The sequence below is a fragment of the Exiguobacterium sp. s128 genome (assembly GCF_018618815.1).
Classification (GTDB): domain Bacteria; phylum Bacillota; class Bacilli; order Exiguobacteriales; family Exiguobacteriaceae; genus Exiguobacterium_A; species Exiguobacterium_A antarcticum.
This window is the reverse complement of record NZ_JACSMT010000012.1, coordinates 1-57,671: the sequence shown is the minus strand read 5'-3', so window position 1 is coordinate 57,671 and position 57,671 is coordinate 1. Positions and strand designations below refer to the sequence as shown.

Here is a 57,671-nt window from a genome sequence, read left to right as displayed (position 1 = left end):
AAGAGCCGAAGCGGATTCCCGCCTCGGCTCTCTTTTCGTTACTTTTTGATTAATCCTTCTTCAATCAAGAAGTCACGTGCCACGTCTTCCGGACGCTCTTTTTCGACATCCGCTTTAAAGTTCAATTCTTGCATCTTTTCATCTGTGATTTTATCCTTCAACAGATTCAGGACTTCCTTCAGTTCCGGATGTTCTTCCAACGTTTCTTGACGCACAATCGGGACTGCATAGTACGGCGGGAAAAATTCTTTATCATCTTCGAGAACGGTCAAATCAAATTTCTTTAACAAACCGTCTGTCGAGAAACTATCGATGACATTCGTTTTCCCGTTCGTCAATGCGGTATAACGAAGTCCCCCATCAACAGGCTGAACATCTTGGAATTTCATATCAGGGTATTTCTCTTTCAATCCGAGGTATCCATCTTCACGGTTCGCGAATTCGATCGTCGATCCGAGAATAAGACGATTGCTGACTGCTGCCATATCGGATACGGTCTTCAAATCGTATTTTTCGACATCTTCTTTTGTCATCGCCAACGCATACGTGTTATTAAAACCAATTGAATCGAGAACATCGACCTGACTTTTCGCCGGGATCATCTTACTTACCTTTTCATAAACGGCTTTTGGATCAGTCTCGACATCCTGTTTCAAGACATCAATCAATAACGTCCCTGTATACTCGACGTAGGCATCAATCTCGCCCGTTTCTAAAGCACCATAGGCAACTTTCGTCCCACCCAGGTTGAGTTGACGTTCGACTTCGAGATCGGTTTTCTCCTCGATCAAGTCTGCTAACATGTTTCCTAAAATCAATTGTTCGGTAAAGTTTTTTGAACCGATGACGATCTTATCCGTTTTTAAGAACGAATACGCGACCGTTCCACCAATCAGCAGGAAAATGATACTCACGATGGCAATTTTCTTCCCGGCCGTCATCGCTTTCCGGCGTTTACGGGCTTTACTTTTGATTCGACCGTCTGCCAGCTGAATTCCGTTTGGTGCGACAGAATATTCGATCCGACTGACGATGAAGTCAATCGCAAGGGCTAAGATACCTGCAGGAATCGCTCCGGCAAGGATTTGATTATTATCGACTGTCTGGATACCCGAGAAGACAAGATAACCAAGTCCACCGGCACCGATAAAGGCAGAAATCGTCATCAGACCAACAGCCGTCACGGCCGAGATCCGAATTCCAGCCATCATGATTGGTAAAGCAAGCGGAATTTGAACCTTTCCTAAAACTTGTCGTTCGGTCAGTCCAATCCCTTTTGCAGCTTCCAACATATCTCCTGGAATACTTGATAAACCTGTATACGTATTTTTGACGATCGGAAGTAAGGAATACAAGACGACCATGATAATGGCTGGTGTTGATCCAATGCCGATAAATGGAATCAAGAATCCAAGTAAAGCAAGACTCGGAACGGCTTGGACGACACTCGTCAAGGCGAGTACGGGTTTTGCAAACCGCTGATACCGTGTAATCAGAATCCCGATTGGAATACCGAGTATGACCGCAATGACGACGGCAAACACAGTTAACTGTAGGTGTTCAAGTAATAAGTCAAAAATCTGACCGGTATTATTTTGCACATAATCTAAAAATCCACTCATTGTACTTCCTCCTCCTGAATGAACTGCTCACTCAAGACGGAAAGTAAGCTACTTCTTGTAATTAATCCACGTAATTGACCCGATTTGTTGGTGACAGGTAAATAACCTGTTTCTTCATGGTTCATGACTTCAAGTACATCAAGCAACGAGTCTTGTTCATCGACGGCGACGAGTTCACCTTCCATGACGTCTTCGATTCGTACTCCCTTGTCAGGTGCAGTTTGAATGTTTTTCAACTTGACGATTCCTTGCAGGATCCGGTCGCGATCCGTAATCAACAGACTGTCGACCTTGCGTCCACGCATGATTTCAATCCCTTGTAATAACGTTCGTTTTCCGCTGATTGAGACAGGATCTTCAATCATGATGTCCTCTGCTTTGATAAACGCCGGGCTGCTCCAAATCTTATTTTTCCCGATAAATGATTCGACGTACTCGTCTTTCGGGTGACGTAAGATTTCTTCCGGTGTATCAAATTGAACAATTTCCCCATCACGCATGATACAAATCCGATCGGCTAACTTAATCGCTTCATCCATATCGTGGGTGACGAATACAATCGTTTTTTTGACTTCTTCTTGGAGGTTGAATAATTCTTCTTGGAGGTCATTTCGTGTGACGGGGTCAAGCGCACTAAACGGTTCATCCATTAAGATGACATCTGGGTCATTCATCAACGCTCGGGCGAAACCAACCCGCTGTTGTTGTCCACCACTCAATTCGCTTGGATAACGATCAATGAATTGTTTTGGATCCAGCCCGACCATTTGAAGCAATTCTTCTGTCCGAAGGTCCATTTGATCATGATCTTTTCCTTCGAGACCGGCAATCAACTGAATGTTTTCCCGAACGGTCATATGTGGAAATAAACCAGTTTGCTGAATGACGTATCCCATATGACGACGTAATTCAATCGTATCCGTTTTCATGATATCTTTCCCGTTCACTAAAATCGTACCTGACGATGGTTCAATCAATCGGTTGATCATTTTAAGGGACGTCGTTTTCCCACAACCACTTGGTCCGATGAAGACAACCAGTTCACCCTCTTTGATTTCGAGGGTCAAGCCTTTTAAGACAACGTTATCTTTAAATTGCTTGCCAACGTTTTTAAATTCAATCATTCATATTCCACTCCTTTTACTATTTCCATATATCATGTTTTCCCTGTTCATTTCATGATTAAACAATTATCTCAGTTTATTCCGTTTGAACCAACAATGATTGGGGAATTATTTCCCTCTTTTTTAGTTTTATTGCTCAAAAAGGGTAATAGATAAGTAGAGACAAGTGAGAGACAGTCATCCTAGAAAAAGGAGGCGAAATACACATGCATACGAAGTGGATTCGAATCATCATGATCGTGCTGATATCGCTTTTTCCTTTCTTCAGTTACGGTTTGACAGCAGATGCAGCAAGTTCGACGTTCGTCACGAAAGGTTCAACGACCAGTAAAGTCGTCGCGTTGACATTTGATGATGGGTCAGACGGTGGGAACATCACAAAAATTTTGAGCATCTTAAAAAGTAACAATGTCAAAGCCACCTTCTTCCTGACGGGTACTGGAGCCAACAACCACCCTCAGCGGATTAAAAACATCGCGACCGCCACCCCCACTCATCAAATCGGAAATCACTCCTACACGCATCCAGACTTCACGAAATTGACCGCCGCACAAATGACGAGCGAACTGTCTAAGACAGAAACGTTAATCAAATCGCTGACCGGTCGAACAACCAAACCAATCTTCCGTGCGCCGTTTGGTGCAAGTAACAGTGCCGTCTTAGCAGCCGTCGGAAATGCCGGTTATACAAAAACGATTCAGTGGAACATTGATACGACAGACTGGAAAGGTATCAGTTCAAGCGCTATTTTGGCGCGTGTCGTCCCCAATGTCGTCCCGGGTTCAATCGTTCTGATGCATACTGGTGCCGGTGCCCCCGGAACACCTGTTGCCCTACCTTCGATGATTTCACAACTCAAAGCCAAAGGGTATAAATTCGTCACGATTTCAGAATTGCTGAAACTGCCTCCAAGTGGCAGTAAAACCTACACCGTCAAATCGGGCGATACCCTTTACAAAATCGCTAACCTCTACAATGTCAGCGTCGCAGCTCTCGCCAAAGCAAACAATATCACGAACTATAATTTGATCAACGTTGGTCAAGTTCTTGTCATTCCGGGAACGACACCTCCGCCTGCGACCGTCACTTATACGGTCAAAGCAGGAGATACGTTATATTCGATCGCAACGAAATATGGTGTCACCGTCACCGCTCTCGCCAGTGCCAACAAAATCACCAATGTCAATTTGATTTCGGTGGGACAAGTCCTCGTCATTCCGAAGTAACCAAAAACACCTTCGTCCGTTGAAGACGAAGGTGTTTTTTAGTTTTAAGAGGATGGAATGTTTTCCAGTCCGAGATCACACTGGATCAAATCGGCATAGGTCTGTCGACGAACAACTTCGCGGGACTCTCCTTTGTTGACGAAGACGACGGCCGGTCGTAAAAATTGATTGTAGTTGCTTGCCATCGAATAGTTGTAGGCACCCGTCCCAAAGACAGCCAGTGTATCGCCACTGACCGGATCTGCCACGTTCGCCGACTCGGCAACCAGATCACCGGACTCGCAAGCTGCACCCACGACCGTCACATGTCGTGTTTCTCCTTTGATTCGATTGGCGATGACGGTTTCATACACGGCCCCGTATAAAGCAGGACGGATATTGTCGGCCATACCGCCATCAACTGACAGGTACGTTCTGACACCCTGCACTTCCTTGATCGCCCCGACCGTGTAAAGCGTCGTTCCGGCATTAGCCACAACCCAACGACCTGGTTCGATGCCGATTCGTGGTCGGTCGATTGCAAGACGTGTCGTCTCGACGTCGATGATGGTCATGACCCGCTCGATCGTTTGTTCAAAATCAAGCGGCTGATCGTCTTGCGTATAGGCAATCCCAAAACCACCGCCGAGATTGACTTCGCTTGCGACGAAGGACGTCCGCTCCCGGATCGTTTCGACAAACCCCATCATCGTCCGCGCCGTCCGTTCAAACAGTTCGATCTCTTGAATTTGTGAACCGACGTGACAATGAATACCAAGCAAGACTAAGTGTTCGGATGCAAGAATCGCTTCGATCGCTTCAAGATACGAATCATCATGCGTCGAGAAACCGAACTTCGTATCGACACCGCCGGTCTGAATTTTCGTGTGCGCACCGCCAATGACTTGCGGTACAATCCGAATCAATACCTGAACGGTTTGACAGGCATCTGCCGCAATTTGATTGAGTTGGGCGATCTCTCCATAATGATCGATAACAATCTTCCCGACTCCCTCATCCACGGCATACCGTAAATCTTGTGTCGATTTGTTCGAGCCATGGAAGTAGATTCGTTCCGCCGGCACACCCGCTTTACGGGCAATATATAGTTCACCGCCAGTGACGACATCAATGCCGAGACCATGCTTTACGACTTGCTGGTACACCGCACCAATCGTCAACGCTTTGGAAGCAAACGAGGCATACGTGTTCGGATATTTCTCTAAAAAGGCATCCCGTACGGTCACCAGACGGTCTGTCAATTCACGTTCTGCCATGACATAAAGCGGTGTCCCGTATTGTTTTGCAAGCGCCGTTGCCGCCACACCATCGATTTGTAATTCATTCTCTTGTTCCGTCAAATATTGGCTTCCGTACATCTGGATTCCCCCTTATAAATAACGATGTGTCAAACGCCATGAGCGGGCACACATCTGTTCCGAATTGTTGGCTGTCCCGGTCCGGGTAATATCATCGATTTCGATGCCGTCCCCATAGAGCACAACCTTGTCACCGATTTGAACCGTTGAATCGATGGCGATGAACGTATGACTCATGAACAATTTGCTGATGATCGGATATCTTTTCCCGTTGATGATGACTGGAAGCGATGAGCGTCCGCGGACAACCCCATCTCCATATCCAACCGGCAGAACGGCGACACGAATCGTTTCTGGCGCCGTATAAGACGTACCATATCCGACGTGTTCCCCTGCTTCCACTTGACGAATCTCAACGACTTCCGTCGTCATCCGGAGTGAAGGAATCAACCAATCCATTTTTTCAATCGGTGAGTAACCAAACAAGAAAATACCAGGACGGACATAATTACAAAATGCGAGCCGTGGATCATGTTTGACGATCGTTGCACTGTTTTCTGCATGAATGTAAGGGAACGATTGTTTTGTTCGTAACACATCGGTGATTTCTAAAAACCGTTCGACTTGACCATCGTGATCGGCCCCCGGTTCATCCGCCAGTGGAAAATGTGTATAGAGACCTGTCAACGCAAGATCTTGTTCGCGTACTGTCTCAAGCACTGATAACGCTTCTTGAAGCGAACTGACACCAAAACGGTTCATCCCGACATTCACTTTGAGATGGAGTTCGATTCCCGACAAATCAGCCTGATGACGTGTCAGCCAATCGAGCGAAGGAATTCCAAGGGCAACACCGTGCAGGCGGACTTCTTTGAAGTGCGACGCCGGATTCATCGCCAGTACATAACTGTCTGGAAAATTCGTTTTAATTTCAATTGCTTCGTAGACTTCCGCGACGGCAAAATGACGAACACCGGCTTCCATCAATGTGGCGACCATTTCAATCATCCCTAGATTATAGGCATTATTTTTGACCACGGCAAAAATCTGCTTATTGGACCGGGCGAAAACCGATGCGACATTTCGTCGCACCGCTTCCCGATCGATTGTAACGATTGTTCTTGAACTCATTCTGCGATGGCTGGCGTCACGTAAGTCAACCACGATGCATATTGTGGCAATTGACCCGAGACGGTTTGACGGTAGAGATCAAGTAATTCATCCGCGACAGCCCGTGTTCCGCCGTTGATGACGATATGATCAATTTCACCGACACTTGTGATTTCTGCAGCCGTTCCTGTTAAGAAGATTTCATCCGCAACATACAACTCATCCCGACCGATATGACGTTCGACGACAGGATATCCCTGATCTTGTGCAAGACGCATGACCACTTGACGCGTGATGCCATCAAGAACCGAACAATCGAGCGATGGTGTATAGATCGTTCCGTTTTTCAACATAAACAAGTTCGCGACACTCGCTTCACTGACGTTTCCGTTCATATCGAGGGCAATCGCTTCATCAAATCCATCACGAAGTGCTTCTCCTTTTAAGAGTTGCGAGTTCATATAGTTGGCAGCTGCTTTTGCTTGCATCGGCATCATTGTCGATGAAACGCGGCGGTATGAAGCGACTTTCGCCCGGATGCCAACACCTTTATCAAAGTATTCACCGAGTTCCCAGCAAGAAATTCCGACGTGGACCGTCGTATCTTTAGCCATCAATGCTTGCCACGGTGTACCGAGGAAAACAAATGGACGAATGTAACAAGATTCAAAGCCGTTTTTGGCGACAAGATCAATCGTCGCTTGGACAAGTTCTTCCACTGTATAAGGAATCGTCACATGATAAAACGCGCAACTGCGGAACAGACGTTCAATATGTTCCGTCAATTGGAAAATCGCCGGACCATCCGGTGTCGCATACGCACGGATGCCTTCGAAGAATCCGCTTCCGTAATGAATCGCATGGGACATGACGCTCGTAGTTGCCTCTTTTGGATCATGAAAAACCCCGTCTAACCAAATTGCTTCTCCATACTGTGTATCCACTGCCATGTGTTTTCCTCCTCTTCGACGTCAATCAGAGTGAACGTAAATCATCCACCAGTTGCGTCTTCTCTGCTGTTTTTGCATCTTTCTGTTTGATGACACGTGCTGGCGTACCAGCCACTACGCTGCCGGCAGGGACGTCTTCTGTGACGACACTGCCTGCTGCGACGACCGCATCTTTTCCGACACGAACACCTTCTAAGATGACGGCATTCGCTCCGATTAAGACACCGTCTTCAATGATGACCGGTGTTTTCGAAGGTGGTTCAAGGACCCCTGCGACCACGGCGCCGGCACCGACATGAACGTTTTTACCAATCGTCCCGCGTGCACCGACGACAGCGTTCATATCTATCATTGTACCATCTCCGATTGATGCACCGATATTAATGATTGCACCCATCATGATGACCGCGTTATCGCCGATGACGACATGATCCCGAATCCATGCACCTGGTTCGATCCGGGCATTCAAATGGCGTGTATCGAGCATCGGCACGGCACTGTTGCGACGGTCATATTCGACGTGCACCTCAGTAATCCGGTCTGCATTCTCTTCTAAGAATGTCGAAGCAAGTCCTGCATCGGCGAAGAAAATTTTCGATTGATCCGTTCCGAAGGCTGTTGCACCTTCAATCGTCAGTCCTGCCAGGTCCCCGTTGACATACAGTTTGACCGGTGTTTGTTTTTTAGCATCTTTAATGAATTTCGCAATTTCATAAGCATCAGTTAATAACATGTGAATCCTCCTGTGTGTAAAGCGTCTCCAGTGTATAGAGTCCCGCTGATTTTTGAATGAGCGCTTCCGCCGCTTTGATGGCACCTGAAGCAAAAACTTTTTTTGATAACGCCGTGTGTTTGATTTCAATCAATTCATCGACGCCGGCGAATAATACTTCATGTTCCCCGAAGATCGTTCCGCCACGCATCGAGTGCATCCCAATTTCGTTTGCTTCCCGCTTCTCGCGTGTCGATTCCCGTTCGTAGACCGGTTTGACATCCCGCAGGTCTTGTATCGTCCGCAACAACAGTTCCGCTGTCCCGCTTGGTGCATCGACTTTTTGATTATGGTGTTTCTCAAGCAGTTCGATGTCGAATGCTCCGGCGAGCGGCACCAGTGTCTTTAACAACTGTTGCATCATCGCAATCCCAAACGACATGTTATACGATTGGAAAATTGGAATCTGTTTTGAGGCGTCGCGAATCGTCTGCAATTCCGCTTCCGAGAAACCGGTCGTCGCGATGACGAGTGGTGTTTTCGTCTTCAGACCGTATTCCAGTAAGTCCGGCAACAAACTTGGATGCGAAAAGTCAATGATTGCATCGACTGATTCCTCTAGCTCTGCGAGCGTTCCGTATGAGGGAACATCTGCAGCGGTCTTTGTTTTATCAATTACCGCAACGACCGCGTCCGGTGCCAGTTCATGGACGTAATGTCCCGTTGCGCCGTATCCGTGAATGGCAAGTTTCATCCAACCACTCCTTTATAACTTCGCATCGTCTCAATCAAGTGAGCATGTCCCGCATCCGACTGACGGACGAGCGGCAGACGAGGTGCTCCAACGGCAATTCCGATTTCTTCAAGAGCTGCTTTGACCGGGATCGGATTGACATCGCTGAACAAGGCGGAAATGACGGGCATCAGATCACTCTGGAGGCGACGAGCCGTTTCGTAATCATTTTCGAGCAAGGCTTCTGCAAGTGCCTGCGTTTCCGCTGGGTATGGATTCGACAAGACGGAAATCACACCTTGTGCCCCCCATGCCATGTACGGCAGGATCTGGTCGTCATTGCCACAGAAAACAGCAAAGTCTTTTGGTAAGGCCGTCATCAGTTCTCCCATGAAACTGACATCCCCACTCGCTTCTTTGAACGCTTGGATGTTTCGGTGTTTCGATAACGTCACTGCCGTCTCGACAGCAATTGCGACACCTGTTCGGGACGGGACGTTATATAACATGATCGGTAGGTCAACAGCATCGGCAACAGCCGTAAAGTGAGCCACGAGCCCTGCTTGCGACGTCTTATTGTAATAAGGTGTCACGAGCATCGCCGCATCTGCTCCGAGGCGTGCCGCTGTTTGTGTTTTTTCAATCGTTTGAGCCGTATTGTTCGTCCCTGTTCCGGCAATGACCGGGACACGTCCAGCTGTCACACGGACAGCCGTCGTCAGCAACGTCTCAAATTCTGTGTTCGTCAGCGTCGATCCTTCTCCTGTCGTCCCACCGACGACAAGTGCTTGAATGTTTGCTGCGAGTTGCTGTTCGATCAGTTGTTCAAATACCGTTAAGTCCAGTTCACCCGTTGATGTGAACGGTGTGGCGAGTGCTGTTCCTGCTCCTCTAAACATATCAGGTTCCTCCTCGGTTTTTTAAGAATGGATTGAACTTTCGAGCGCTTGGCGCGCCACTTGGACAGCGTTCGATGCAGCACCTTTCCGGATGTTATCGGCAACACACCAAATATGGAACGTATTCGGGAAACTTTGATCCTGACGAATCCGTCCGACATAGACATCATCTGTTCCACTCGCGTCAAGCGGCATCGGGTATTGATTTTGACTGACATCGTCGACAAGGACGACACCTGGTGCGTCAATCAATGCAGCGCGAATCGCTTCAACTGTCGTCTCCTGCTCGAACGTCACGTTGATCGCAACCGAGTGGGCATTCGTGACCGGTACGCGGACACATGTCGCACTGACCGGCAACTCCGGCAACTGAAAGATTTTTCGTGTTTCATCGATCATTTTTTGTTCTTCTTTTGTATAACCGTCCGGTAAAAACACATCGATATGCGGCAAGATATTATCAAAAATCGGATGCGGATAATTGACCGGTTCTTCACCACGACTTCCCCGTGCTAAATCTTCGATCCCTTTTTGTCCCGAACCGGACACGGCTTGATACGTCGTATAGTTGACGCGTTTCAGTCCAAATTGTTGTAACGGCGCCAGGGCGACGACGGATTGAATGGTCGAACAGTTCGGATTTGCAATCAGCCGGTTTTTCGGTCCGATCGCTTCGGGGTTCACTTCCGGAACGACAAGCGGGATACCGGCTTGCATCCGGAAAGCACTTGAATTATCAACGACGAGTGTCCCTGCGTTCGCAAGTAACGGTGCATACTGTTCACTGATTGTTCCCCCCGCTGCGAACAAGGCAACATCGATTCCGTCATCTGTAATCTGCTCCGACAAGGCTTGAATCATGATGTCTTGTCCTTTAAATTGAACCGTTTTGCCTGCGGAACGCGCGGACGCATAGGCTGAAATCTGACGAACTGGAAAATCGAGTTCGGCCAAGACTTGTAACATTTTTTGTCCGACAGCGCCCGTTGCGCCAATGACTGCTACATGATACATCTCATTTCCTCCTTACAATTCAAATGCGTTTGCAATCGCTGCGACCGTTCGTTCGATATCGGCTTGAGCAATCGTATACGAAATACTGATTTCTGATGTCGTAACTTGATAAAACGTGATATTTTCTGCCCGGAATGTCGCAAATAATTTTGAGGCGACCCCGGTTGCGTCACGCATCCCGATTCCGACAACGGATAATTTAGCGTGTTGGTTATGCCGATCAACCTTTACCGTTGGAAAACGTTCCATGATGTCCTGCAACGCTTCTTCCAAAAACTCTTCTTCGTCTAACGGACAAGAGAAGGAGAGGAAGATGTCACTGTCAAACGTCGTCTGACTGATCATATCGATGTTGACGTGACGACCCGATAACAATTCAAAGATATCCGCGACCGCTGAGTTCGTCTGCGGTACATGTTTAATCGATACTGTCATGACGTTTTTCGTCACACTGACACTCGTGACCGCTTTTTGTTCCATCGTTTCCGTTACCTCCATGATCCAAGTCCCTCTTTCCGATTCAAGTGTTTTCCCAACAAAGATATGCACACCATATTTTTTACCAAGCTCGACACTACGCATCTCCATGACTTTTGATCCGAGCGCACTCATTTCCATCATCTCATCATATGAAATATGTGGAATCGGTTGGGCCGCGGCATGAATCCGTGGATCTGCCGTATATACTCCATCGACGTCCGTATAGATTTCACAGCGTTTATCGAGAACGGCTGCCAGTGCGACGGCAGTCGTATCGGATCCGCCACGTCCGAGTGTCGTGACATCCCCCAGTTCATTGACTCCTTGGAAACCAGCAACGATGATGACATCGTAGGTCTCCAGTTTTTTCCGAAGCAATCCACCATCAATCTGTTTGATTTTACTTTTCGTATGGAGCCCCATCGTACTGATGCCGGCTTGAGCACCTGTCTGCGACAGTGCTTTTGTCCCGAGTGAGTTCAAGGCAATACTAAGGAGCGAGATTGTCTGTTCCTCACCAATCGCAAGCAGACGATCGAGTTCACGGCGTTCCGGCCGATCCGTGATTGCCTGGGCCTGCGCAATCAAGGAGTCTGTCATTTTCCCCATTGCTGATACGACGACGACTAATTTTTCACCTTGATCCGTCCGATTCTTCAAATAATTCGCAATAGACTGAATCTGTTCGACAGTCGCAACCGAACTACCACCAAATTTAAGTACAGTTGTCACAATCCTATCTCCTTTTGTCCCGAAACAGAAAAAAACGACGGGCCGGTAGGAGCGTTCCTACGGCCCGTCGTTATCACGATCGGACAAACGATGACAGTGTCATACGTTCTTTTACGTAAGATAGCGCTCCGAAACGTGGGTTTCGGCAGTACAACGGATCTTAACCGTTGTACCAGCAATCAGGAAAAAGCATTTTCCTGTTCACTTCGGCGGATTTCCCCTTTCACATCACTTGGCATGCTTGCCTTTGTCAGTGTTGCTACTGATGTCATCCGCGCCTCTATCTGTCGGTTGTTAGTTACAGTTATAGCAAACATTTTTTGTTAAATCCAGTGATTTGCCAAACTTTTTTGATTTTTATCCTTCTTCCAGCTTCTGCTTCGCCGATGTCAATTGTTCTCGGACAGCATCAAAACCAGTCCCACCATAGCTTCCCCGTCGTGCGACGGCTTGAACCGGATCAAGTAACGGATAGACGTCTTCCCCGATTACCGGATGGAACGTCTGATACGTCACAAGCGTCAAATCTTTTAAGAAACAATTTGATTGGACGCAATGCAGGACGGCTTTCCCGACGATTTCGTGTGCTTCACGGAAGGGTATGCCTTTTGTGACCAAATAATCTGCCAGTTCCGTTGCATTCGAGAAGTCTTGCATCGTCGCCTTCTTGAGCGCTTCTGTCTTAAACGTAGCGGATTCAAGCATCCCGGTAAAAATCTGAACCGATTGTAACACCGTATCAGCCGTATCAAAGACGCCTTCCTTATCTTCTTGCATATCTTTATTGTAAGCGAGTGGTAATGCTTTCATCGTCGTCAAGAACCCCATCAAGTTTCCATATACCCGTCCTGTCTTCCCACGAATCAATTCCGCGAAGTCCGGATTCTTTTTCTGTGGCATCATGCTTGAACCGGTCGAGAACGCATCAGATAACTCGATGAAAGAAAACTCTTGCGACGCCCAGATGATGATTTCTTCACAGAACCGCGACAGGTGCATCATGACTGTCGAGGCGATTCCGAGATATTCGATGACAAAATCACGATCCGAGACGGCGTCTAAACTATTCGGATAGACGTGCTCAAAACCAAGCAACTCGGCTGATTTGAACCGATCGATCGGGAACGTCGTCCCGGCAAGTGCACCGGCACCGAGTGGCGACATCCGAATCCGCTTCAAGTTATCCGTTAATCGATCGGCATCCCGTTCAAACATCCAAAAATAGGCAAGTAAATGATGGGCCAGCGAAATCGGTTGGGCCCGTTGGAGATGCGTATAACCGGGCATGATTGTTTCGATGTGCTGATCTGCCTGTCCCGTGATGACAGATTGTAAGTTACGGATACTCGTCAACAGTTCGAGCACATGTTGCTCCATCCAAAGATGGAGATCGGTCGCGACTTGGTCGTTTCGACTGCGTGCTGTATGCAACTTCCCGGCGACGGGACCAATCTGCTCCGTCAACAACCGTTCGAGATTCATATGGATGTCTTCATCTGCAAGCGAATAGACATGCTGATCAATCGTCTGTCGTAATCGTTGCAGACCGGCTTCGATTTGTTTCCATTCCGTCTCCTCGAGAATTCCTTGTTCGTATAACATCTGTGCATGGGCCAAGCTGCCTTGTAAATCGACAGCCGCCAATTTTTGATCAAATGAAATCGATGCGCCGAATGCCTCCGCCTGAGCGGAAGCACTTTCCGTAAACCGTCCGCCCCATAGTTTCGTCATTTTTTCACGCCTTCCTGACGATGGACACTTGCATGTGTCGCAATCGCTAGACCATGCAATTTAATGAATCCTTTTGCCGCTTCGTGATCAAATGCATCTTCTTTTGTGTAAGTCGCGAGTTTCTCGTCATACAGCGAAACAGTTGACTGACGTCCTGTAACGGTCGCGTTCCCTTTGTACAGTTTGACGCGGACTTCGCCCGTCACATCTTGTTGTGTCGCTGTCAAGAAGGCTTTCAGTCCTTTTGTTAACGGTGCGTGGAACAATCCGTTATAAATCGTCTCTGCATATTGTTTGCTTAAAATCGGTTTGAAGTGAGCAACATCCTTAGTCAGCGTGATTGTCTCTAAAGCAGCATGTGCTTTAAGTAAAACCGTTGCACCCGGGCACTCATACACTTCACGTGACTTGATCCCGACAAGACGGTTCTCGACATGGTCAATCCGTCCGACGCCATGTGCCCCGGCGATGATGTTGAGTTCTGTGATCAGTTTTGCGAGTGGATAGGCTGTTCCATTGATTGAAGTCGGTACACCCGCTTCAAAACCGATGACGATTTCTTCTGCTTGATCCGGTGCTTCTTCCGGTGCCACCGTCAACGCATACGCATCTTGCGGAGGTTCTGTCCACGGGTTTTCAAGGACGCCACACTCGTTACTCCGTCCCCAAAGATTCATATCAATTGAATACGGGCTGTCGAGGTTAATCGGGATCGGGACATCATTTTCCTTAGCATAGGCAATCTCTTCTTCCCGTGACCATTTCCACTCCCGGACTGGCGCGATGACTTCGAGTGACGGATCGAGGGCCGCGACCGAGACTTCAAACCGGACTTGGTCATTTCCTTTTCCGGTACAGCCGTGAGCGACTGCCGTTGCGCCGTGCGCATGGGCCACTTCGACCAGTTTTTCAGCGATCAACGGACGGGATAGTGCCGAAATCAAAGGATAAGCTCCTTCATAATGTGCTCCATATTGAAGGGCTGGCAAAACAAACTCGTTCGCAAACTCCTCTTTGACATCAAGAACGATCGATTCGACGGCTCCGACGAGCAATGCTTTTTCTTTGATGACCGTCAAATCTTTTCCTTCACCGACATCCATGCATAACGCGACGACATCATAGTCCTTGCTCAACCATTTGATGGCGACCGAAGTATCAAGTCCACCTGAATACGCTAAAATCAATTTTTGTTTCGTCATTCCCAATTCCTCCTTGAAGTCGACTGTATCTATCTGTATAAAAATTCACTATGAATTATATATATACATAGATATCAAAAAAAAGAAACCCTTTTTCAGGATTTCTCATCAAATTCCATCAAATTTTCTTCTCCATCGTCCGATGCGGAATCCCGGCATCATCAAATTCATCCGAGACGATGGCATAACCAAGTCCTTGATAAAAGGGAATCGCCTGGACTTGCGCACCAAGCGTCAAAATCGTCCGTCCTTCACGGCGTGCAATCCGTTCCATCGCCCGCATCAGTTCACCGCCATACCCTTTTCCGCGTGTCGCAGCAAGCGTGGCGACACGTTCCACCTTCATCCGTTGCTCGTCATACGGGCGGGTTCTGCCCGTCGCCACCGGACGATTCATCTCATCGAGAACGAGGAGATGGATTGCCGTTTCGTCATGTGTATCATATTCAAGATTGCGCGGGACGCCTTGTTCCTCGACGAAAACACGTTCCCGGATCATGCGTACAGCTTGCTTATGCTCTGTTGTTTTTACTTGTATGACGGTCATGTATGTAATTCCTCCTCTAATGCTTCTACAAAGGCCAGTGCATCTTCATGCGTTACGAACAAAACTTGCGCGTTCGTTTCGCTTCCGCCACCGCGGCCATTAAACTGTTTGACGTGTGTTTTCGTAAACTGTCCGAGATGCACACGTCCCGTGCTGTACATCAAGAGTTTCTTAGCGACCTCGTTCCAGACAAGTACAGTACGCCCTGCTTCTACCAATGCTTTACCGATTTTTTCTGAAAAACGGATATCTTCCTGCTCATGGTGAAGCACTAGAATCTGCTCCGGTCCGTTCAAGAGCTGTTTCAGAACGGTTTGGACATGCGCGTCCTCTGCTTGACCGACTTGTCGATTCAACCGGATTTGATCTTGTTTCAGTTCGTCGACGACGTCACGGACCTGATCTTTTTTAGCCGATAAGAAACGTGCAGTTTCCGACAAGACACGTCGTTCTGTCGTGAGTAATCGAAACGCCCGGTCCTTTGCGACATACGTCAATCGGATATTCCCCCGAATCTTTTCTTGACCCGTAAATAAAATCAACTCCAGTTCTGATGTTGATTCAAGGTGTGTTCCGCCACATGCACTATAATCGAGTTCACCGATTTGGACAACTCGAATTTGACCAGTCACTTGAGGCATTTTTCGTAATGGTAATGCCAAAGCCTCCGCCTCTTCGTATTCTGTAGCCGTGATGACATGTCCGGCCACGATGACCTGACGTAACCGTTCCTCAAGCCGGTTCTGTAATTTCTCGTCCCACTGGTCCGTCGCAAGATCGAGTGTCGATTCTTCTGATCCTGTTCGAAAACTGACGGTTTTAATCTGAAACTCATCTTGTAAAATCGCCGAAATGACATGTTGGGCTGTATGTTGCGCCGCATGATCCGTCCGGACTGCATCATCGACTTCACCGTGAACAGTTTTTCCAAGAAGCGGACTGTTCAGCAGATGCCAAACGATGCCTTCTATTAGTTGGACATCCAGCACCTCGATTCCATTCAGCGTCCCGCGATCAGCTGGCTGTCCTCCACTTTCCGGGTAAAAATAGCTTTTTTCCAACGCGACCCAATACCCCTGTTGTTCTTTCATATCCGCTACAACGGTTTCGAATGTCCGAACCGTCGGATAAATTTGTTCAAGACGCATCCTACGCCCACCTTTCTTCATCTGATTTCGCTTCTATTATGCCACAAATTGCCTACAATCGTTTGTCGGCACCTTCATTTCCTAGTACACTAGACGAAAGACTATCGACCGCGAAGGGACGAAATGCCGTGATTCAGCACATCAATAAAAATTCACCACTTCCAATCTACTATCAAATCGAAGCTGCCTTGAAACAACAAATCGAAAGTGGTCTGTTGCAGCCAGGGGATTTGATCCCCTCTGAACGAGAGTTTGCTGAGGCACATCAAATCAGCCGAATGACGGTTCGCCAAGCGATTTCAAACCTTGTCAACGCGGGTTATCTGATCCGTCAAAAAGGTCGTGGCACATTCGTTGCCAATAAAAAAATCGTCATGCAATTGTCTGGATTGACTAGTTTTTCAGAGGAGATGGAACACCTCGGACTCGAACCAGCGAGTGAACTCTTGTCCTATCAGGTGATTGCTGCTGAAATGACGATTGCAAATAAACTGGGCATCCGTGAAGGTGCCAAGATTTATGAATTAAAACGCTTACGCATCGCCAATGAACAACCGCTCGCGCTTGAGACCGTCTATATTCCGGAACAGTTGTTACCGGGTCTGAATCAGGAAGTTGCGATTGCTTCCTTATACGCATTCGCTGAAGCGAGTGGGCTGAACCTCGGTCGTGCCAGTCAGACGTTCGAGTCGCGTCTCGCTACAAAAGAAGAAGCCCACCATCTCGGTTTGTCGATCAGTTCGCCCGTCTTATCGGTCGAGCAATTGACCTTCCTTGCGACGGATCAACCGTTTGAATACGTCATTTCGGCTTATCGTGGCGATCGGTACACCTTTACGGTCGAGATGGAGCGACGACGTTGATTATTCCCTAAAAAAGGGTCTGACTCATCAGTCAGGTCAAGATCAATCCTTGAGACGGACGTTTCCGACATCCTCGCTTTCCATGGGCGTCGAGGATGAACGTTTCCGTCCTCTATCAATCAAATGGCCGATGATTCCATCTTTCACGGAATTATCGGCCGTTTCTATGCAAATTCTTATTGTTCACGAAGGAAAAGGGAGGTAGATTTCCGAATCAAACATCGGAAATCCACCTCCCTTCATTCCTTTTAATCGAGAGACGTCCTCATTTTTGAGTCAGCCCCTTTTTTTGATTTATTGAACAGGTTCTTCGACTGTCGTTGAATCGGTTTGTCCGGGTGTTTCCGTTTCATCTTTGATCGGTGAGACTTCTTGTCCTTGCATCGCTTTTGTTAAGTTTGCTTTGACACGGTCAAGCTGGTCTGGGTCGAGATGATATTCCCATTTCCCGCTGATCCCGATATACCCTTCTCCCGCTAACTGGTATTCGGTCGTATTACGTAATGCCGTCGTGAAGTCCACTAGACGTAAATAGTCATTGGGACCTAGATTCGTCTCGACGTTGTCTCCGACTGCATCTAAAATATCACGGTACGCACCAAGCGAACGGAAGCTCGCTGCCTCTTTCGCAACTGCCTGAATGACTTGCATCTGTTTTTGTCCCCGACCGATATCACCGAGTGGATCATCGTGACGATTTCGGACATAGGCGAGTGCCTGTTCTCCGGTCAGATGTTGCATCCCTTTTTCAACGGTAATCGTGCCTGCCTTACGTGCTGAATCCTGTTCTTTAAACGCGTAACGGACATCCACATCTACACCGTTTAAGGCATCGATCAATTGAACAAATCCTTGGAAATTGACTTTGACGACATGGTTGATCTCAATTCCAAGCAAATTTTCAGTCGTCTCACGTGCTAACTTGATTCCGTTGTATGAGCTGGATGGATCCATCGAACCAAAGTAGTGGGCATGGGTGATTTTATCCTGCTCGACACCCGTCTTCCCGTATGGCACGTCATATTTCGAATAGTCGATGTTAACGAGCGAGTCACGAGGAATACTCGTCAACACCAATTGTTCCGTTTTTTTGTTCAAGACACCGACGATCATGACATCTGATCGAGCGGGCTCATTCCGTGATTTGCTGGCTTTTGTCTCATCCGTTCCTAAAATCAAAAACGATTCGGACGGAACATCGTCATATTTAGAACTCGCACTCGAACCTGGAATGTTGATTTGTGTTTTCGCTAATGTTTCCTGCGTTTTTATGAAAACCGCTCCCGCATAACCGGAACCGATGACAGTCAAAAGTAGTAACAAGGCCGCGATCACTTTGATGAACATCTTGCCAGCACTCGGTTGCCTCTTTCTTGCTGATCTCGTCTGCATCTGTAAGCCCTCATTTTCATGTAAATTTTCTGTAAAGTTCACTATTCTCCATTATCCGGACTTTTATTGAAATGTCAATTTACGATTCGATTAAGATCGTGTGATTTCATTACTTGACGAACGTCCATGCTTTTCGATTCGGATTTCAAAAGAAAAAAACTCGCCTTACCAAAAATGGACTTTTAAAAGTCCGTTTTCGTGAAAGACGAGTCCGTTGTTTCCCGATTCATTTCATAAAATTCGTATACGCTGCCCGACCAGTCCGTTTTGCTTCTTCCGATAACAGGCTTGCCGCTTCTTCATCCAATACGACCATGACATCTGCGTGCCGTTGTAAGATGGTCGCCGGACAGTCGACTGTTGCCGGTCCTTCCATCATGTCCCGGATCGCTTCCGCTTTCCGTTCACTCGACGCCACCAACAAAATCTTTTTCGCTTCCATGATCGTGCCGATTCCCATCGTGATTGCTTCGCTCGGAACATCTTCTAAGCGGTCAAAAAACCGTTGATTGGCAAGTCGTGTCGATTCCGTTAGTTCGGTGACATGCGTCTTAGCATCAAACGGAGTTCCCGGCTCGTTAAACGCGATATGTCCGTTTGAGCCGATACCAAGAAGTTGAATATCGATCCCGAGTGTCCTGACGAGATGTTCGTACCGGTCACTTTCTTCAACCGGATCCGCTGTATTACCGATCGGCAGATAGGATTCCTTGAAAGTAACCGTTTCAAACAGATGTTCCTTCATGAAGGTATGGTAACTGTGCGGATGATCCGGACTCAGTCCGACATATTCATCCAAGTTGACAGTCGTCACGTGCCGGCAATCTAGTTGATCCTTACGCCATTCTTCGTACACACCGAGCGGGGAGCTGCCCGTCGCGAGACCTATCGTCAAACCTTCCGGGTGTCTCAGAATTTCTTGTTTTAGTAATTGATACGAGACGTTTGCTAATTCTTCTGCTTTTTTTACAATCATCCATTTCATCAGCTGTTACCCCTTCCGTCCTTTAAATTGATGGATCGTTCCTCGGTGAATCGTCTGTTCGACTTCTAGATTCGCATTTAACACAACAAAATCCGCATCTTTCCCTCGTTCAAGTCGCCCCTTTTGTGTCAGACCAAATTCTTCCGCCTGGTTGACTGAAGTCATCTGTACCGCTTGTTCCAGTGAACAGCCGGTAAACGTGATGATGTTGCGGAGCGCCTGATCCATCGTCAAGACACTCCCTGCCAAATGACCGCTCGCTAGCCGTGCTGCGCTGTCCTTGACGTAGACCGTCTGTCCGCCTAACTCGTATTCTCCGTCCGACAACCCTTTTGCCCGCATGGCATCGGTGATGACTGTCAACCGTTCTGGTCCCTTCATCCGATAGGCGAATTCAACCATCTCTTTGGAACTATGAATCCCGTCCGGAATGATTTCTGCATAAACAGATCGTTCAAGCAGACAGTATCCGACCGTTCCGGGTTCCCGGTGATGCAGGGCACGCATCTGATTGTAGAGATGCGTGCCGTGTGTGACTTGTCCTAAATGATTTTGATCAAAGGTCGCGTCCGTATGTCCGGCAGATGGAACCGCCCCTGTCGCTCGGACTGCGGCTTCAAAAGCACGCGCTCCCGGACGTTCCGGCGCATAGGTGACGAGCTTGATTTGATTTCCGGATACCTCTTGCCATTTTAAAAACTGTTCGACATCCGGTTCAACAATATATTCAAGAGGTTGTGCCCCCGCATAATCCGGATTGATGAACGGACCTTCGAGATGGATTCCTTCTATCGTCGTTTGGCGAGAGGCTATGACGTCTCGCGCGACTTCCAACGCCCGGCTGATTTGATTCCAGTCCTGGGTGATCGTCGTCGCAAAAAAGGAAGTGACTCCTTCTGCAAGCATCGCTTCGCTTAACCGGATCAATGCTTCCGGATCCGCATCCATCGTATCGACATCATATCCACCATGAATGTGAATATCGATCATTCCTGGAATCAGTCGTTTCCCTCCCAGATCAATGACGGTTTCGTCGGCTGGCGTATAGTCGGTCATGTCACCAATCGCTTCGATCACACGATCAAATCGAATGAATCCGTTCGGAATGACTCCCTGTCCTGTATAGATTTCTGCATGAATGATGCTTGTCATATCTTCGCTCCCTTTCCCTGTATGATCCCGTTCGTCATTATTCCTTCACCTTTAGTATATCGTCATTCATTCTAGTTGTATAGACCTTTATACATTTTAATCGAACACAAAAAAGAAGATCCCTTATGATAAAGGAATCTTCTTTCACTTACGGTAATAAAATCCGGTCTTTTTTCTTCGAGATGAGACGCGTTACCTTGAAAATGGCCATCGTCAAGGATTGACGTTTTCGGTACGCCAAGTAGCGTCCTTCCCATTTCGGATCGTATTTTTCTTTATACCGTCTCAAGCCGGTGAAGCTGTACATATAGCGGATGTTGTTAAAGACATCGGCTGCGACCCGTTCTTGCCAGAAGGAGGTTTCATCCTCACCAACGGAAGACAAAGGTGCCATCCCCATGTTGAACGTATGGTATCCCTGCTCCTTTGCATATTCAAACAGACGCATGAGCATCGCGTCCATGATCCCGTTCGGACCATCTGGGCGAAAACGCATCAAATCAATCGACAAGACACCTTCTTGATATGCCGGCATGAAAGTCATGAATCCTAGAATCTCATTTTGGGCATCACGCATGATACCAATCGGAGCTTGGTTCAGATAGGACTCATCAAAATAACCAAGTGAAAAGCCTTTTTCTGATTTCCCGCCTAACCAGTCATCCGAGACGTCTCGTAACTCGTCAAGCAAGTCGCTGGTCAAGGGGGGCTCGACGATTTCAAACGTCATCCCTTCCCGTTCAAACCGGTTTTTAATGGAACGTAGACCGGCCCGTTTTTTTCCTGAAACCGTGAAGCTGGTAATGTCGACGATTGCCTCCTCACCTAACTTAAAGAAGTTGAATCCAAAATCATGATACAGGGACATGTTTTGTGCCTGTATCTGATAGATGTTCGGGATATACCCCAAGTCCTCGACGCGTCGTAGAAAACACGCAATCAGTTGGGAATGTTCTGCCGGATCCCCACTCGGGTCTCCGAGCATCATGATCCGGTTACCCGTTTGACTGAATTGAATGAACGAACGACCCGATTCGGAATAGAAAAAGCGTTTATCTCCCAAAAAGGCCAAATGACTTAAATAATTCCCGCCTTGTTCCGTTAACACGGCGGTCACTTTTTGTTGATCTAATTTTTCTCCTAAGACAGGTTGGTTAAACGCATTAAATAAACGAATGAAGACGAGGGTATAGACAAGAGCAAAAATCGTCGCGCTGGCAGCAAACATAAAAATTTCATGAGCCGGATAGACCTTTGTCCCATCGGCTGATCCGAGCGTATAAAAGGCGTAACCAAAGAAAATGAACCCTCCGATATACAAAAAGCCAGCGATACTCGCACGGATCAGACGGGTCGTCGTAATCAAAGTGCGTTCGCGATGAAAGGCATTTCGTGACATCGTGACCAAAATTAAAACAATCAGTACGACGGATAAGGAAATCAGGTTAAATCCACGAAGCGCCATCCCGATGAGGGCAAAGAACGACGCACCATAGATCATATATAATGAACGTTTTGTCCGACGATACAAGGAGGGTGCCAGTAAGACATACAACAAGCCCGCCATTAAAAAGAAACTGTTTGCGAGCAATAAAAGTTCATGCGGCAAACGTGCTTCCAGGTATTCATATTGGGTGGAGTTCGGCGGTAAAATCGCCAGTCCCCAAATCGTAATACCGGCGAGTAAGGTGATCAAGGCTAATGTAAAGTGCCGGACCTTACTCAAGAAACGTAACTGGAGTCGCCAGAGGACACCTCCGACTTCCACTGAGGGTCCGACGATCGGTTTGTCTTCAATCATCTTGACGACGGGACCACTGAATTCACGTGCCGAGAAAATCACACCAATCACAAACGGAATCAAGTAATAGACCAACCGGTAAATCAGTAATCCCGTGAGGACGATCCCCTCTTCGACACCCGCACGTTGCATGCCGATCAAAAAGACTAAGTCAAACGATCCAAATCCACCTGGTACCATCGAAATCAGTCCAGCTGTCGCTGCGATGATGAAGACCCCGATGACTTTTGAAAAACTGACGTCTGTCCCAAGTGCCGCTAAAATCAAATACACGACGACTCCGGCACTAAACCATTCTGCGAGTGACACTAAGGAATAGAGGGCAATCGACGACGGACGAATACTGCTGCTCCCCCGGCGGAACGTAAACAACAAATAGACCGGGAAGAAAAAAGCAACGCCGATGATGACCGGCCACAACCATTTTTTTAAGTCCAATACTTCGAATGCCGGAAAAACATTTAGTAATGACAACGCCGATAGAATCGATAATCCACTGATCAGCGTTGGCGCCATCCAACCAATCGCCTTCAATAGACGAGTGCCCTCGACGAATGGACGATATAGTGCCGAGCGGACACCGATTCCGGCGAGTCCACCGAAACCGATGATGCCGTTAAACGAATTGGCAATCCAAGAGGCCCGGAAAATCAACCCGAGCGGTACTTTGGCTTGAAGCGACCGCAATAAAAAGAAGTCATAAAAGAACATCGTCGCGACTGCTGCAAGTCCAGCGATGATGAGCAAAATGAATTTCCAAGACGGGATTTGTTGAATCGCTCGAATCGATTCTTTTAACGACAGACTTTTTAACTCGTTTTGTCCTTGATAAAAAATGAATGCAATCAAGACGATCGGCAAAATGATTTTCGCAACCGTCATGAGGCGCTGTTTATTGAGCTTCATTTCACGACCTCCTTCGATTTTCTAACGAGATGCACCAAGCGGAGTAACAAAAGACCGGCTCCGACAGCAAGTCCGATGATCAATCCCCACCAATAGCCGTCTGGTCCAAGTGCCGTAAATCGCTCGAAATAAAAGCCAAGTGGCAAACCGATGACCCAGTAGGCAGTAATCGTCAGAATGAAGGTGACGTTCACATCTTTGAATCCTCGCAGTGCCCCCTGAGTCGGTGCTGCGATCGCATCGGATAATTGAAAGAAAATCGCCAAGATCATGAAATGTGCTGCCATCTCGATGACAGCGGGGTCATTACTGTAGAGTGCTGCAACCTGTTCGTTTTGGACGTACAACAATCCACCGGAGAACAAGGACACGGCAAGGCATAACAACAAACCGATCCAGACATACTGTACCGCGTCCTTGACCCGTTTGGCCCCCATCTCGAAGCCGACCGTGATCGTCAGTGCTGATGCTGCCGAGAGGGGAATCATGTAGACAAATGACGCAAAGTTGATTGCTGCCTGATAGGCTCCGATGACGACATCGCCGTAAGCGCCGAGCAACAACGTCACTGCCGAAAAGATACTGACTTCTGAAAAAATCGCCAGACCAATCGGCGCTCCAAGTAAGATCAATTCTTTGATCCGCTTGACATCCGGTTTATAAAAACGTCGGAGAATCCCAAGGCGTTGGAACAGTTCCCCTTTTAAGACAACACCGATGACCGCAAGACATAAAATCCAATAGGTGATCGCTGTCGCGACCCCTGCCCCGATTCCGCCCAATTCCGGAAAACCGAACTTTCCGAAGATAAACAGATAATTGAAAGCGACATTAATGGGTAAAGAGAATAATAATAACGTCATCGTAATGTTCGACTTCCCTAAGGAATCAATCAACGTACGAAGGACAAAGAAGACAAACATCGGTATGATACCAAACCCTAACATGATGAGATACACACGGGCGACATGACGTGCTTCGTCCGATAATTCCATCTGATGTAAAATCGGATTAACAAGCAAAAAACCAAGGATGATTGTCAGGAGGATGATGACGACAGACACATAAAGCGCCTGAACGACGATTCGTTTCACTTCTCGTTCCTTCCGTGCGCCCATCGCCTGGGAGACAAGTGGAGCGACGGCTAATAAGATACCGGTCAACCCGGTATAGACGGGTGCCCATAGACTCGCTCCGACTCCAACACCTGCTAAATCAGCTGATCCGTATCGACCAGCCATGACTGTATCAAAAAAACTAATTAAGTAAAACGCTACCTGTGTGACCAGAATCGGAAAGAAGATCTTCATGAACTGCTGAATCTTTCCAAGTAGCGTAGTTGTTTCTAACATTGTTCCACCACATTCCAGGGCAATACATTCCCCTATTTTTAATAAGTTATTCTATGATGCTCTGTTCTACGTAAAATCCATAAGGAGGGATTCATTTGAATCATCGTGATGTCGAAAATTTAACATTTGAATTGTTGGAAACATGGTCGACGTTTAATCATTATGCAAAAGAAGCACAAACCTTTAAAAATCCGGAGGATGTCCATCAGGCACGGATTCGATTACGTAAATTGATTACATTCGCTAAGTTACTCAATCAAACGGAGGAACCCATCTATCTCATCTGGAAACGCCTGATGGACGCATTTGGCCAAGTCCGTGATCTTGATGTCCAACTGAGCCAACAATCCGTTGACTCTCCAATTGAACAACTGTTTGCGGAGCACCTTGCTCTCCAACTCCAGGGAAAACGTGCGACGTTGCTCGAAACGATGCACCTGTTGATCTCAAATGAACTGGATCGTTCCGTCCGACGGTTTTTAGCCGGTCCTTTAACAAAACAGTTAAAACGGATTGATGAAAAAGAACTGCTCCAAACTGCCGAAAAACGATTCGATAAAAAACGACTCCATTATGAAAAAGTCCAACATAAGGAGGGAAATAAACGCATCCAGATGATGCACCAATTACGACTCGCGACGAAATTTTACAGGTATACGGTAGAATACTTGCGTCCCTACACCGATTTTCCCAAGTCTTCTGTTGACCGATTAAAACGGATCCAGACCCAATTGGGTGATATCAACGATACGTATAATCGCTTGGAACGTTGGCGTATCTTCACCGTTCCTGCGTCACAAGTACCCCAACAGAAAAAAGAAGTCGAACGTCTCGAACGGAAACTCTCAAAGCTGTTGGATCAGCTTTCGTTTGCCTAGGGGTGACGCTGGACAAGCAATTCAAGCATCTTTGTTCCGGCAATCGAATTTCCTTTTAAATCTAGTGCCGGTCCAAAAATACCGATTCCAAGATCCGCCATATCGAAGTCACTTCGACCACAGGCAACAATCGCACCGGATACACCACTTTTTCCCGGCAACCCCACTTGGACGGAAAATTCACCTGAGGCATCATACATGCCACACGTCGTCATGATGGCGCGGATGATCCGAGCGTTTCGGCGTGAAATGACCTGATGACCGGACGGTGTCTTCCCAGACTGGCTTAAAATTTTCCCCATCATAGCCAGCCCTTTACAGTTCGTCAGGATGGCACACTGCTTCGTGTAGACATCGATGATTTCTTCGACATTTCCTTCGATGACTCCATGATACCGCATAAAATATAGCAAAGCGCGGTTCAAATCCGTTGTCTCAAATTCGGACTGTGCAACTTCCGCATCATATTTGACCATGTCGAGTTCGATATCGAGTAAGTCCGCGATGAATTGACGTAAGCGGTTCAGTTTATCGGCAGCATCTTCTCCTGGCAACATACTCGTCACGGCAAGCGCACCTGCATTAATCATTGGATTGAGTGGTTTGGTCGGAATCGTCTCCTCAAGTTTCGCAATCGAGTTGAAGGCATCACCCGTTGGTTCCATCCCAACTTTGGAGAACACATAGTCTTCCCCAAATGTCTCAAGGACAAAGGCTAACGTAATGATTTTCGAAACACTTTGTAACGTAAACATCGTTTCTGCATCCCCTGCCGATACAAACGTTCCGTCGGCATTACACACAGCGATTCCAAGCTGTGTCGGTTCAGACTTTGCCAGTTCTGGAATATAACTCGCTACCTGTCCAAGCACCGTATAAGGGCGACATTCAGCGATTAATTCTTCTAGTTGTTGTTGCGTTACATTCATCGAAGTCCCTCTTCCTGTCGTTTTTAATAGCTTATCATGCTTTTCAGAAACGAGATATGACCGTTCTTCTTTTTGATTTCATGCCACGTCAAAAAGGTCGTCTGTCCCCTACTGGTTAGAGGACGAGACGACCTTTTTGTAATAGATGTCAACGAATGACAAGTTCTGTTCCATCCGTATCGACGGCGACATGCGAACCATCTTGGATTGCCCCACTGATCAATGCACGGGCCAGTTTTGTCTCAATCGTCCGTTGAATGTACCGATTGATTGGACGTGCCCCGTACTGCGGTTCAAAGGCTTCGTTGAAAATCAAGGTTTTCGCAGCATCCGTCACATCGATCGTAATCTCACGACCAGAGAGACGATCGGCCATTTTACTGACCGCTTTATCAATGATCCGCTCGATTTCGGCACGATGGAGCGGATGGAAGAGGATCGTGTCATCAATCCGGTTCAAGAATTCCGGCCGGAAATAATTTTTTAATTCTTGGCGAACGGCCTCTTCTTCTGCCGCATCAATATTTCCATCTTTTGCTGCTTCGAGTAGGATGTTTGAACCGATATTCGACGTCATGATGACGATCGTATTCTTGAAGTCAACCATCCGCCCTTGTGCATCCGTCAACCTTCCATCGTCTAACACTTGGAGCAGGATGTTAAACACATCACCATGCGCCTTCTCGATTTCGTCAAACAGCAGGACAGAGTAAGGACTTCGGCGCACCGCTTCCGTCAATTGACCGCCTTCTTCATACCCCACATATCCTGGAGGGGCTCCGACTAGACGTGATACATTGTGTTTTTCCATATACTCCGACATATCGATTCGAACGATATGTTCTTCGCTATCAAACATCGCAGCTGCGAGTGCTTTCGCAAGTTCCGTCTTCCCGACACCGGTCGGACCGAGGAACAGGAACGAACCGATCGGACGATTCGGATCTTTGATTCCCGCACGTGCCCGGATGACAGCATCCGAGACCAACCGGACGGCCTCATCTTGGCCAAAGACTCGTTCATGCAACGTATCTTCTAAATACAGTAATTTTTCGCGTTCGCCTTGTGCGAGACGGCTGACCGGAATCCCCGTCCACTTCGAGACGATATCGGAGATCTCTTCGTCTGTCACGGCTTCTCGGACTAGTTCATGCGAGACGTGTTCCGCCGATTCCTCCGCCACCTTCAACTGATTTTCAAGTGCTGGAATCTGTCCATACTTGATTTCCGATGCTGTATTTAAATCATACCGTCCTTCTGCTTCTTGCAAGGCAAGTTTTGCTTTTTCAAGATCCGCCCGCAACTGCTGGACGTTTTGGGAGCTGTCTTTCTCGCGTTCCCACCTTGTCCGGAGCGCACTTTCGTCTTCCCGAACAGAACTTAATTCCTGTTGCAAGACCTCAAGTCGCTTCCGTGATGCTTCATCGGTTTCTTTTTTGAGTGCTGCTTCTTCGATTTCAAGTTGCATGACACGACGAACTAAAGAATCCAGTTCCGCAGGCATGGATTCCATGTCGGTCCGAATCATGGCACAGGCTTCATCGACCAGGTCGATCGCTTTATCAGGCATGAAACGGTCCGTGATGTAACGGTCCGAAAGAATGGCTGCTGCGACAAGGGCATTGTCATGGATCCGGACACCATGGTAAATCTCAAACCGTTCTTTCAGTCCGCGCAAAATCGAAATCGTATCTTCGACATCCGGTTCCGCGACGAGGACTTGTTGGAAACGACGTTCAAGTGCCGGGTCTTTTTCGATATATTTCCGGTATTCATCTAATGTCGTCGCACCGATACAATGTAATTCTCCCCGGGCAAGCATCGGTTTTAACATATTCCCGGCGTCCATTGCACCTTCCGTCTTACCTGCACCGACAATCGTATGCAATTCATCGATGAATAACAGAATCTGACCTTCGGCTTCCTTGACCTCGTTCAAGACGGCTTGGAGCCGTTCTTCGAACTCCCCTCGGTATTTGGCACCGGCGACGAGTGTACTCATATCCAGACTGAATAACTGTTTATTTTTGAGGCTTTCCGGCACATCTCCCCGAACAATCCGTTGAGCCAGTCCTTCGACGATGGCCGTTTTCCCAACACCCGGTTCACCAATCAAAACCGGATTGTTTTTTGTCTTCCGACTGAGAATCCGAATGACCCGGCGAATCTCATCATCGCGTCCGATGACCGGATCCGTTTTACCTGACCGGAAATCGGCTACGAGATCGCGTCCATATTTCTTTAACACATCAAAAGTGGCTTCCGGATTTTTGGTCGTAACTTTCCGGTTTCCTCGCATCTCGATGATCGCTTCTCGTAATAATGGTTCTGTTACGCCTTGGCTCCGCAGGTATTGTGTCGCTGGACTTGATTGTTTAACGAGACCAAGCAACAAATGTTCCACGGAGACATAATCGTCTTGCATCAATCGCGCTTCTGTTTCTGCTTCCGTCAGTACTTGTAACAGCGAGTTACTGATACGCGGGGTCGACGACTGACCGAGGGCAGGTAATCGCCCGATGGCTTCATTGATGGCTACTTCGAGTTGATCCATCCGCTGATCCAACTTCTCAAAGACGATTCGTGCAATTCCTTCTTCTTGGGAAATCAAGGAAAGCAATAAATGCCACTCCGTGATTTCACTGTGTCGACGTTGTTTGGCAATCGCTTGTGCCGATACGATGGCTTCATGCGCCCGATCTGTTAGTTTTTCAAAATCCATTGTACGTCACTCCTTCACAGATAAACGATTTTCCCACTCTTCATAAAATGCTGAATCCATTTCTGGAAGTTTTACTTCGAGTTGCACTAATAGAGCTCCTCGATGACCTTCGCGGTTACTGAGCCCTCGGTTTGGAATTCGGAGACGCGAACCCGGTTTTGTACCTGGTTTGATTTTTAATTTCACACGTTTTCCCTCTAATGTATCAGCCACGACTTCGCCTCCTAAGACAAATATCGTCGGATAGACGCGGACGGTCGAGATGACGTCGGTCTCTTGACGGCGGAAACGGTCGTCATCCTTCAGATGAATCGTCACGTAGACATCCCCAGCGATGCCTTTACGGTTGCGCATCGAACTTTTCCCGCGTAACCGGACTTTTTTTCCGTCATATAAATCTTTTGGGAGACTCATCTGAATCGCACCCGTAGCTAATCGAATCGTTACTTTCTCATTGGTACTGAGATGACTGAGCGGAACGGTCAATTCGAGTTCCTCATCCGTCGCTTCTTCCTCTTGACTAAAAAACGAACCAAACATGTCTTCAAATCCAAACGATTGACCGGCTGATCCGCCTGGTCTCGATTGACGTCCGTTAAACTGACGGAACAAATCATCGTAGTCAGCCGACTGACCATATCCCGCCCCTGCCACCCGTTCGAAATCACTTCCATACTGATCATACTGGGCTCTTTTTTCTTCATCCCCGAGCACATCAAAAGCTTCCTGAATATCCTTAAAGCGCTGGTCGGCGCTTGCTTCTTGATTGACGTCTGGATGGTATTGTTTCGCCAGTTTGCGGTACGCCCGTTTGATCTCTTGGTTCGATGCTGATTTCTCGACCCCAAGTGTTCGATAATAATCTTTTGCCATCCCGATCACTCCCTTAACGTTCATTCTGTATCTTAATTATAAAATTGATCGCTCAATTGGTCAAATATAGTCAAACTTTTTTTGCTGATTCTTTCATTCTTTTCACTTTACGGATTTTCCTTAAACAAGTTTCGTGCAGAAGAAGCATGGTATACTGACATCCATAGTTATCTAAAAAGGAGCGGTCAACAGATGGATGGTAAAAAACGAGCCGATGTCAAAATCGGACAACACGTCAGTATCGTATTAAAACAGGATCAGCGGACAGGAAAACGGACGGAGGGAATCGTCAAGGATCTTTTGACGAAGTCTCCAAACCACCCGCACGGTATCAAAGTCCGACTCGAAGACGGGCAAGTCGGTCGCGTCCAAGAAATTTTATAATTCCTATCTACACGAAAAGACACCTACTTTCCGGTTACTTGCCGAAGGGTAGGTGTCTTTTCGTATCTGACTTAAGGTTCCATCGGAGAATCAAGATAGCGTAACGTCGCCTCAATTAAAATCCGGGCAGCATATTGCATCGCCTGTTCTTCAAAATCAAACTTCGGATGGTGATGCGGATAAAACGTTTCGTCTCCTGCCCCGGTAAAGAAAAAGGTGCCGGGCACTTGTTGCAAATAATACGCGAAGTCTTCACCGCCCATCGTCGGAGCAATTTCAAAGACGTGATCCGCACCCATGATGTCAGAAGCAACGGTCCGCAATAGGTTCGTTTCTTCCGGATGGTTGACGACCGCCGGATACCCTCTTTCGTACGTAAACGAATAGGTCGCCCCCGCCGCGTCACACACACCTTTGATCGTCCGTTCCATTTCCCGGACGATCTGTTCGGCGACTGCTGGATCAAACGTTCGGACCGTCCCTGTCAATTGCGCACTGTCTGCAATGACGTTAAACGTATTCCCGGCATGAAGTGTTCCAATCGTCAAAACCGCTTGTTGCAGGGGATCGAGTCGTCGACTGACGATACTTTGCAATTCTTTGACGACCGTCGCCCCAAGAACGACGGCATCAATCGTTTCGTGTGGTTTTGCCCCATGTCCGCCGCGACCAAACAACGTCAGCTCGAATTTATCGGCTGCTGCCATCACTGGTCCGACGCGGTAGCCGATTGTTCCAAGCTTCGTCGTCGACCAGAGATGTGTCCCGAAAATGACATCGACCCCTTCTAAACAACCGTCGGCAATCATGTCACGGGCACCACCCGGGACGACTTCTTCTGCGTGCTGATGGATCAGGACGACATTCCCGGCTAACTGTTCTTTCTGCTGCACGAGGATTTCCGCCACCGCAAGTAAAGTCGCCGTATGCCCATCGTGACCACAGGCATGCATGACACCGGGAACGGTCGAACGGTACTCGACTTCTTTCTCATCCTGGATCGGCAAGGCATCGAAATCAGCCCGTAGTGCCACCGTCTTACCTGGTTTTCCGCCCCGAATCGTTCCGACGACACCACGACCTCCGACATTGGTCCGGACGTCGATTCCAAGTTCCGTTAATCGTTCAGCGATGAACCGTGGTGTATCGACTTCATGAAACGACAGTTCTGGATGTTGATGTAAATAACGACGCCGTTCGACCATTACTGGAAATAACTGCTCCACCATCTCTTCTACTGTCTGCTTCATTTATGTAACCCCCTATTTTTTGCTGTGCAACATCTTAACGCTTTCCCGTGTATATTGAAGCCGTTCAATCGTATCGTCATAATGAACCGCCGCATAGGATAGGAACAACACATCGATCGCAAACAGCTGTGCGAGGCGCGAACTGAGGGCAGCACTCCGTAATGGGGCTTCCGGTGCCCGCGACGTCCACAACGCAATATCCGCCAACTGACTGACCCGATTATCTCCAAACCGTGTCAGACTGATGACTTGTAATCCACGTATTTTAGCAAGACGGATCAATTCAACGACTTCTTCCGTTTCTCCACTGTAAGAAATTGCGAAAAACACATCGTCCGGACTCGCATTCGCCAAAATCGTCGCGACGAGATGTTGATCGGATTCTTGAATCGTTAATTTACCAACACGGGTCCACTTTTGTGCGGCATCTAACGCAACCACATTTGATGCTCCGATCCCATAAAAATAAATCGCCCGTGCTTGATCGAGGACTTTCATCGCCTCGGCAATCCGGTTTTCACTCAACTGCTTTGCTGTATCCTGTAAGGCTTGCATACTGTTGCTTAATGTCTTTTCAACCAAGTCAGCCGGTCGTTCATTTTTTTCGATATCGTGATATCCTTTTAAGTCCGTTCGGGCCGTATCCGCCGAAATCCGCATCCGTAGTTCCGGATACCCCTTCAATCCAAGCGCCCGGCAAAAGCGGACGACTGCCGCCGCACTTGTTCCCGATTCTTCTGCCAAATGATGAATCGTCATCCCCGCGATTTCATTCATATGCGCTAAAACAAAATCAGCGACTTTCCGTGATGAAGAAGGCAACTCTTCCCGGACAGCACTAATCTGTGAAAAAATACCACCTTTCATACGACTCTCTCCCTTACAATGAATTAAAACAGGCGAATGCAGCGTCAATCCACCTGATCCGCATTATGCTTCTTTTCTATTATGCTCTTCCAAGACGGCTTTCGTAAATCCAAAGAAGTCCGCGAACAAAATTAAGTATCAAAAAAGACTCCCGCTTTCGCAAAGAGTCTTTTTTCCTGTATGAAATCAACGAATTTTGACGATTGGTTTTTTCGTCTCCGGCTCAATGAATAACATGGCTTCCGTATCCCCATTTAAATTCGTGACGGTGATGGTCGTCGGGACGTTCCGGTTGTACTCCCAACGATTTTCCAGCAGGTAGGTGACGTATTGAACAAAGGCAACGAGCTCTGCTTTTCCGTAAAATTGAACTGGAATTTTGATTTCGAGTTTCTTCAGCTCACCTTCTTGGTAAAAGCCTTCCCCCATCATCCCGGTATAGTTCGGGAAGTAATCCTCTAAACGATCCTTGAACAGATCAAATTTTGCCGCATCATCCCGGACATCATTGGTCGCAACGCCAGACGGGTAATAATAATACTTTTCATCGTAATTTTTCCAGTCATTCTCGCTGATTTGATTCCCACGTCCGATAAAGGCAGAGGATAGATAATGACCCGACACCGGTGAACCTTCACTTTCTTGTAAATACAACGCGACATGGATCGGCGTCGTTTTCATTCCGTCCGTTTTCCGCATTTTTTTCACCAGTTCATTCGCCATCTGTTTCCCTTGTGCGATGACTTTCTTCTCATCCAGTTTCACCGTGTAGGTCGGTCCATAATTTTCATCTTGGAAGACGTATTCACTATTTAAGACTAACGCGATTGAAGTACCGCCCATCTCAAGCTTTTTATCTTCTTCTAACATATAGTCTTGCTCCAAGATGTGCGATAGAATCAGAGGAGACTTTTGATTTTTTTCTTTATAGGACTTCCCTGTCGTATAGGCTGGATTCAAACCGTTTGGATCACTGACACCGTCACCGGCTTTTCCTTTTCGCAGTAACCACTGGGCAATCTGCTCCGCTTCAAGCAATTGACCTTCTTGGTAATAATATTTTTCCGGATCAAAAAATTGTGTCGAGTGACGCATCAGTCCGGTTTCGATCTCGTCCAATTCGAGACGTGAACTGACCCGTTTTTGTGTCATCCCACGAGCGACACTTGGTCGAAACGGTAAAACGGTCCGGTAATAAGAATCCGTTGTATCAATCGCCGGACTGACGACTGCCTGCACTTCTTTTCCTTGTTCACTTTCCGTGATGACTTCTTTTGTATCGCTTTTTTGTGATAAATCAAACGAACACGCGCCGAGGAACAATGTACTCGTCAACGTCAATGCTGCCATTTTTTTATATTTCATCTATTTACGCACCCCATATGTTTAAAATCGTTCTCTCTATCATAACAGAATAGTTTTCCATCGGGGAAGGAGTTGTTTTTCCCTATTTTTCAAAAAAGTACACCCTGCTTTTATGCAGACGAAAGGATTTTTTTCATGAAACGACGACAACTTCTTGGTCTGCTTTTACTAATTACAGGTATTCTTTTGATCGCATGGCCCGTTTTTACCGCACACCAAAAACAAACCGCTGCCGACGAACTTAAACAACGCTGGACTCAAAATTTAAAAGCCGTCGCTGCCAAAGAAACGGCGGCCCCTGTCGCGACGAACGGTAGTGGCTTGCTGACGATTCCTTCCATCGATTTTGAACAAGTCATCTTAGAAGGCGCTTCGACTAAAATTCTCGACCAAAGTATTGGTCATCTGAAACAGACGGGTGCTCCGGGTAAAGACAATTATGCCTTAGCCGGACACCGTAGTTTTACGAAAGGACTTCACTTCAATCGATTGCCCGAATTAAAAGAAGGGGCACACGTCACCGTGACGACAAAAAGTCATCGTTATACCTACAAGATGACGGCCTCGAAGCTTGTCAAACCGACTGATGTATCTGTCTTGAATCAAAACGTCAAACAAGCGACGATTACGCTCATCACCTGTGACCCTCCGGAAACGGCGACCAATCGTCTGATCAAACAAGGTGTCTTGATCAAAACGGAATCGAGATAACAACGGTGATGAAGTCGACCGATGTCTTCAGCTACAGAAAAGAGATTACTCTTTCTTTCACGCGCTTTCCTCAGGCGAAACACAAGCCAACTCCCCTGTCCGTGCAGGCAAGGAAATGGATCTTGTTCGTCTCTGACAGCGCAGGTTTCTGCGTTTTTTTCTGTAGGCGTTACGTGAAGCGAGTAATCTCTTGTAAACGATTCGAGGGTGGCAGATTTGAAATCTGCCACCCTCGTTTGTGTAGAGAACGACATTTGAGTCGGTCTTTGTTTTATCCTTCGTACTTCGTTAACTCTTCGAGTAACCGCGTTTCATCCCAAATCTCAATCCCGAGCGACTCCGCCTTCGTTAATTTGGAACCCGCCTTCTCACCAGCGACAAGAATGTCTGTTTTTTTACTGACACTTCCTGTCACGTCTGCCCCAAGCAATTCAAGCCGTTTTCCGGCTTCTGAACGTTTTAGCGTTTCGAGTGTTCCCGTCAGGACAATCGTTTTTCCGGCAAGCGGAGCATTCGATTGATCGATCCGTTGTCCGAGGAATTGTTGATTGAGTCCCAGTGCTGCCAAATCTTGAATCAAGGTTTGGGCTTCCGGATGTTCAAAATACTTCGTGACCGAGTCGGCGATTTTACTGCCAATGCCATCAATCGCCAGAATATCGTCGTACTCCGCTTGTGCAATACCATCGAGTGTATCAAACCGTTCCGCTAACAAGTAGGCTGCTTTTTGTCCGACCAATCGAATACCAAGACCAAACATCAGCCGTTCCAATGAGTTGTTCTTGGACACTTCAATCGCCTTCAGTAAATTCTCGACCGATGTTTCGCCCATCCGCTCATACGTTAACAATTCATCCCGATCGAGCCGATACAGGTCGGCTAAGGTCCGAATCGCTTGGTGTTCGTACAATTGGCGGACGACCTTCTCGCCCAGTCCATCGATGTTCATCGCTTGTCGCGACACAAAATGAATGATGCCTTCAACGAGTTGAGCTGGACATTCCGGACTGACACATCGGATATCCGCTTCGCCTTCGAGGCGAACAAGTTCCGATGCACAAGCCGGGCAGTGTGTCGGAAACTCAATCGGTTGTTCGTTCCCTGTCCGTTCTGAGACGACGACACTGACGACGGCAGGTATGACGTCACCCGCTTTTTTGATGATGACTTGGTCATGCAGACGAATGTCTTTTTCCGTGATGAAGTCGGCATTGTGCAATGTCGCATAACTGACGGTTGATCCCGCGACGACGACCGGAGCAAAGCGCGCACGCGGCGTGACTTTCCCGGTTCGTCCCACACTGAAATCAACTTCTTCGACCGTCGTCATGACTTCTTCCGCGGCGAATTTATAAGCCGTTGCAAAACGGGGACTTTTCGCTGTGAATCCGAGCTCCTCTTGATCATCGTAGCGGTCAACCTTCAGCACGATCCCGTCGATCTCGTACGGAAGTGTTGCCCGTTCAACCGTCCAGTGCTGAATGTACGCCAAGATATCTTCCACCGTCTCACATGTCCGCATCTCGTTATTTGTCGGGAGTCCGAGTTCAGCTAGCTGTTGCATCGCTTCACTGTGCGATCGGGCACTAAGTGTGTTGACCCCGAGTCCATAGACGAATACGGATAAATTACGTGACGCCGTGATTGAAGAGTCGAGTTGCCGTAAGCTACCGGCTGCCGCATTCCGCGGATTGGCAAACAAGGCTTCTTCACGTTCTGCGCGATCTTGATTCAGGCGTTCAAACGATTGTTTGGGCATGTAGGCTTCCCCACGCACCTCGACCGTTTCATTTTGACGTAACCGCAGCGGCAAGGCTTTGATTGTCCGCAGATTTTGCGTGATGTTCTCGCCGACGGTTCCGTCGCCGCGTGTCGCACCGCGGACGAGACGTCCGTCTTCGTACTTTAAGGAAATCGCCAGACCATCAAACTTTAATTCGGCGACATATGTCGTCGAACGGCCGAGTGAGCGTTCGATGCGAGCGACCCACTCCCGAATCTCTGTCTCGTCAAAAACGTTTCCGAGCGATAACATCGGTAAATCATGAGTCACCTTCTCGAAGGCATCGAGCGGCGCAGCACCGACGCGTTGCGTCGGCGAGTCAGCCGTAATCAACTCTGGGTGCTGTGTTTCGAGATCCATCAGTTCACGTAACAGCTGATCGTAGGTGCTGTCCGGAACAGTCGGTTGATCCTGCACGTAATATTCATAACTGTATTGGTTCAACTTTTGGCGTAATTCCTCGATTCGTGCCTGTTCTATCATCTTGACGCCTCCACTCATACCTTTTTGATCGGTGCGAATTTCGCAAGCAACCGTTTGACACCGACTTCCGGGAAGGCGATATCGATTTCTAAGCTGTCCCCTGCTCCGCGTGTCTGCACGACTGTTCCCCGACCCCATTTTCCGTGTTCCGCTTTGTCCCCGACGTTCCAGCCGAGTGATTCAGCGCCTGACGTCTTCATCGCTGTCGGTTTCGTGACCGATCGGCCGATGACGGCCTTTCCTTGCGGCACCGGACGATCTTCCCACGGTAACGGTTTCGGTTTTTTACCGGTCCGTTCCAGTACTTCCTCCGGTAATTCGGCAAGGAAACGGGATTCGAGATTGGCATTCGTCCGACCATAGAGCGAACGCATCCGCGCGTGCGAGAGATACAGGCGTTTTTCAGCCCGTGTAATCCCAACGTAAGCAAGACGGCGTTCTTCTTCCATTTCATCTTCATCCTGCAGGGAGCGGCTGTGCGGGAACAATCCTTCTTCCATTCCGATCAGGAAGACGATCGGGAACTCGAGCCCCTTCGCTGAGTGTAACGTCATCAAGGTTACCTGCTCCCCCGGATCACTTTCATCCAGTGAGTCGACATCAGCGACCAACGTCAAATCGGTTAAGAAAGCGATGATGGTTTGTTCTTCCGGATCTGCTTTTTCGGTCTCTTTTTCAAAGTTTTGCGCAACCGTGATGAACTCGTTGATGTTCTCGAGACGACTTTGTGCTTCCAGTGTCTTGTCTTCTTTTAAGACTTGACGGTAGCCGGTTTTCTCAAGCACTTCTTCCACCAGCTCGGATAAGCTGATGAATTCTTGCATCTGTTGCAGACCAAGAATCATCGTTCGGAAGTCCGTCAGTTTTGCTGCCGTTTTCGGGGCGATGCTCGACAATTCGATGTCACGGATCGCTTCCATCAGGGAAACGCCCTGTAAGTCCGCGAAATCGCGTAATTTATCGATCGTCGTCGCGCCGATTCCGCGCTTCGGTTCATTGACGATGCGGGCAAACGATAAATCTTCGTTCGGATTCGAAATCAGACGCAGATAAGCCAAGACATCCTTGATTTCCTTCCGATCGTAGAACTTCGTGCCGCCAATCATTTTGTACGGAACATTCGATTTGAGCAACGTTTCCTCAATCGCCCGTGACTGGGCATTGGTCCGGTACAGAATCGCGACATCGTTTAATTTCATCCCGTAACGCAAAGCATTGCGGATTTCCTGAACGATATAGAACGCTTCTTCCCGTTCGTTTTCTGCTGTATGGATCACCAGTTTTTCGCCTTCCGCGTTTTCCGTCCACAGTTTTTTATCTTTACGGGTGCTGTTGTTTTGGATGACATGGTTCGCTGCGTCCAGAATGCGTTTCGACGATCGGTAGTTTTGTTCAAGCAGGATGACTTTCGCCGTCGGATAATCTTCTTCAAACGAAAGAATGTTAGCGATATCCGCTCCACGCCAACGATAAATGGATTGATCCGAGTCCCCGACGACACATAGATTTTGATGCGCTGCTGCTAGGAGGTTGACGAGATCATATTGAGCTTTGTTCGTATCCTGATACTCATCGACATGGATGTATTGGAATTTTCGTTGGTAAAACGCCAGGACGTCCGGATTTTGTTTGAACAACTCCGTCGTTTTACCAATCAAATCATCAAAATCAAGGGCATTGTTCCGGCGTAAAATCGCTTCGTATCCTTTGTAGATCTCAGCGACCGTTTTTTCATAAGGGTTCGTGACGATTGAGGCGTAAAACTCGGCACTGCGAAGTTCATTTTTTTGACTCGAGATGATCGACAACATCGATCGTGGATCCCATTTTTTCGGATCGAGATTTTGTTCTTTCAGGACTAATTTAAGTGCCGACTGCTGATCACTTGAATCGAGAATCGTAAAGTTACGGTTATAGCCGATTTTTTCGATATCGCGACGTAACATCCGGACACACATCGAATGGAAGGTTGATACCCAGATGTCATTGGCGACACCACCAACAAGACGGGAAATCCGGTCACGCATCTCACGTGCTGCTTTATTCGTAAACGTGATCGCCAGGATATTCCAAGGTGCGACTTGTTTCGCAGCCATTAAATAGGCGACCCGATGTGTCAGGACACGTGTTTTCCCTGATCCGGCTCCCGCCATGATCAGCAACGGTCCGTCCGTATGCTTGACTGCTTTTGCTTGCTCCGGATTCAATCCGCTGACAAGCTGTTCACTTAAATTAAACATCTAAATAGCCTCATTTCTGTATTCCGAACTTTTGTTCTTATATTTTATCGTGTTGCAGCTACTGTCGCAAGTGCTGCCTCTAAATTCTCATAGATGATATTGCCGACGATGATCGTATCGGCATACGCCAACATTTCTTTCGCCCGTTCGGCAGAGTCAATGCCGCCGCCATAAAACAAGCGACCTTGCTTCAGCACGCGTTTGACCGAAGCGACAAGCTTTGGATCACCGTAGATACCGCTATACTCTAAATAAATAACCGGCATCCGGAACACACTGTCTGCGAGTTGTGCGTATGCAATGACCGTATTGTCCGCTAGTTGCTTTGCTTGCGTGACACGGGCGACCTTGGCATCAGGATTCAGTACGATATACCCTTCCCCGACAAGGTCCGCATGTGCCAGCATATGCCCCACTTCTTCTAGCGCCTCGACTTGCTTTTCAATGACGTGTTCCAGTGTGCCACTATTGAGCACGCTTGGCGTCAAATACGTATCAAATCCCATCGTCGCCGCTTCTAGTTCCGATACTTCGAGCGCCACCGCGACAGGGTAACGACGCAACCGCATCAGTAAATCAAGTGTCGCATCGAGTGTGATGTCATCGGTTCCTCCGACGATGATGGCGTCGGTTCCTGACGTAGCAATCGCTTGGAGGGCGTCTTCTTCAATTTCCTTTGCCGGATCGAGCTTAAAGACATGACGCCATTCATTATACGGTAACAACATGTGTGTTCCACCCTCTCTTTTCATTCGCTGTGTCCAGTATAAAACAAAAACCCATCCCGCGCAGAGCGAGATGGGACACACCTTTCAAGTCCGGACTTGGCGTTTCGTCAACAACGCGGCAAGTCCAAAGGCGAGGAAGGCGTAAATAACAGCAAATGCCCACGGTTCGGCTAAGAAAAAACCAAGGATAGGGACATCGAGCAACGGCGAGTCCGGTGAACAAAGGGCTCGACCGTTGACGAGTGCTAAAAACGGTAAGGCGGGAACCATAAAGATATAACCAAAGTTGATCCAAAATGTACGTTGCATGTCGCAACCTCCTTAACCGATGATGACCGATTCTTTTGGATAATTGTAATTCCGTTTCGGCTGGTTGGCTTTGAGCAGGAGCACAAAGGAAATGACACCGATTCGTCCGATGAACATCAAGACGGATAACGTCCATTTTCCGACATCAGATAATTCACTCGTAATGCCAAGCGACAGCCCGGTTGTCCCAAACGCGGAACAGGCCTCAAAAAATAACACGAGGAACGGGGCATCTTCAAAGATCAACAAGACGATCAATCCAATCATCGTCACACCGGTCGAGACGACGATGACGACAAATGCTTTCCAAATATCGGACTGTCCGATCTCACGCCCAAAAATCTTAATCCCATACTCCCCGCGGATAAAGGCAATGACACTGAGAACGGCGACGGCAAACGTCGTCGTCCGAATCCCTCCCCCAACGGAAGAAGGCGACGCCCCGATAAACATCAGAATCGATAAAACAAAAATCGAAGCTTGCGAGAAGGTCGTGATGTCGACCGTCGTCAGCCCGCCGTTTCGGGTCGTGACGGATTGGAACAAGGCATCAACCAGCTTTTCACCGACCGGCAACCCTTTAAACGACTGATTCCATTCAAACAGCAGCAGGCTGGCTGTTCCGAACAGGACCAAAATAAAGAACGTCGAAGCCGTCAATTTCGTGAATAATGAAAAATGATACGGTTGACGCGTTGATTGACGTGTCGCCCGGTAGGAGATATAGCGCCGGACTTCAACCAAGACCGGGAACCCGATCGCCCCAAGCGTCAACAAGACGATTTGCATGAAGACGACGAAGAGATCTCCCCGAAACGGCAACAACGACTCTCCCGTGATATCGAAACCGGCATTCGTCGTCGCACTGACAGAACCAAACAACCCTTGTAACATCGCTTCACCTAGCGTCGGAAAGTACTTCGTATAATAGAAGCCTAAAATCAAGGCTCCAATGATTTCGATTGATAAAATAATTAAGATGACTTCACGAATGTATTTGACGACCCCTTGCATCGTCGTCTGATTTTGGTCACGGACGACAAGTTGCCGCTCCCGAAAACCAATTCGTTTCCCGAGAATGACCCACATCGCGATATGGAGCGACATCAGACCAATCCCGCTAACCTGGACTAACAGCATGATCATGAAATAGCCAAACGTCGTAAATGTATCCGAAACAGATACCGTCGTCAAACCGGTCACACTGACACAGCTGACGGCCATGAACACAAGATCCGTAAAATCCCAATTGTAATCCCCTTGTGTCGACCAAGGTAATCCAAGCAAAATAATTCCGATGATGACGGCAACGAAATAAATAATGACGAGTGACTGGATCGGCGTCAGTTTTCGAATGAAATGTTGAATTTTTTGTTGAAACGCTAAATCCATCCGGCGTCGTCCTCCTTCGCAGAAATAGCGGATAACCGGTTAGTTATCCGCTACTTCCTTCTCTTCAAGACCTAATCGTGCGAGTGCTAAATCATAGCCGCCAGAACCATAGTTCAGACAACGTTTGACACGGGAAATCGTCGCTGTCGAAGCACCCGTCGCCTTCTCGATCTTATGATAGGTATTTCCTTCACGCAATTGTCGTGCGACTTCAAGGCGCTGTGCCAATGCCTGGATTTCATTGACGGTCGCCAAGTCTTCAAACAAGGTATAACAATCTTCTAATGAATCCATCTTCATGATGGCTGTAAATAATTGATCGAGTTCTTTTCCACGCAATTTATCAAGTTGCATCGTTTAACTCCCTTTCCCATTCATTGCTCTTTAACAGTTTAAAGTGCGACGTTTTAAATTTCAAGCGTCAGCGCAAAATTGCCGGGAAAAGTACTTTCTTCCGCAGGACTTCATAGATTCCCTGCGGTGTGATCCGGACATACGGCAAGTGTGTCGAAGCAAGGAACAGCAACGTATAGATCGGATCTTCGAACTGGTATCCTCGTGCAAATAAGGCTTCCCGGAGTGCCGTTTCTTGAACAATCAACTCTTCTAACGGTAAATCAGACGTCTGCCCCATCAATGTGAGCGGAACTTCCGCAATCACTTCCCCGTCATCGACTAGGACGACACCACCACCAAATGATTTCATCCGCTCAAACGCAATCTGCATGTCACGTTTTGATTTTCCAATCAGTAAGATATCCCCACTAATCGAATAGGAGCTGACGAGTCCCCCGACATGCGTCGCAAAGTTTTTCAGGACGGTATTCAAACGCCATTTCCCTTCCCGGTCCACAAGCATCAAATAGGATTCATCACATCCGGTCGGCAGGACTTGCATGCTTGTATCATGTTCAATCTGATACAACTTCATGATGACGGAATTGACCATCTCGAGTCCGACCGGCATGCTGAAAGAAAAGTCTTGTTCCGTCAAATCAATCCCGACTTCAGAGACTGGCATCAATGCCAGTGCACGATCAAGCGCTTCGACCGGGTAACACGGGATATCGTTTTTGCGGACCCATGTTCCTCTTGCTAAGACGTCAACTGGTGTCGGTTGGTCTTTTGCTTCTAAGATGTTCAGGTGGGCAATCCGTCCGGGTGCGATGCTTCCGAGCAGATGATCCAGGTTAAAGTGACGTGCCGCATTATAAGAGGCAATCCGGTAAGCATCCTCAGTCGTGATTCCGGCAGCGAGCATCAGACGAATCGTCTCATCCATCAAACCGGATTTATAAAACGACGGAGTCGAACCATCTGTCGTCACGAGCACCTTTTCGTAATTTTGTAGTCCGGCTTCGACGAGTCCCGCAAAAATATCCGGTAAGTCCGGACGAATCGACGAGTAGCGGATCGTCGTCGTATATCCAAGTTCCAGTCGGGTCAGGGCTTCTTCGACAGTCATCGCTTCATGATCACTCGTCACGCCGTAAAGTGCCATCTTCGTCAACGTCTTCGCGGACGCTCCCGGGAAATGTCCTTCAATCGGTTTCCCGAGTTTCATCGCATCTTGCATCCATTGCAACAATTCGTCATCACCTTGTGACAGACGTGGCCAACCCGTCAGTTCACCGGCCTGGATCACTTGGGGATGCTTCAGCCATGCCTGAACCCGCTTGTTGTCAATCGCGATACTGTCGGAGTCGAGCTCCGTCTGCGCATCGAGTCGTGCCCACCAATACATCGAGGTCGGAAGGTCTGCTAATGCGTCAACCTGCGCAAACGCTTGCTCCACGGGCTCTAATAAAAGGAGCATATTATCGTTCACAAGTGTCGTCGTTCCGCGTTCTGCCGCAAATTTTGCGAGCGTCGCTGGATTGTAGAGCTGGAAGGGGTGGGCATGTGGCTCGATGTAACCTGGAACGATGAACTTCCCGGAAGCATCGTAGACTTCATCTGCCGTTTCTGGCATCTCCGGTCCCACATAGATGATCCGGTCACCACTGATCCAGATGTTAGCCGTTCGCCATGCTTTGAGGCCTTGGTTTAAGTACGTCGCATTTTCAATCACGAGTGTAGGCGCAAGCTTTCCATTGATGACCGCCTGATGAGAACGGACTTCTGTTTTCGTCCATGGGGACCGTCCACAATTTTTTTTCATGAAAGCTCGACCTCCTTTATAGTTTGAAAACGCTTTCTTATAGTTCTTATACTAAAATGTTAGCGGAAAAGTTTCAAGCTTATTTGTCTTTAATTCGACTCATTTCGCCAAAATAACACAAATCGGACAAGGAAGACAAGCGTCGTTCGGCGCTAGATACAAAAAAAGTCGGTCCACTCACCGAGACGTGAGAGAGACCGACTTGTTCATGACTAACACTCATGTTGTTCGAAATGCCTTTTTGGCGATATCCGTCCGGTAAAAGAAGCCCGTCCGATCAAACGAATCCAGACCTTGATAGATCGTCGAAACTGCTTCCTCCATCGTCGGAGCCTTCGTGACGCAGACGAGAACACGTCCTCCTGCTGACAACACCGTCTCGTCTTCACCGGCGACAGTTCCTGCATGAAAGACGGTTATACTTGAGCCAATCGTATCCGTTCGAACGAGATGTCCCGTTTCCGGATGTTCCGGATAACCGTTCGCGGCGATGACGACACCGACGACCGACTCCGACGACCAGACGACTTCCGGCACATCTCCTTGCATCAATGGAATGATGACATCTAATAGTTGTGTTTCCAGGCGTGGCAAAATCACTTCCGTTTCCGGATCCCCAAAACGCGCATTGAATTCAATGACAGAAGGTCCACGATCGGTCAACATCAGCCCGGCGTATAAAAAGCCGGTGAACGGAATGCCTTCACTTGCCATCTGTTCGACAAGTGGGCGGAGGACACGCTGCATCGCTTCTTCCGTCACCGCTTGTTCGTCAAACTGCGGCAGTGGACTATAAGCACCCATCCCCCCCGTGTTCGGACCTTGATCACCATCAAAAACCCGCTTATGGTCTTGCGACAAGACCATCGGAATGACGGTTTCTTCATGAACAAATGCCATCAACGAACATTCTTCTCCAACTAAACATTCTTCGATCACGACACTGCTCTGCTCTCCAAAATCCCCGGCGAAAATTTCTTCGACCGCTCGGATTGCTTCTGTCGTCGTCGTGGCGACGGTGACACCTTTTCCTGCCGCTAGACCATCGGCCTTGATGACGATTGGCGCCCCTTGCGTCCGAATGTAGGCATTCGCTTCGACAGCTGACGTAAAAACAGCATGGTCTGCCGTCGGAATGCCGGCCCGATCCATCAACGCTTTCGCAAACTGTTTACTGCCTTCAATCGCCGCTGCTTCCCGCGACGGTCCAAAGATATTCAGTCCAGCGGCTTGAAACGCGTTGACGATTCCAAGGACGAGTGGGCCTTCAGGTCCGACGATCGTCCAATCAATCTGCTCATCGCGGGCGAACTGAACCAACTCACCGATTGCGTCTTCGCGAATCGGGACACAAATCGCTTCTGTCATCCCGACGTTTCCAGGTGCAGCATAAATCGTATCGATGCGAACATCTTGTGCCAGTTTCCACACGAGCGCATGCTCGCGTCCACCTTTACCGACTACTAATACTTTCATTCGGATCGCCTCCGCTTAGTGTTTGAAATGACGCACGTTCGTAAAGATCATCGTGATGCCGTGTTTGTTACAGGCATCAATTGATTCCTGGTCGCGAATCGAGCCGCCCGGTTGAATAATCGCTGTGATGCCAGCTGCGGCTGCCGCTTCGACCGTATCCCCCATCGGGAAGAACGCGTCTGACCCCATCGCGGCACCGATTGCTTTGTCGCCTGCTTGCGTGATGGCGATATTCGCCGAACCTACTCGATTCATTTGTCCCGCACCGACGCCGACCGTCACTTCGTCTTTCGCGATCACGATGGCATTCGATTTGACATGTTTCACGGCACGCCAAGCGAGTTTTAAATCTTCCCATTCTGCTGCGGTCGGTTTCCGCTCCGTCACGACGCGTGCTGACGCATCGTCCAGTGTCTCGTCATCACTATCTTGGACGAGCATACCACCGGCAACTGCCGTATAACGGATAGCTTGGACCCGTTTGACATCCAGTTCGAGTAAACGAAGGTTTTTCTTCGCTGCAAGTAATGTAAATGCCTCTTCCGTAAAGGACGGTGCGATGATGATTTCAAGGAAAATCCCGCTTAACTGTTCAGCTGTCGCGAGATCGACTTCGCGGTTTAAGGCAACGATTCCACCAAAGATCGAGACCGGATCCGCCGCATGCGCCCGGCGGAAGGCTTCGTCGATTGTCGGACCAACGGCGACGCCACACGGATTCATATGTTTGACGACGACGGCTGCCGCTTCGCGGAACTCATCCAAAATCTCAAGTGCTGCATTGGCATCCTGGATATTGTTGTAGGACAATTCTTTACCGTGGAGTTGCTTGGCTGAAGCAAGGGATGCCCCGCGGTAAATCGGTGTTTTGTAAAAGGCTGCTTCTTGGTGTGGATTTTCTCCGTACCGCAAATCCTGGACCTTCTCGAGCGTGATCGTCAATTGATCCGGGAATTTTTCACCCGTCTGTGTCAAGAAGTAGTCGGCAATCAAGGCATCGTAAGCTGCCGTATGCCGGAATGCTTTTGCCGCTAGTTTTTGACGCGTTTCAAACGTCGTCCCACCAAGATGAATCTCGTTGATGACGGCTGCGTAATCTGCCGGATCGACGACGACCGTCACTGCGGCATGATTTTTTGCGGCAGAACGAATCATGCTCGGTCCGCCGATATCGATGTTTTCGATTGCATCGGCGTACGAGACGTCCTCATTCATGACCGTTTCTTTGAACGGATACAGATTGACGACAACAAAATCAATCGGCTTAATCTGTTGCTCTGCCATCTGTTCCCGGTGGCTTTCGAGATCGCGGCGCCCGAGTAGTCCACCATGGACCATCGGATGAAGGGTCTTGACCCGCCCGTCCAGCATCTCTGGAAACTGGGTGACCTCGCTGATACCAATGACCGGAAGTCCTGCCGCTTCAAGAACTTGATGTGTTCCACCTGTTGAAACAAGTTCAATTCCTGCCTGATGCATGGCTTGCCCGAGTTCTACGATTCCTGTTTTGTCTGATACACTGATTAACGCTCTCATACGTTTGCCTCCTCTTTGATCCACTCTTCGATGACTTGCGGATACAGTCTATGCTCTACTTGCTGAATCGCCTGCTGGAGCGTCTCGCGTGTCATATTCTCTGTAATCCGGACCGCTTCTTGTGCCATGATCGGTCCTGTGTCCATGCCTTCATCGACTATATGAATTGTAACACCTGTGATTTTGACTCCGCCACGAAATGCTTGGCCGATTGCATCTTTTCCGGGAAAAGCAGGGAGCAGCGACGGATGGATGTTGACGATTCGCCCTGCATAATGCGACAGCAGGACATCACCAATCAGACGCATGTATCCTGCGAGGATGATCCGTTCGATGTGCCGTTTCTCTAACTCTGCGACGATTTCCCGTTCGAACGACGGTTTGTCGGGATACTCTTTTGCGGTGAAGACAAATACATCGCAACCCCAATTGCGGGCCCGTTCAATCACTTTTGCTTGTTTTTGATCACAGACGACGAGTTCAATCGTTGCCTGCAGACGCCCTGTTTCAATCGCTTCGAATAAGGCTTCGACATTACTGCCACTTCCCGAGGCAAAACAGGCAATCTTCATTGATCGACTCCGTTAATCCGAACACCTTCTTCACGCGTCACCGTCCCGATCGTATAAACCGTCTCGTTGGCACGGGCAAGACGTGCCGTGACCGCTCCGACATCTTCCGGTTTGACGATCAGCATGTAGCCGATACCCATGTTGAAGACGTTGTACATATCGTGACGCGGCACGTTTCCGGCTTGTTCGAGCCAATCGAAGACGGGGAGGTTCGGCCATTTTTGTGGGTCAAACGTCGCACCACATCCTTCAGGAAGGACACGCGGAACGTTTTCGTAAAAACCGCCGCCGGTAATATGGACCATCGCCTGAATTTTTTCCGTCTCAAGGGCCGCTTTGACCGCTTCGACATAAATCCGGGTTGGCATCAATAATGTATTGCCAATCGTACTGCCGAACATCATCAACTCATCTTCATAACGAAGACCACTTTCTTTGACGATTTTTCGGACGAGTGAAAAACCATTCGAATGGACACCGGACGAGGCGAGACCTAAAATGACGTCGCCTGGTTGAACGTGTTCTCCTGTGATCAATTTTTGTTTTTCGACGGCGCCGACCGCAAATCCTGCGATGTCGTATTCACCGTCTGCATACATACCCGGCATTTCTGCCGTTTCCCCGCCAATCAATGTACAGCCGGACTGGACACAGCCTTCGGCGACACCGGCGACGATTCGTTCAATCTTTGTCGGGATCGCTTTCCCAAGGGCGATGTAATCGAGGAAATACAGTGGTTCTGCGCCTTGGACGATGATGTCGTTGACACACATTGCGACACAATCAATCCCAATCGTATCGTGCTGGTCGAGGGCGAAAGCGAGCTTCAGCTTCGTACCGACGCCATCCGTACCGCTGACGAGAACCGGTTCTTTCAGATTCAATTGGCTGAGGTCGAACATTGCACCGAAACTGCCGAGTCCCGTCATGACTTCTTTGCGCATCGAGCGGGCCACATGTTTTTTCATTCGAGAAACGGATTCGTATCCTGCTGTCAGGCTGACACCTGCTGCTTCGTATTGTTTACTCATGCTTTGTTCCCCCATCTGTTCAAAGTTTAGCTTCTAGTTCTAGCGCACCGATTGGCGTTGGATATTCACCTGTGAAACAAGCCGTACACTGCCCTTTTAACGGACCTTCGAACGGACGGTCGATCGCATGGACCATCCCGGTCACAGACAGAAACTCAAGTGAATCAGCACCGATCTCCCGGCAAATTTCACCGGGTGTCAAACGGGCGGAAATCAATTCGTCTTTTGAAGAAGTATCGATGCCGTAATAACACGGATTCGTGATCGGCGGTGCCGTGATGCGGACGTGGACTTCCGTTGCGCCGGCTTCCCGTAACAAGCCGACAATACGGCGGCTTGTCGTACCGCGGACGATTGAGTCGTCCACCATGATGACCCGTTTTCCGTTGACGACACCACGCAGGGCCGACAACTTCATTTTGACGCCACGTTCGCGTAATTCTTGCGACGGTTGGATGAACGTCCGTCCGACGTAACGGTTTTTGATCAGTCCCATTTCATACGGAATCCCACTCGCTTCCGCATAACCGATGGCAGCGGAAATACTCGAATCCGGGACTCCGGTGACGACGTCTGCCTCGACCGGTGCTTCTTCGAACATCTTTTTGCCAAGTGCTTTTCGTGCCGTATGGACATTGACCCCATCAATCATCGAATCAGGGCGGGAAAAGTAGATGTATTCCATCGAACACATCGCCCGCTCATGTGGTTCCATATACTGGCGTGATGACATGCCGGACGTCGTGATGGTCACGAGCTCCCCTGGCTCGATATCCCGAATGAATTCGGCACCGACGATGTCAAAGGCACAGGTTTCTGACGAAAAGACGATTCCGCCGTCCGGTGTTTTCCCGAGCGACAACGGACGCAGACCGTGTGGATCGACGGCGACGTACAACGTATCTTCCGTTAAAAACAGGAAGGCGAATGCGCCGACGAGCCGGGCCAGACTATCGGCAATCCGGTCTTCAAGCGTTGGTAACTTACTGCGTTTGACGAGGTGGGCGACGACTTCCGTATCACTCGTCGTTTGGAAGATAGCGCCTTCTGCTTCGAGTAAATGTTTTAACGAATCCGCGTTGACAAGATTTCCGTTATGCGCAAGCGCCAAGTCGCCGGTCCGTGATTTAAAATGGAGCGGTTGTGTATTTTCAAGCGTATTGCCCCCGGCCGTCGAATACCGGACGTGTCCGATCGCATGGTGTCCTGATAAGGAATCCAGTGTTTCTTGTGAGAAAACTTCCGTCACGAGTCCTTGCCCCCGGTGTGGCAGGAGTAGGTTGCCGTCACTTGCGACGATGCCCGCTCCTTCCTGCCCTCGGTGTTGTAAGCTGTGAAGACCGTAATACGCGAGTTGTGCCGCTTCCGGTTGTCCGAAAATCCCGAATACCCCACACTCTTCGTTTAATCCTTTGATGTCATATAACACGCGATCGCCCCTTCCCAGTCGGCTTGCAGTGTCGAACGTGTCGCTTCGATGAGTGTATCGTTAGTCTTGATTTGCAAAGCATCTTGATCCGTGACCGTTCCTAATCTGTGAGCACCTGTCTGCTTGACGAAGGCCGCTTCATGCTCCGGCTTCACCGTCACGACGAAACGTGATTGCGATTCACTGAACAGATGAAGGGCTGGACCGTCAAATGTCACTTCAAGACCAAGTGTCGTTCCGAATGTCATCTCGGCTAATGCAACAGCGAGACCGCCTTCTGCCACGTCATGGATTGCCGTGACAAGTCCCGCTTGAACGGATGCTTGTAATGCCAGAAGTCGTTTTTGTTCGAGCGCTAAATCAATTTGCGGTGCTTTACCAAAGGACTTCTCAAACTGCATGTATTGGAGCTCACTTCCACCAAACTCAGGTAACGTCTCACCAAGAATGTATACCGCGTCGCCTGCTTGCTTGACGTGTTGTGTCGTAATCCACTCCGTCTGTTCATGAAGACCAACCATCCCGACGACTGGCGTCGGATGAACGGCCTTTCCAGCTGATTCGTTATAGAGCGAGACGTTTCCGCCAATGACCGGTGTCTCAAGCACGCGGCACGCTTCTGCCATTCCTGCCGTCGCTTGTTGCAGTTGCCAGAAGCCTTCCGGTTTATCCGGGTTTCCGAAGTTTAGGCAGTCGGTGATCGCGAGTGGTGTTGCACCGCTGGCAACGATGTTGCGGGCCGCTTCGGCGACAGCAATCTGTCCACCGACGAATGGATCGAGGTAAACAAAACGGCTGTTGCAGTCTGTCGTCATCGCGAGTGCTTTGTTCGTTCCGCGAACCCGGATGACGGCTGCATCAGAACCTGGTGCGACGACCGTTGATGTTTGGACCATATGATCGTATTGGTCGTAGACCCAACGTTTTGAAGCAATCGTCGGTTGTTTGAGCAAGGAACGCCATGTTTCGACCACATCCTCAACGACCGGTAACGTTTCCTCCATCGTTTGGAACTCTTCATAATATGCCGGGACACGGGATGGTTTGTTATAGACCGGTGCTTCTTCTGCGAGCGCATCAACCGGTACTTCCGCCACGATTTGACCGTGGTGGACCAAACGAAGCACTTTCTCGTCGATGACTTCTCCGACATGCACCGCATGGAGTCCCCATTTGCTGACGATTGCTTCGATCTCTGCTTCGCGTCCGCGTTCAACGACTAACAACATCCGTTCTTGTGATTCCGATAACATCATTTCGTAAGCGGTCATCCCGGTTTCCCGTTGCGGGACATCGTCCAGATGCATCTCGATCCCCATACCGGCTTTCGAAGCCATCTCGGCTGACGACGAGGTCAGTCCGGCGGCTCCCATATCCTGCATGCCGACAAGCGCCGGATGACCGACGATTTCAAGACACGCTTCGATCAAGAGTTTCTCCATGAACGGATCCCCGACCTGAACGGCCGGACGTTTCGCTTCCGTATCTTCCCCGAGATCCTCTGAGGCAAAGGTTGCCCCGTGAATGCCGTCGCGTCCGGTTGCGGCTCCGACGTACATGACGGAGTTTCCCGCGCCTTTTGCGAGACCCTTTTGAATGTCTTCATGGTTGATCAAGCCGATACACATCGCATTGACGAGCGGGTTGCCCTCATACGAATGATCAAAGCCGACTTCTCCTCCGATCGTCGGAATCCCGACACAGTTCCCGTATCCGGCAATTCCAGCGACCACTTGTTCAAACAGTTGATTGACACGTGGTGTACCGAGGTGACCGAACCGAAGCGAGTTCATCAAGGCGACCGGACGGGCTCCCATCGAAAAGATATCGCGAATGATGCCACCGACACCGGTCGCTGCCCCTTGGTACGGTTCGACGGCTGACGGATGGTTGTGACTCTCGATTTTAAAGACGACGGCTTGATTATCCCCGATGTCGACGACACCGGCTCCTTCACCCGGACCTTGCAGGACGCGTGGACCTGTCGTCGGAAACTGACGTAAGACCGGCTTCGACGTCTTGTACGAACAGTGCTCCGACCACATGACGGAAAACAATCCGATTTCTGTGTAGTTCGGTTGGCGTCCGAGTAAGTTGACGACCATCTCATATTCCGCGTCGCTCAGTCCCATCGTTGCGTAGATCCGTTGTTCCTGAATTTGCTCCATCGTTGGTTCAGACTGTTGTTTTAACATGATGTGCCCCCTGTTTGACGAGTGAAGTGAATAACTTAAGTCCATCAGTTCCGCCGGTCAGCAGCTCAACTGCCCGTTCCGGGTGTGGCATCATGCCGAGAACGTTCCCGGCTTTATTCGTGATGCCGGCGATATCGCCGCGTGATCCGTTCGGGTTATCGGTATACGTAAAGGCAATTTGTCGGTTCGTCTGTAACATCGCATACGTCGCATCGTCACAGTAATAGTTGCCTTCTCCGTGTGCGATTGGAATCGTAATCGTTTCTTGCGCTGCATAGTCGGATGTAAAACGAGTCTCATTGTTTTCGACCTTCAGTTCAACCGTCCGGCACATGAACTTCAGTCCCGTATTGCGGTGCAAGACACCCGGGAGAAGCCCCGCTTCAACAAGAATTTGGAATCCGTTGCAGACGCCGAGGACCGTTTTGCCTTCTGCCGCAAAGCGTTTCACTTCCTCCATGATCGGTGAGAACTGAGCGATCGCTCCACACCGGAGATAGTCGCCGTAGGAAAAGCCGCCTGGTAACAAGACGCCGTCGTATCCTTCAAGGGACGTTTCTGTATGGAAGACGTAGTCCGCTTCTTCGCCGAGTGCGTCTTTGACAGCATGATACATATCTAAATCACAGTTCGATCCGGGAAAGACGATGACTGCGAACTTCATGCCGGTGTCACCTCTTCAATCTCAAACTGATAATCTTCCATCACGGTATTGACGAGCAGTTTCTGACACATCTCATGGATCATCGTGTCCGTTGTTTCGTCCGCGACGAGCAGTTCGATCCGCTTGCCGATTCGAACTTCTTCGACACCTGCAAAACCAAGCTGGACGAGACCGCCTTTGACCGCGACACCTTGTGGATCTAAAATACTTTCCCGTAATGCGACCGCTACTGTAACCTTTTTCATTGTCCGTTTCCCCCTAGGCGATTGAATAGTGTTTGGTATGTGTCGATCAGTGATCCGATATTACGGCGGAAGACGTCTTTATCAAGGTGTTCGCCCGTTTCCTTATCCCATAACCGGCACGTGTCCGGTGAGATTTCGTCCGCCAGCAGAACTTCGCCGGCCGGTGTTTTACCGTATTCCAGTTTAAAATCAACGAGTGTGATGCCCTTGTTATCAAAGTAGGGACGTAAGACGTCATTGACACGATGTGCTTCCTGTTCGAGCAAGGAAAGTTCCTCCGTAGTCGCAATCTTCAGTAAATTGATGTGTGCCGGTGTGACAAGCGGATCACCTAGGCTGTCATCCTTATAATAAAACTCGACAATCGGCGTCTCGAGGACCGTTCCTTCTTCGATGCCAAGCCGTTTACTGAGACTGCCGGCGACGACGTTTCGAACGACGACCTCCAGTGGAATGATAGTGACACGACGTACGAGCTGTTCGCGCTCCGATGTTCGTTCAATGAAGTGGGTCGGAATTCCCGCCGCTGCGAGAACCTCAAAAAAGTGGCTCGTCAAACGGTTGTTGAGTTCTCCCTTACCGGCAAACTCTGCCTTCTTCTCTCCATTAAATGCCGTAGCTTCGTCTTTGTAAACGATGCGGAGCACATCCTGATCCTGCGTCGTGTATAACCGTTTCGCCTTGCCTTCATAAAGTGGTTGCATCGATTTCGTCCCCCATGATCCTAAGATGTAGACGGGAGTCAGACTCCCGTCCCAGGTTGATTAGTTCAAGCCACACCGTTCAAAGATTTCATCGACCCGGCTCGTATGATACGTTGGATCAAAACAAGCATCGAGTTCTTCTTCTGTAAAGAGTTGTTGAATGTCCGCTTCCTGCCATAAGACATCACGGAACATGATTTGTTCTTCCCATGCCTGCATCGCCCGTGGTTGAACGAAGTCGTAGGCCGCTTCACGTGACCAGCCTTTTTCGATCAAAGCGAGTAAGACGTGACCGGAGAAGATGACACCAAACGTCCGGTCCATGTTGCGTTTCATGTTTTCCGGGAACACCGTCAGATTTTTGATGATGTTGCCGAAGCGGTTCAACATGTAGTTGAGTAATCCCGTCGCATCCGGCAAAATGATCCGTTCCGCAGACGAGTGGGAGATATCCCGTTCATGCCACAGCGAGACGTTTTCGTACGCTGTCACCATATGGCCGCGGATGACACGGGCAAGACCCGTCATGTTCTCCGAACCGATTGGATTCCGTTTATGCGGCATCGCCGACGATCCCTTTTGACCTTTAGCGAAGAATTCTTCGACTTCACGGGTCTCCGTTTTTTGAAGACCACGGATTTCCGTCGCCATCTTTTCAATCGATGTCGCAATCAAAGCGATCGTCGACATGTAGTGGGCATGACGATCGCGTTGCAGGGTTTGCGTCGAGACCGGTGCCGGTTTCGTACCAAGCTTCTCACAGACATATTTTTCGATGAACGGATCGATATTCGCAAACGTTCCGACCGCCCCCGACATCTTGCCGTATTCGACCGTTTCACGTGCTGCCTCGAACCGGACCTTATTGCGTTTCATTTCTTCGTACCAAAGAGCCAGCTTCAGACCAAACGTCGTCGGTTCAGCGTGTACGCCGTGTGTACGTCCCATCATGACCGTATATTTATGTTCATTTGCTTTGACCTTTAAAATCTCAATGAAACGATCGAGATCCGCCGCTAAGATGTCATTCGCTTGTTTCAAGAGATACGATAACGCCGTATCAACGACGTCGGTTGACGTCAGACCGTAATGAACCCATTTGCGTTCTTCACCAAGTGTCTCCGATACAGCACGTGTAAAGGCGATGACGTCGTGGCGTGTCTCTTGTTCGATCTCATTGATTCGATTGACATCAAACGAAGCATTTTCCCAAAGCAACTGGACGTCTTCTTTTGGGATCACTCCCAGTTCACTCCAGGCTTCACATGCTAAAATCTCAACTTTCAACCAGGCTTCGAATTTGTTCTGTTCTGTCCAGATCGCTTTCATTTCAGGACGTGTATAGCGTTCGATCATCTAACCGTCTCCTTCCATATCTGCAGGCGCGCAACTTCGGCTAACGCTTCTTCGACCGAATCAGCCAAGATGTTTAGATGCCCCATCTTCCGCCCCGGTTTCGCGTCCTGTTTTCCGTATAAATGGACTTTCGTCCGCGAGGATAACATCGGTAATGCCTCGTCTAATGCTGTGATATGTTGACCTAGGATGTTCGCCATGACGACCGGTGTCGTCAAGCGGGTATCGCCAAGCGGCAGTCCGCAGATGGCCCGAATGTGCTGTTCGAACTGTGACGTCTCGCACGCATCAATCGAATAATGACCCGAGTTGTGCGGGCGCGGCGCCAGTTCGTTGACGATCAGTTCGGAACCGACGACGAACAGTTCGATTGCCAGTGTGCCAATCAAATCGACATCGTTTGCGAGACGTTTCGCCAGGTCAATCGCTTGTTGTTCCAAGTCTTTTGAGATGCGTGCCGGTACGATCGACAGATGCAGGATGTTGTCTTGATGGATATTTTCACTAACTGGGAACACTTTTGTGTCCCGCTCACTTCGCGCGACAATGACGGAGATTTCTTGATCAAACGGCAACCATTTTTCTGCAACATACTCGGTTGCCTCAAAGGTCTTCATCGCTGTTTGTAAATCCAGCTCTGTCCGAATGACGGTCTGTCCTTTCCCATCGTAACCAAAGCGTGCTGTTTTTAAGACGAAGGGAAGACCTAGCTGCCGTTTCGCTTCCATAAGATCATCGGTCGTCTGGATTGCCAGATAAGGTGCCACCTGGTAACCAAGCTGTTCAATCAGTTCTTTCTCCCGAATCCGGTGTTGGGTCCGAAACAAAAGTTCTGTCCCGTGAATCAGTTTATTGCCGATTGCTTCCGCTACTTCGTGTGAGATATTCTCAAACTCATAGGTCACGACATCTGATTCGGCGGCAAGTCGTTTCGCTGCCTCGACGTCCGTAAACGGTGCTTGAATCTGTTGATCCGCTACTTGCGCACACGGTGCGTTTTCAGTTGGATCAAGCGTGATGAGCGAATAGCCCATTTGCCGTGCAGATAAAGCCATCATCCGACCTAGTTGTCCTCCACCTAAGATACCAATCCGTTTCATGTCAGATGCACCTCGGAAGCGATGACATCTCCTTCTAGTTCGACCCGCATATGGTCTAAAGCTCGGGCAATCCGTTCGTCGACCGTTCCAAGAATCTGAGCCGCAAGTAAACCCGCATTTTTTGCTCCAGCGTCACCGATCGCAACCGTCGCGACTGGAACACCACCGGGCATTTGGACGATTGAGAGTAAGGAATCGATGCCTTGAAGTGCTTTGCTTTGAATTGGGACACCGATTACCGGTAATGTCGTCTTTGCAGCAACCATTCCCGGAAGATGGGCTGCTCCGCCTGCACCGGCAATGATGACTTTTAATCCTCGTTCCCGAGCAGATTCCGCATAACGAAACATTAAGTCAGGTGTCCGGTGTGCCGACACAACTTTCTTTTCGTACGCAATATCCAACTGATCCAGTACATCACACGTTTTCTGCATGGTCACCCAATCCGATTGACTGCCCATGATGACTCCGATTTCCACCTTACTCATCTTCGTCTCCTCCTTTTTGCATAAAAAAAGCCCAAACCACGTCTAAAAGGGTGGCTTAGGGTATAAAAAGGTACGCCAAAGAATCATCGACGAACATCCATATACCCCATAGTCCAACGATTTAGGGTCGTCGGGTAGAAACTTGCAAGCCATATCCCTGCTATTATACGAGGTGTTATATTCAATCTTCCTATCACGCCTTCATCTTAACAAGACTGAACTCGATTCGTCAACCAAAGGCGAACAATTTAATTGTCTGAAAATTCATCGTTCGGTTTTATAGCAGAAATATTCCTTTTAATTTGTGTCCCATTCGGAATTTTAAAGGTCTGTCCTCTTTGAAAAAGTCAGATCACACAAAAAAGACCACTGTTTCATTAAAGAAACGATGGTCTTTTAGAAAAATTCATATTTTATCGGATTCGATTTTCGGCTTACAATCAAAAACAATTTGCTGGCGAATCGGATACGGTTCACCGTTAGCATCGAGTCCAAAAATCGGTTCTTCCCGCCGGACGGTCGGACGATAACCCATGGCATCAATCCGATCGAGACAGGCACTGATCGTTTCATTTTCTTCGACCATGACGCGCATTTTTTGTTTTTTTGCCATGAGTATCACGTTCCTTCCTTATTATATATATGAAAAAACCAAAAAAAGTCCATAAAAAAGCGGCGGCCCTTGAGCGTATGCTCCAGAACCACCGTTTGCCTGGCAACGTCCTATCCTCGCAGGGGGAAGCCCCCAACTACTTTCGGCGTTCAAGTGCTTAACTTCCGTGTTCGGCATGGGAACGGGTGTGACCACTTGGCTATCGTCA

Annotated in this window: 49 protein-coding genes, 1 rRNA gene, 2 pseudogenes and 2 riboswitches; of the genes and pseudogenes, 5 read left to right on the top strand and 47 right to left on the bottom strand. The window is 48.6% G+C overall.

Translation table 11 applies throughout. The features are described from left to right. Positions 1–38 precede the first annotated feature (38 nt). The gene (locus tag KNQ13_RS06920) at positions 39–1,622 is read right to left on the bottom strand and encodes an ABC transporter permease/substrate-binding protein (protein WP_014969505.1); all 1,584 of its coding nucleotides are present in this window, start codon (positions 1,620–1,622) and stop codon (positions 39–41) included. After that, complete coding sequence (locus KNQ13_RS06915) at positions 1,619–2,746, bottom strand: ABC transporter ATP-binding protein (RefSeq protein WP_026830866.1); 1,128 nt, start codon at positions 2,744–2,746, stop codon at positions 1,619–1,621. The genes KNQ13_RS06920 and KNQ13_RS06915 overlap by 4 nt, the downstream gene beginning before the upstream one ends. 206 nt (positions 2,747–2,952) lie before the next feature. Here KNQ13_RS06915 and KNQ13_RS06910 point away from each other — a divergent pair, with 206 nt between their 5' ends. After that, positions 2,953–3,972, top strand: coding sequence for a LysM peptidoglycan-binding domain-containing protein (locus KNQ13_RS06910; RefSeq protein ID WP_026830865.1), 1,020 nt, complete (start codon positions 2,953–2,955; stop codon positions 3,970–3,972). Between the two features lie 44 nt (positions 3,973–4,016). Here the strand turns inward: KNQ13_RS06910 and lysA are convergent, their stop codons facing one another. The 12 genes from lysA to KNQ13_RS06850 form a co-directional block, all read right to left on the bottom strand. After that, positions 4,017–5,330: a diaminopimelate decarboxylase gene (gene lysA / locus KNQ13_RS06905; protein ID WP_209548214.1), complete on the bottom strand. Its 1,314-nt coding sequence runs from the start codon at positions 5,328–5,330 to the stop codon at positions 4,017–4,019. A gap of 12 nt (positions 5,331–5,342) precedes the next feature. Then, complete coding sequence (gene alr, locus KNQ13_RS06900) at positions 5,343–6,401, bottom strand: alanine racemase (RefSeq protein ID WP_026830863.1); 1,059 nt, start codon at positions 6,399–6,401, stop codon at positions 5,343–5,345. Next, positions 6,398–7,330, bottom strand: coding sequence for a branched-chain amino acid transaminase (locus KNQ13_RS06895; protein ID WP_014969500.1), 933 nt, complete (start codon positions 7,328–7,330; stop codon positions 6,398–6,400). The genes alr and KNQ13_RS06895 overlap by 4 nt, the downstream gene beginning before the upstream one ends. A 25-nt stretch (positions 7,331–7,355) precedes the next feature. Continuing rightward, the gene (gene dapD, locus KNQ13_RS06890; RefSeq protein ID WP_014969499.1) at positions 7,356–8,063 is read right to left on the bottom strand and encodes a 2,3,4,5-tetrahydropyridine-2,6-dicarboxylate N-acetyltransferase; all 708 of its coding nucleotides are present in this window, start codon (positions 8,061–8,063) and stop codon (positions 7,356–7,358) included. After that, complete coding sequence (dapB, locus tag KNQ13_RS06885) at positions 8,050–8,796, bottom strand: 4-hydroxy-tetrahydrodipicolinate reductase (RefSeq protein ID WP_014969498.1); 747 nt, start codon at positions 8,794–8,796, stop codon at positions 8,050–8,052. The genes dapD and dapB overlap by 14 nt, the downstream gene beginning before the upstream one ends. Further along, the gene (gene dapA / locus KNQ13_RS06880; RefSeq protein ID WP_014969497.1) at positions 8,793–9,674 is read right to left on the bottom strand and encodes a 4-hydroxy-tetrahydrodipicolinate synthase; all 882 of its coding nucleotides are present in this window, start codon (positions 9,672–9,674) and stop codon (positions 8,793–8,795) included. Before dapA ends, dapB begins: the two co-directional genes overlap by 4 nt. A 21-nt stretch (positions 9,675–9,695) precedes the next feature. Then, a complete protein-coding gene (locus tag KNQ13_RS06875; RefSeq protein ID WP_026830862.1) occupies positions 9,696–10,688 on the bottom strand; it encodes an aspartate-semialdehyde dehydrogenase in 993 nt (330 codons plus the stop codon). A 12-nt stretch (positions 10,689–10,700) separates the two neighbouring features. Continuing rightward, complete coding sequence (locus tag KNQ13_RS06870; protein WP_026830861.1) at positions 10,701–11,900, bottom strand: aspartate kinase; 1,200 nt, start codon at positions 11,898–11,900, stop codon at positions 10,701–10,703. Between the two features lie 113 nt (positions 11,901–12,013). Further along, a riboswitch (Lysine riboswitch) is annotated at positions 12,014–12,191 on the bottom strand. Positions 12,192–12,257: 66 nt separating this feature from the next. Then, positions 12,258–13,631: an argininosuccinate lyase gene (argH, locus tag KNQ13_RS06865; protein WP_026830860.1), complete on the bottom strand. Its 1,374-nt coding sequence runs from the start codon at positions 13,629–13,631 to the stop codon at positions 12,258–12,260. After that, a complete protein-coding gene (locus KNQ13_RS06860) occupies positions 13,628–14,833 on the bottom strand; it encodes an argininosuccinate synthase (RefSeq protein ID WP_014969493.1) in 1,206 nt (401 codons plus the stop codon). The genes argH and KNQ13_RS06860 overlap by 4 nt, the downstream gene beginning before the upstream one ends. A gap of 118 nt (positions 14,834–14,951) precedes the next feature. Beyond that, positions 14,952–15,380 carry a GNAT family N-acetyltransferase gene (locus tag KNQ13_RS06855; protein ID WP_014969492.1) on the bottom strand — a complete coding sequence of 143 codons (429 nt, stop codon included), beginning with the start codon at positions 15,378–15,380 and terminating at the stop codon, positions 14,952–14,954. Beyond that, positions 15,377–16,528: an alanyl-tRNA editing protein gene (locus KNQ13_RS06850; protein WP_026830859.1), complete on the bottom strand. Its 1,152-nt coding sequence runs from the start codon at positions 16,526–16,528 to the stop codon at positions 15,377–15,379. The genes KNQ13_RS06855 and KNQ13_RS06850 overlap by 4 nt, the downstream gene beginning before the upstream one ends. Positions 16,529–16,656: 128 nt before the next feature. Here KNQ13_RS06850 and phnF point away from each other — a divergent pair, with 128 nt between their 5' ends. Further along, entirely contained in the window at positions 16,657–17,391 is a 735-nt protein-coding gene (phnF, locus tag KNQ13_RS06845; protein WP_014969490.1) for a phosphonate metabolism transcriptional regulator PhnF, read from the top strand. Between the two features lie 294 nt (positions 17,392–17,685). Here the strand turns inward: phnF and KNQ13_RS06840 are convergent, their stop codons facing one another. The 5 genes from KNQ13_RS06840 to KNQ13_RS06820 all read right to left on the bottom strand — a co-directional run bounded on the left by KNQ13_RS06840 (position 17,686) and on the right by KNQ13_RS06820 (position 24,979). Continuing rightward, the gene (locus tag KNQ13_RS06840; protein WP_034774486.1) at positions 17,686–18,783 is read right to left on the bottom strand and encodes an LCP family protein; all 1,098 of its coding nucleotides are present in this window, start codon (positions 18,781–18,783) and stop codon (positions 17,686–17,688) included. A 226-nt stretch (positions 18,784–19,009) separates the two neighbouring features. Then, positions 19,010–19,768 (bottom strand): glucosamine-6-phosphate deaminase, encoded by a 759-nt coding sequence (nagB, locus tag KNQ13_RS06835; protein WP_014969487.1) that lies wholly within the window; start codon positions 19,766–19,768, stop codon positions 19,010–19,012. Between the two features lie 6 nt (positions 19,769–19,774). After that, positions 19,775–20,920: an N-acetylglucosamine-6-phosphate deacetylase gene (gene nagA, locus KNQ13_RS06830; protein WP_026830857.1), complete on the bottom strand. Its 1,146-nt coding sequence runs from the start codon at positions 20,918–20,920 to the stop codon at positions 19,775–19,777. Between the two features lie 148 nt (positions 20,921–21,068). Further along, positions 21,069–23,627, bottom strand: coding sequence for a bifunctional lysylphosphatidylglycerol flippase/synthetase MprF (gene mprF, locus KNQ13_RS06825; protein WP_014969485.1), 2,559 nt, complete (start codon positions 23,625–23,627; stop codon positions 21,069–21,071). Next, complete coding sequence (locus KNQ13_RS06820) at positions 23,624–24,979, bottom strand: MATE family efflux transporter (RefSeq protein WP_026830856.1); 1,356 nt, start codon at positions 24,977–24,979, stop codon at positions 23,624–23,626. The genes mprF and KNQ13_RS06820 overlap by 4 nt, the downstream gene beginning before the upstream one ends. A gap of 95 nt (positions 24,980–25,074) precedes the next feature. Here KNQ13_RS06820 and KNQ13_RS06815 point away from each other — a divergent pair, with 95 nt between their 5' ends. Further along, complete coding sequence (locus tag KNQ13_RS06815; protein ID WP_014969483.1) at positions 25,075–25,857, top strand: CHAD domain-containing protein; 783 nt, start codon at positions 25,075–25,077, stop codon at positions 25,855–25,857. Here KNQ13_RS06815 and glsA read toward each other — a convergent pair. The 4 genes and pseudogenes from glsA to KNQ13_RS16315 form a co-directional block, all read right to left on the bottom strand. Beyond that, a complete protein-coding gene (gene glsA / locus KNQ13_RS06810) occupies positions 25,854–26,786 on the bottom strand; it encodes a glutaminase A (RefSeq protein WP_026830855.1) in 933 nt (310 codons plus the stop codon). The two genes, KNQ13_RS06815 and glsA, sit on opposite strands and share 4 nt — an antisense overlap. A gap of 148 nt (positions 26,787–26,934) precedes the next feature. Next, the gene (gene clpB, locus KNQ13_RS06805) at positions 26,935–29,508 is read right to left on the bottom strand and encodes an ATP-dependent chaperone ClpB (RefSeq protein ID WP_026830854.1); all 2,574 of its coding nucleotides are present in this window, start codon (positions 29,506–29,508) and stop codon (positions 26,935–26,937) included. Between the two features lie 6 nt (positions 29,509–29,514). Then, positions 29,515–29,928 (bottom strand): annotated as a pseudogene (locus tag KNQ13_RS16320) (DnaJ C-terminal domain-containing protein); the annotation flags it as partial. Positions 29,929–30,030: 102 nt separating this feature from the next. After that, positions 30,031–30,381 (bottom strand): annotated as a pseudogene (locus tag KNQ13_RS16315) (DnaJ domain-containing protein); the annotation flags it as partial. A gap of 192 nt (positions 30,382–30,573) precedes the next feature. Between KNQ13_RS16315 and KNQ13_RS06795 the strand changes: the two are divergent. Next, entirely contained in the window at positions 30,574–30,765 is a 192-nt protein-coding gene (locus KNQ13_RS06795) for a YwbE family protein (RefSeq protein ID WP_012369376.1), read from the top strand. A 71-nt stretch (positions 30,766–30,836) separates the two neighbouring features. Here KNQ13_RS06795 and KNQ13_RS06790 read toward each other — a convergent pair whose 3' ends face one another. From KNQ13_RS06790 to KNQ13_RS06780, 3 genes are all read right to left on the bottom strand, one after another. Next, a complete protein-coding gene (locus KNQ13_RS06790) occupies positions 30,837–32,015 on the bottom strand; it encodes a M20 family metallopeptidase (RefSeq protein ID WP_026830852.1) in 1,179 nt (392 codons plus the stop codon). Between the two features lie 12 nt (positions 32,016–32,027). After that, on the bottom strand, positions 32,028–32,882 hold the full coding sequence (locus KNQ13_RS06785; RefSeq protein ID WP_026830851.1) for a MurR/RpiR family transcriptional regulator: 855 nt from the start codon (positions 32,880–32,882) through the stop codon (positions 32,028–32,030). A 186-nt stretch (positions 32,883–33,068) separates the two neighbouring features. Beyond that, positions 33,069–34,247 (bottom strand): CamS family sex pheromone protein, encoded by a 1,179-nt coding sequence (locus tag KNQ13_RS06780; protein ID WP_026830850.1) that lies wholly within the window; start codon positions 34,245–34,247, stop codon positions 33,069–33,071. A 135-nt stretch (positions 34,248–34,382) separates the two neighbouring features. Here KNQ13_RS06780 and KNQ13_RS06775 point away from each other — a divergent pair, with 135 nt between their 5' ends. Then, positions 34,383–34,958, top strand: a complete 576-nt coding sequence (locus KNQ13_RS06775; RefSeq protein ID WP_026830849.1) for a class D sortase — start codon at positions 34,383–34,385, stop codon at positions 34,956–34,958. A gap of 271 nt (positions 34,959–35,229) precedes the next feature. Here the strand turns inward: KNQ13_RS06775 and ligA are convergent, their stop codons facing one another. From ligA to rrf, 21 genes are all read right to left on the bottom strand, one after another. Continuing rightward, positions 35,230–37,224, bottom strand: coding sequence for an NAD-dependent DNA ligase LigA (ligA, locus tag KNQ13_RS06770; RefSeq protein ID WP_026830848.1), 1,995 nt, complete (start codon positions 37,222–37,224; stop codon positions 35,230–35,232). 14 nt (positions 37,225–37,238) lie between these two features. Continuing rightward, a complete protein-coding gene (gene pcrA / locus KNQ13_RS06765) occupies positions 37,239–39,464 on the bottom strand; it encodes a DNA helicase PcrA (protein ID WP_026830847.1) in 2,226 nt (741 codons plus the stop codon). Positions 39,465–39,508: 44 nt separating this feature from the next. Then, positions 39,509–40,192, bottom strand: coding sequence for a heptaprenylglyceryl phosphate synthase (pcrB, locus tag KNQ13_RS06760; protein WP_026830846.1), 684 nt, complete (start codon positions 40,190–40,192; stop codon positions 39,509–39,511). Between the two features lie 84 nt (positions 40,193–40,276). Beyond that, a complete protein-coding gene (locus KNQ13_RS06755; RefSeq protein WP_026830845.1) occupies positions 40,277–40,501 on the bottom strand; it encodes a hypothetical protein in 225 nt (74 codons plus the stop codon). Positions 40,502–40,513: 12 nt separating this feature from the next. Continuing rightward, entirely contained in the window at positions 40,514–41,893 is a 1,380-nt protein-coding gene (locus tag KNQ13_RS06750; RefSeq protein WP_026830844.1) for a TrkH family potassium uptake protein, read from the bottom strand. Positions 41,894–41,932: 39 nt separating this feature from the next. Continuing rightward, positions 41,933–42,247 carry a YerC/YecD family TrpR-related protein gene (locus KNQ13_RS06745; protein WP_014969469.1) on the bottom strand — a complete coding sequence of 105 codons (315 nt, stop codon included), beginning with the start codon at positions 42,245–42,247 and terminating at the stop codon, positions 41,933–41,935. 67 nt (positions 42,248–42,314) lie between these two features. Next, positions 42,315–44,054: an adenine deaminase C-terminal domain-containing protein gene (locus tag KNQ13_RS06740; protein ID WP_026830843.1), complete on the bottom strand. Its 1,740-nt coding sequence runs from the start codon at positions 44,052–44,054 to the stop codon at positions 42,315–42,317. A gap of 219 nt (positions 44,055–44,273) precedes the next feature. After that, positions 44,274–45,530 carry a phosphoribosylamine--glycine ligase gene (purD, locus tag KNQ13_RS06735; RefSeq protein WP_209548213.1) on the bottom strand — a complete coding sequence of 419 codons (1,257 nt, stop codon included), beginning with the start codon at positions 45,528–45,530 and terminating at the stop codon, positions 44,274–44,276. 15 nt (positions 45,531–45,545) lie between these two features. Beyond that, positions 45,546–47,066, bottom strand: coding sequence for a bifunctional phosphoribosylaminoimidazolecarboxamide formyltransferase/IMP cyclohydrolase (purH, locus tag KNQ13_RS06730; RefSeq protein ID WP_026830841.1), 1,521 nt, complete (start codon positions 47,064–47,066; stop codon positions 45,546–45,548). Further along, on the bottom strand, positions 47,063–47,638 hold the full coding sequence (purN, locus tag KNQ13_RS06725) for a phosphoribosylglycinamide formyltransferase (RefSeq protein WP_026830840.1): 576 nt from the start codon (positions 47,636–47,638) through the stop codon (positions 47,063–47,065). Before purN ends, purH begins: the two co-directional genes overlap by 4 nt. Then, entirely contained in the window at positions 47,635–48,669 is a 1,035-nt protein-coding gene (purM, locus tag KNQ13_RS06720) for a phosphoribosylformylglycinamidine cyclo-ligase (protein WP_026830839.1), read from the bottom strand. The genes purN and purM overlap by 4 nt, the downstream gene beginning before the upstream one ends. Before the next feature lie 19 nt (positions 48,670–48,688). Then, positions 48,689–50,098: an amidophosphoribosyltransferase gene (gene purF / locus KNQ13_RS06715; protein WP_026831248.1), complete on the bottom strand. Its 1,410-nt coding sequence runs from the start codon at positions 50,096–50,098 to the stop codon at positions 48,689–48,691. Continuing rightward, a complete protein-coding gene (gene purL / locus KNQ13_RS06710; protein ID WP_026830838.1) occupies positions 50,074–52,293 on the bottom strand; it encodes a phosphoribosylformylglycinamidine synthase subunit PurL in 2,220 nt (739 codons plus the stop codon). Before purL ends, purF begins: the two co-directional genes overlap by 25 nt. Continuing rightward, a complete protein-coding gene (gene purQ, locus KNQ13_RS06705; protein ID WP_026829307.1) occupies positions 52,274–52,957 on the bottom strand; it encodes a phosphoribosylformylglycinamidine synthase subunit PurQ in 684 nt (227 codons plus the stop codon). Before purQ ends, purL begins: the two co-directional genes overlap by 20 nt. Beyond that, positions 52,954–53,202: a phosphoribosylformylglycinamidine synthase subunit PurS gene (gene purS / locus KNQ13_RS06700; protein ID WP_026830837.1), complete on the bottom strand. Its 249-nt coding sequence runs from the start codon at positions 53,200–53,202 to the stop codon at positions 52,954–52,956. The genes purQ and purS overlap by 4 nt, the downstream gene beginning before the upstream one ends. Continuing rightward, positions 53,199–53,906: a phosphoribosylaminoimidazolesuccinocarboxamide synthase gene (gene purC, locus KNQ13_RS06695; RefSeq protein ID WP_026830836.1), complete on the bottom strand. Its 708-nt coding sequence runs from the start codon at positions 53,904–53,906 to the stop codon at positions 53,199–53,201. The genes purS and purC overlap by 4 nt, the downstream gene beginning before the upstream one ends. 60 nt (positions 53,907–53,966) lie before the next feature. Next, positions 53,967–55,262 (bottom strand): adenylosuccinate lyase, encoded by a 1,296-nt coding sequence (gene purB / locus KNQ13_RS06690; RefSeq protein ID WP_026830835.1) that lies wholly within the window; start codon positions 55,260–55,262, stop codon positions 53,967–53,969. Further along, positions 55,259–56,362 carry a 5-(carboxyamino)imidazole ribonucleotide synthase gene (gene purK, locus KNQ13_RS06685; protein ID WP_026830834.1) on the bottom strand — a complete coding sequence of 368 codons (1,104 nt, stop codon included), beginning with the start codon at positions 56,360–56,362 and terminating at the stop codon, positions 55,259–55,261. The genes purB and purK overlap by 4 nt, the downstream gene beginning before the upstream one ends. Continuing rightward, a complete protein-coding gene (gene purE / locus KNQ13_RS06680) occupies positions 56,359–56,850 on the bottom strand; it encodes a 5-(carboxyamino)imidazole ribonucleotide mutase (protein ID WP_026829312.1) in 492 nt (163 codons plus the stop codon). Before purE ends, purK begins: the two co-directional genes overlap by 4 nt. Before the next feature lie 89 nt (positions 56,851–56,939). Further along, a riboswitch (purine riboswitch) is annotated at positions 56,940–57,041 on the bottom strand. Between the two features lie 215 nt (positions 57,042–57,256). Beyond that, positions 57,257–57,463, bottom strand: coding sequence for an NETI motif-containing protein (locus KNQ13_RS06675; protein WP_026830833.1), 207 nt, complete (start codon positions 57,461–57,463; stop codon positions 57,257–57,259). A gap of 97 nt (positions 57,464–57,560) precedes the next feature. Beyond that, positions 57,561–57,671: ribosomal RNA gene (gene rrf / locus KNQ13_RS06670) — 5S ribosomal RNA — on the bottom strand; the annotation flags it as partial.

Coding starts and splice junctions, on each gene's coding strand:
- KNQ13_RS06920 (WP_014969505.1), bottom strand. CDS start 1,622: ATGAGTGGATTTTTAGATTATGTGCAAAATAATACCGGTCAGATTTTT.
- KNQ13_RS06915 (WP_026830866.1), bottom strand. CDS start 2,746: ATGATTGAATTTAAAAACGTTGGCAAGCAATTTAAAGATAACGTTGTC.
- KNQ13_RS06910 (WP_026830865.1), top strand. CDS start 2,953: ATGCATACGAAGTGGATTCGAATCATCATGATCGTGCTGATATCGCTT.
- lysA (WP_209548214.1), bottom strand. CDS start 5,330: ATGTACGGAAGCCAATATTTGACGGAACAAGAGAATGAATTACAAATC.
- alr (WP_026830863.1), bottom strand. CDS start 6,401: ATGAGTTCAAGAACAATCGTTACAATCGATCGGGAAGCGGTGCGACGA.
- KNQ13_RS06895 (WP_014969500.1), bottom strand. CDS start 7,330: ATGGCAGTGGATACACAGTATGGAGAAGCAATTTGGTTAGACGGGGTT.
- dapD (WP_014969499.1), bottom strand. CDS start 8,063: ATGTTATTAACTGATGCTTATGAAATTGCGAAATTCATTAAAGATGCT.
- dapB (WP_014969498.1), bottom strand. CDS start 8,796: ATGAAACTTGCCATTCACGGATACGGCGCAACGGGACATTACGTCCAT.
- dapA (WP_014969497.1), bottom strand. CDS start 9,674: ATGTTTAGAGGAGCAGGAACAGCACTCGCCACACCGTTCACATCAACG.
- KNQ13_RS06875 (WP_026830862.1), bottom strand. CDS start 10,688: ATGTATCATGTAGCAGTCATTGGCGCAACGGGCGCTGTCGGACAAAAA.
- argH (WP_026830860.1), bottom strand. CDS start 13,631: ATGACGAAACTATGGGGCGGACGGTTTACGGAAAGTGCTTCCGCTCAG.
- KNQ13_RS06860 (WP_014969493.1), bottom strand. CDS start 14,833: ATGACGAAACAAAAATTGATTTTAGCGTATTCAGGTGGACTTGATACT.
- KNQ13_RS06855 (WP_014969492.1), bottom strand. CDS start 15,380: ATGACCGTCATACAAGTAAAAACAACAGAGCATAAGCAAGCTGTACGC.
- KNQ13_RS06850 (WP_026830859.1), bottom strand. CDS start 16,528: ATGCGTCTTGAACAAATTTATCCGACGGTTCGGACATTCGAAACCGTT.
- KNQ13_RS06840 (WP_034774486.1), bottom strand. CDS start 18,783: ATGCAGACGAGATCAGCAAGAAAGAGGCAACCGAGTGCTGGCAAGATG.
- nagB (WP_014969487.1), bottom strand. CDS start 19,768: ATGAAATGGATGATTGTAAAAAAAGCAGAAGAATTAGCAAACGTCTCG.
- nagA (WP_026830857.1), bottom strand. CDS start 20,920: ATGACAAGCATCATTCATGCAGAAATCTATACAGGACAGGGAGTCATT.
- mprF (WP_014969485.1), bottom strand. CDS start 23,627: ATGAAGCTCAATAAACAGCGCCTCATGACGGTTGCGAAAATCATTTTG.
- KNQ13_RS06820 (WP_026830856.1), bottom strand. CDS start 24,979: ATGTTAGAAACAACTACGCTACTTGGAAAGATTCAGCAGTTCATGAAG.
- glsA (WP_026830855.1), bottom strand. CDS start 26,786: ATGAATGTAACGCAACAACAACTAGAAGAATTAATCGCTGAATGTCGC.
- clpB (WP_026830854.1), bottom strand. CDS start 29,508: ATGGATTTTGAAAAACTAACAGATCGGGCGCATGAAGCCATCGTATCG.
- KNQ13_RS06795 (WP_012369376.1), top strand. CDS start 30,574: ATGGATGGTAAAAAACGAGCCGATGTCAAAATCGGACAACACGTCAGT.
- KNQ13_RS06790 (WP_026830852.1), bottom strand. CDS start 32,015: ATGAAGCAGACAGTAGAAGAGATGGTGGAGCAGTTATTTCCAGTAATG.
- KNQ13_RS06785 (WP_026830851.1), bottom strand. CDS start 32,882: ATGAAAGGTGGTATTTTTTCACAGATTAGTGCTGTCCGGGAAGAGTTG.
- KNQ13_RS06780 (WP_026830850.1), bottom strand. CDS start 34,247: ATGAAATATAAAAAAATGGCAGCATTGACGTTGACGAGTACATTGTTC.
- KNQ13_RS06775 (WP_026830849.1), top strand. CDS start 34,383: ATGAAACGACGACAACTTCTTGGTCTGCTTTTACTAATTACAGGTATT.
- ligA (WP_026830848.1), bottom strand. CDS start 37,224: ATGATAGAACAGGCACGAATCGAGGAATTACGCCAAAAGTTGAACCAA.
- pcrA (WP_026830847.1), bottom strand. CDS start 39,464: ATGTTTAATTTAAGTGAACAGCTTGTCAGCGGATTGAATCCGGAGCAA.
- pcrB (WP_026830846.1), bottom strand. CDS start 40,192: ATGTTGTTACCGTATAATGAATGGCGTCATGTCTTTAAGCTCGATCCG.
- KNQ13_RS06755 (WP_026830845.1), bottom strand. CDS start 40,501: ATGCAACGTACATTTTGGATCAACTTTGGTTATATCTTTATGGTTCCC.
- KNQ13_RS06750 (WP_026830844.1), bottom strand. CDS start 41,893: ATGGATTTAGCGTTTCAACAAAAAATTCAACATTTCATTCGAAAACTG.
- KNQ13_RS06745 (WP_014969469.1), bottom strand. CDS start 42,247: ATGCAACTTGATAAATTGCGTGGAAAAGAACTCGATCAATTATTTACA.
- KNQ13_RS06740 (WP_026830843.1), bottom strand. CDS start 44,054: ATGAAAAAAAATTGTGGACGGTCCCCATGGACGAAAACAGAAGTCCGT.
- purD (WP_209548213.1), bottom strand. CDS start 45,530: ATGAAAGTATTAGTAGTCGGTAAAGGTGGACGCGAGCATGCGCTCGTG.
- purH (WP_026830841.1), bottom strand. CDS start 47,066: ATGAGAGCGTTAATCAGTGTATCAGACAAAACAGGAATCGTAGAACTC.
- purN (WP_026830840.1), bottom strand. CDS start 47,638: ATGAAGATTGCCTGTTTTGCCTCGGGAAGTGGCAGTAATGTCGAAGCC.
- purM (WP_026830839.1), bottom strand. CDS start 48,669: ATGAGTAAACAATACGAAGCAGCAGGTGTCAGCCTGACAGCAGGATAC.
- purL (WP_026830838.1), bottom strand. CDS start 52,293: ATGTTAAAACAACAGTCTGAACCAACGATGGAGCAAATTCAGGAACAA.
- purQ (WP_026829307.1), bottom strand. CDS start 52,957: ATGAAGTTCGCAGTCATCGTCTTTCCCGGATCGAACTGTGATTTAGAT.
- purS (WP_026830837.1), bottom strand. CDS start 53,202: ATGAAAAAGGTTACAGTAGCGGTCGCATTACGGGAAAGTATTTTAGAT.
- purC (WP_026830836.1), bottom strand. CDS start 53,906: ATGCAACCACTTTATGAAGGCAAGGCGAAACGGTTATACACGACGCAG.
- purB (WP_026830835.1), bottom strand. CDS start 55,262: ATGATCGAACGCTATACACGTCCTGAAATGAAAGCGATCTGGACAGAA.
- purK (WP_026830834.1), bottom strand. CDS start 56,362: ATGAAACGGATTGGTATCTTAGGTGGAGGACAACTAGGTCGGATGATG.
- purE (WP_026829312.1), bottom strand. CDS start 56,850: ATGAGTAAGGTGGAAATCGGAGTCATCATGGGCAGTCAATCGGATTGG.
- KNQ13_RS06675 (WP_026830833.1), bottom strand. CDS start 57,463: ATGGCAAAAAAACAAAAAATGCGCGTCATGGTCGAAGAAAATGAAACG.